The organism is Pseudomonas sp. NFACC42-2 (assembly GCF_900116055.1).
GTDB classification, from domain to species: domain Bacteria; phylum Pseudomonadota; class Gammaproteobacteria; order Pseudomonadales; family Pseudomonadaceae; genus Aquipseudomonas; species Aquipseudomonas marginalis.
This window is the reverse complement of record NZ_FOZO01000005.1, coordinates 1-57,111: the sequence shown is the minus strand read 5'-3', so window position 1 is coordinate 57,111 and position 57,111 is coordinate 1. Positions and strand designations below refer to the sequence as shown.

At 63.3% G+C, this 57,111-nt stretch carries 51 protein-coding genes and 3 pseudogenes (1 of these 54 only partly in view); 25 read left to right on the top strand and 29 right to left on the bottom strand.

Going from position 1 to position 57,111, the window contains the following annotated elements:
• On the bottom strand, window positions 1-245 hold the 5' portion of the coding sequence (locus BM416_RS12705; protein WP_027603577.1) for a helix-turn-helix domain-containing protein. Its footprint begins 355 nt before the window's first position; the window shows 245 of its 600 coding nt (coding positions 1-245); its start codon is at window positions 243-245; its stop codon lies beyond the left edge, outside the window.
• Between the two features lie 282 nt (window positions 246-527).
• On the opposite strand from BM416_RS12705, the gene glnT reads away from it, so the two are divergent.
• The 5 genes from glnT to BM416_RS12680 all read left to right on the top strand — a co-directional run bounded on the left by glnT (window position 528) and on the right by BM416_RS12680 (window position 6,319).
• Entirely contained in the window at window positions 528-1,862 is a 1,335-nt protein-coding gene (glnT, locus tag BM416_RS12700) for a type III glutamate--ammonia ligase (protein WP_092488274.1), read from the top strand.
• Window positions 1,863-1,884: 22 nt separating this feature from the next.
• On the top strand, window positions 1,885-2,790 hold the full coding sequence (locus BM416_RS12695) for a class II glutamine amidotransferase (RefSeq protein ID WP_065925860.1): 906 nt from the start codon (window positions 1,885-1,887) through the stop codon (window positions 2,788-2,790).
• A gap of 11 nt (window positions 2,791-2,801) precedes the next feature.
• Window positions 2,802-3,476 (top strand): GltB/FmdC/FwdC-like GXGXG domain-containing protein, encoded by a 675-nt coding sequence (locus BM416_RS12690; protein WP_027603580.1) that lies wholly within the window; start codon window positions 2,802-2,804, stop codon window positions 3,474-3,476.
• A 14-nt stretch (window positions 3,477-3,490) separates the two neighbouring features.
• Window positions 3,491-4,813, top strand: coding sequence for an FMN-binding glutamate synthase family protein (locus tag BM416_RS12685; protein ID WP_027603581.1), 1,323 nt, complete (start codon window positions 3,491-3,493; stop codon window positions 4,811-4,813).
• A gap of 180 nt (window positions 4,814-4,993) precedes the next feature.
• On the top strand, window positions 4,994-6,319 hold the full coding sequence (locus tag BM416_RS12680; RefSeq protein WP_092488273.1) for an ammonium transporter: 1,326 nt from the start codon (window positions 4,994-4,996) through the stop codon (window positions 6,317-6,319).
• A 552-nt stretch (window positions 6,320-6,871) separates the two neighbouring features.
• Here the strand turns inward: BM416_RS12680 and folD are convergent.
• From folD to BM416_RS12635, 9 genes are all read right to left on the bottom strand, one after another.
• A complete protein-coding gene (gene folD / locus BM416_RS12675; protein WP_092488272.1) occupies window positions 6,872-7,807 on the bottom strand; it encodes a bifunctional methylenetetrahydrofolate dehydrogenase/methenyltetrahydrofolate cyclohydrolase FolD in 936 nt (311 codons plus the stop codon).
• Window positions 7,808-7,879: 72 nt separating this feature from the next.
• Entirely contained in the window at window positions 7,880-9,568 is a 1,689-nt protein-coding gene (locus tag BM416_RS12670; RefSeq protein WP_092488271.1) for an APC family permease, read from the bottom strand.
• Between the two features lie 74 nt (window positions 9,569-9,642).
• Complete coding sequence (locus tag BM416_RS12665; RefSeq protein ID WP_092488436.1) at window positions 9,643-11,952, bottom strand: trimethylamine N-oxide demethylase; 2,310 nt, start codon at window positions 11,950-11,952, stop codon at window positions 9,643-9,645.
• Between the two features lie 2 nt (window positions 11,953-11,954).
• Window positions 11,955-13,322: an NAD(P)-binding domain-containing protein gene (locus tag BM416_RS12660; RefSeq protein ID WP_092488270.1), complete on the bottom strand. Its 1,368-nt coding sequence runs from the start codon at window positions 13,320-13,322 to the stop codon at window positions 11,955-11,957.
• 20 nt (window positions 13,323-13,342) lie between these two features.
• A complete protein-coding gene (purU, locus tag BM416_RS12655) occupies window positions 13,343-14,209 on the bottom strand; it encodes a formyltetrahydrofolate deformylase (protein WP_092488269.1) in 867 nt (288 codons plus the stop codon).
• Between the two features lie 30 nt (window positions 14,210-14,239).
• Window positions 14,240-15,370: an aminomethyl transferase family protein gene (locus BM416_RS12650; protein WP_092488268.1), complete on the bottom strand. Its 1,131-nt coding sequence runs from the start codon at window positions 15,368-15,370 to the stop codon at window positions 14,240-14,242.
• 30 nt (window positions 15,371-15,400) lie between these two features.
• Window positions 15,401-16,417 (bottom strand): heme-dependent oxidative N-demethylase family protein, encoded by a 1,017-nt coding sequence (locus BM416_RS12645; RefSeq protein WP_092488267.1) that lies wholly within the window; start codon window positions 16,415-16,417, stop codon window positions 15,401-15,403.
• Window positions 16,418-16,428: 11 nt separating this feature from the next.
• Entirely contained in the window at window positions 16,429-17,358 is a 930-nt protein-coding gene (locus tag BM416_RS12640) for a PDR/VanB family oxidoreductase (protein ID WP_092488266.1), read from the bottom strand.
• The gene (locus BM416_RS12635; protein ID WP_092488265.1) at window positions 17,355-17,798 is read right to left on the bottom strand and encodes a dimethylamine monooxygenase subunit DmmA family protein; all 444 of its coding nucleotides are present in this window, start codon (window positions 17,796-17,798) and stop codon (window positions 17,355-17,357) included. Before BM416_RS12635 ends, BM416_RS12640 begins: the two co-directional genes overlap by 4 nt.
• Before the next feature lie 250 nt (window positions 17,799-18,048).
• On the opposite strand from BM416_RS12635, the gene BM416_RS12630 reads away from it, so the two are divergent.
• From BM416_RS12630 to BM416_RS12620, 3 genes are read left to right on the top strand one after another with little or no spacing between them, the layout of a single operon-like run.
• The gene (locus BM416_RS12630) at window positions 18,049-19,095 is read left to right on the top strand and encodes an ATP-binding protein (RefSeq protein ID WP_092488435.1); all 1,047 of its coding nucleotides are present in this window, start codon (window positions 18,049-18,051) and stop codon (window positions 19,093-19,095) included.
• On the top strand, window positions 19,064-19,723 hold the full coding sequence (locus BM416_RS12625; protein WP_065926401.1) for a response regulator: 660 nt from the start codon (window positions 19,064-19,066) through the stop codon (window positions 19,721-19,723). Before BM416_RS12630 ends, BM416_RS12625 begins: the two co-directional genes overlap by 32 nt.
• On the top strand, window positions 19,724-20,464 hold the full coding sequence (locus BM416_RS12620) for a PAS domain-containing protein (protein ID WP_027603593.1): 741 nt from the start codon (window positions 19,724-19,726) through the stop codon (window positions 20,462-20,464).
• 53 nt (window positions 20,465-20,517) lie between these two features.
• Here the strand turns inward: BM416_RS12620 and BM416_RS12615 are convergent, their stop codons facing one another.
• The 5 genes from BM416_RS12615 to ribBA all read right to left on the bottom strand — a co-directional run bounded on the left by BM416_RS12615 (window position 20,518) and on the right by ribBA (window position 25,783).
• Complete coding sequence (locus tag BM416_RS12615) at window positions 20,518-21,672, bottom strand: ABC transporter ATP-binding protein (protein WP_092488264.1); 1,155 nt, start codon at window positions 21,670-21,672, stop codon at window positions 20,518-20,520.
• A 17-nt stretch (window positions 21,673-21,689) separates the two neighbouring features.
• Window positions 21,690-22,499: an ABC transporter permease gene (locus tag BM416_RS12610; RefSeq protein WP_010567348.1), complete on the bottom strand. Its 810-nt coding sequence runs from the start codon at window positions 22,497-22,499 to the stop codon at window positions 21,690-21,692.
• Between the two features lie 6 nt (window positions 22,500-22,505).
• Entirely contained in the window at window positions 22,506-23,423 is a 918-nt protein-coding gene (locus BM416_RS12605; protein WP_065926398.1) for an ABC transporter permease, read from the bottom strand.
• Complete coding sequence (locus tag BM416_RS12600) at window positions 23,420-24,445, bottom strand: ABC transporter substrate-binding protein (RefSeq protein ID WP_027603596.1); 1,026 nt, start codon at window positions 24,443-24,445, stop codon at window positions 23,420-23,422. Before BM416_RS12600 ends, BM416_RS12605 begins: the two co-directional genes overlap by 4 nt.
• A 228-nt stretch (window positions 24,446-24,673) precedes the next feature.
• Complete coding sequence (gene ribBA / locus BM416_RS12595; protein ID WP_027603597.1) at window positions 24,674-25,783, bottom strand: bifunctional 3,4-dihydroxy-2-butanone-4-phosphate synthase/GTP cyclohydrolase II; 1,110 nt, start codon at window positions 25,781-25,783, stop codon at window positions 24,674-24,676.
• Window positions 25,784-25,852: 69 nt separating this feature from the next.
• Here ribBA and BM416_RS12590 point away from each other — a divergent pair, with 69 nt between their 5' ends.
• Entirely contained in the window at window positions 25,853-26,146 is a 294-nt protein-coding gene (locus BM416_RS12590; protein WP_027603598.1) for a DUF1330 domain-containing protein, read from the top strand.
• Window positions 26,147-26,285: 139 nt separating this feature from the next.
• Here the strand turns inward: BM416_RS12590 and BM416_RS12585 are convergent, their stop codons facing one another.
• From BM416_RS12585 to BM416_RS12560, 6 genes are all read right to left on the bottom strand, one after another.
• Window positions 26,286-26,849, bottom strand: coding sequence for an NUDIX hydrolase (locus BM416_RS12585; RefSeq protein ID WP_092488262.1), 564 nt, complete (start codon window positions 26,847-26,849; stop codon window positions 26,286-26,288).
• Between the two features lie 2 nt (window positions 26,850-26,851).
• Window positions 26,852-27,604 (bottom strand): GntR family transcriptional regulator, encoded by a 753-nt coding sequence (locus BM416_RS12580; RefSeq protein ID WP_027603600.1) that lies wholly within the window; start codon window positions 27,602-27,604, stop codon window positions 26,852-26,854.
• 130 nt (window positions 27,605-27,734) lie between these two features.
• Complete coding sequence (locus BM416_RS12575; protein ID WP_092488261.1) at window positions 27,735-28,220, bottom strand: flavin reductase family protein; 486 nt, start codon at window positions 28,218-28,220, stop codon at window positions 27,735-27,737.
• Window positions 28,221-28,232: 12 nt separating this feature from the next.
• Window positions 28,233-29,714, bottom strand: coding sequence for an aldehyde dehydrogenase (locus BM416_RS12570; protein ID WP_092488260.1), 1,482 nt, complete (start codon window positions 29,712-29,714; stop codon window positions 28,233-28,235).
• A complete protein-coding gene (locus tag BM416_RS12565; RefSeq protein ID WP_027603603.1) occupies window positions 29,711-30,544 on the bottom strand; it encodes an alpha/beta fold hydrolase in 834 nt (277 codons plus the stop codon). Before BM416_RS12565 ends, BM416_RS12570 begins: the two co-directional genes overlap by 4 nt.
• A gap of 39 nt (window positions 30,545-30,583) precedes the next feature.
• Window positions 30,584-31,174: an amino acid synthesis family protein gene (locus tag BM416_RS12560; protein WP_065939735.1), complete on the bottom strand. Its 591-nt coding sequence runs from the start codon at window positions 31,172-31,174 to the stop codon at window positions 30,584-30,586.
• 254 nt (window positions 31,175-31,428) lie between these two features.
• Between BM416_RS12560 and ltnD the strand changes: the two genes are divergently transcribed.
• The 5 genes from ltnD (at window position 31,429) to otnI (ending at window position 36,637) form a co-directional block, all read left to right on the top strand.
• On the top strand, window positions 31,429-32,334 hold the full coding sequence (gene ltnD, locus BM416_RS12555) for an L-threonate dehydrogenase (RefSeq protein ID WP_092488259.1): 906 nt from the start codon (window positions 31,429-31,431) through the stop codon (window positions 32,332-32,334).
• A gap of 10 nt (window positions 32,335-32,344) precedes the next feature.
• Window positions 32,345-33,637, top strand: coding sequence for a 3-oxo-tetronate kinase (otnK, locus tag BM416_RS12550; protein WP_092488258.1), 1,293 nt, complete (start codon window positions 32,345-32,347; stop codon window positions 33,635-33,637).
• Entirely contained in the window at window positions 33,634-34,278 is a 645-nt protein-coding gene (locus BM416_RS12545; RefSeq protein ID WP_092488257.1) for a 3-oxo-tetronate 4-phosphate decarboxylase, read from the top strand. Before otnK ends, BM416_RS12545 begins: the two co-directional genes overlap by 4 nt.
• A 97-nt stretch (window positions 34,279-34,375) precedes the next feature.
• Window positions 34,376-35,836, top strand: a complete 1,461-nt coding sequence (locus tag BM416_RS12540; RefSeq protein WP_092488256.1) for a GntT/GntP/DsdX family permease — start codon at window positions 34,376-34,378, stop codon at window positions 35,834-35,836.
• Window positions 35,837-35,851: 15 nt separating this feature from the next.
• Window positions 35,852-36,637 carry a 2-oxo-tetronate isomerase gene (otnI, locus tag BM416_RS12535; RefSeq protein WP_092488255.1) on the top strand — a complete coding sequence of 262 codons (786 nt, stop codon included), beginning with the start codon at window positions 35,852-35,854 and terminating at the stop codon, window positions 36,635-36,637.
• Window positions 36,638-37,084: 447 nt separating this feature from the next.
• Here otnI and BM416_RS12530 read toward each other — a convergent pair whose 3' ends face one another.
• The 4 genes and pseudogenes from BM416_RS12530 to BM416_RS12520 form a co-directional block, all read right to left on the bottom strand.
• Window positions 37,085-37,906, bottom strand: a complete 822-nt coding sequence (locus BM416_RS12530; protein ID WP_065926387.1) for a DeoR/GlpR family DNA-binding transcription regulator — start codon at window positions 37,904-37,906, stop codon at window positions 37,085-37,087.
• 91 nt (window positions 37,907-37,997) lie between these two features.
• Window positions 37,998-38,534: pseudogene (locus tag BM416_RS31155) on the bottom strand (methyl-accepting chemotaxis protein); the annotation flags it as partial.
• A gap of 327 nt (window positions 38,535-38,861) precedes the next feature.
• A pseudogene (locus BM416_RS31150) lies at window positions 38,862-39,785 on the bottom strand (cache domain-containing protein); the annotation flags it as partial.
• A 300-nt stretch (window positions 39,786-40,085) separates the two neighbouring features.
• Complete coding sequence (locus BM416_RS12520; protein WP_092488253.1) at window positions 40,086-40,976, bottom strand: bestrophin family protein; 891 nt, start codon at window positions 40,974-40,976, stop codon at window positions 40,086-40,088.
• 249 nt (window positions 40,977-41,225) lie between these two features.
• On the opposite strand from BM416_RS12520, the gene BM416_RS12515 reads away from it, so the two are divergent.
• The 3 genes from BM416_RS12515 to BM416_RS12505 are packed head-to-tail and all read left to right on the top strand — an operon-like array spanning window position 41,226 to window position 43,602.
• On the top strand, window positions 41,226-42,116 hold the full coding sequence (locus tag BM416_RS12515; protein ID WP_256577502.1) for a hypothetical protein: 891 nt from the start codon (window positions 41,226-41,228) through the stop codon (window positions 42,114-42,116).
• Window positions 42,101-43,147, top strand: coding sequence for a GGDEF domain-containing protein (locus tag BM416_RS12510; protein ID WP_092488251.1), 1,047 nt, complete (start codon window positions 42,101-42,103; stop codon window positions 43,145-43,147). The genes BM416_RS12515 and BM416_RS12510 overlap by 16 nt, the downstream gene beginning before the upstream one ends.
• Window positions 43,144-43,602, top strand: a complete 459-nt coding sequence (locus BM416_RS12505) for a metallophosphoesterase family protein (protein WP_092488250.1) — start codon at window positions 43,144-43,146, stop codon at window positions 43,600-43,602. Before BM416_RS12510 ends, BM416_RS12505 begins: the two co-directional genes overlap by 4 nt.
• An 8-nt stretch (window positions 43,603-43,610) precedes the next feature.
• Here BM416_RS12505 and BM416_RS12500 read toward each other — a convergent pair whose 3' ends face one another.
• The gene (locus BM416_RS12500) at window positions 43,611-43,922 is read right to left on the bottom strand and encodes an ArsR/SmtB family transcription factor (RefSeq protein WP_092488249.1); all 312 of its coding nucleotides are present in this window, start codon (window positions 43,920-43,922) and stop codon (window positions 43,611-43,613) included.
• A 78-nt stretch (window positions 43,923-44,000) separates the two neighbouring features.
• Here BM416_RS12500 and BM416_RS12495 point away from each other — a divergent pair, with 78 nt between their 5' ends.
• Together BM416_RS12495 and BM416_RS12490 are read left to right on the top strand one after the other, a co-directional pair.
• Window positions 44,001-45,092: an NADH:flavin oxidoreductase/NADH oxidase gene (locus BM416_RS12495; protein ID WP_092488248.1), complete on the top strand. Its 1,092-nt coding sequence runs from the start codon at window positions 44,001-44,003 to the stop codon at window positions 45,090-45,092.
• A 221-nt stretch (window positions 45,093-45,313) separates the two neighbouring features.
• The gene (locus tag BM416_RS12490; RefSeq protein WP_092488247.1) at window positions 45,314-47,440 is read left to right on the top strand and encodes a TonB-dependent siderophore receptor; all 2,127 of its coding nucleotides are present in this window, start codon (window positions 45,314-45,316) and stop codon (window positions 47,438-47,440) included.
• Between the two features lie 215 nt (window positions 47,441-47,655).
• Here the strand turns inward: BM416_RS12490 and BM416_RS12485 are convergent, their stop codons facing one another.
• Window positions 47,656-48,696 (bottom strand): hypothetical protein, encoded by a 1,041-nt coding sequence (locus tag BM416_RS12485; RefSeq protein WP_092488246.1) that lies wholly within the window; start codon window positions 48,694-48,696, stop codon window positions 47,656-47,658.
• Between the two features lie 87 nt (window positions 48,697-48,783).
• On the opposite strand from BM416_RS12485, the gene BM416_RS12480 reads away from it, so the two are divergent.
• Complete coding sequence (locus tag BM416_RS12480) at window positions 48,784-49,344, top strand: hypothetical protein (RefSeq protein ID WP_027603616.1); 561 nt, start codon at window positions 48,784-48,786, stop codon at window positions 49,342-49,344.
• Between the two features lie 36 nt (window positions 49,345-49,380).
• On the opposite strand, the gene BM416_RS12475 is transcribed toward BM416_RS12480, so the two are convergent.
• Both BM416_RS12475 and BM416_RS12470 read right to left on the bottom strand, forming a co-directional pair.
• Entirely contained in the window at window positions 49,381-50,103 is a 723-nt protein-coding gene (locus tag BM416_RS12475; RefSeq protein ID WP_027603617.1) for a FadR/GntR family transcriptional regulator, read from the bottom strand.
• Window positions 50,104-50,151: 48 nt separating this feature from the next.
• Complete coding sequence (locus tag BM416_RS12470) at window positions 50,152-51,888, bottom strand: IlvD/Edd family dehydratase (protein ID WP_027603618.1); 1,737 nt, start codon at window positions 51,886-51,888, stop codon at window positions 50,152-50,154.
• A 193-nt stretch (window positions 51,889-52,081) separates the two neighbouring features.
• Between BM416_RS12470 and BM416_RS12465 the strand changes: the two genes are divergently transcribed.
• The 5 genes and pseudogenes from BM416_RS12465 to BM416_RS12445 form a co-directional block, all read left to right on the top strand.
• The gene (locus BM416_RS12465) at window positions 52,082-53,404 is read left to right on the top strand and encodes an MFS transporter (RefSeq protein ID WP_092488245.1); all 1,323 of its coding nucleotides are present in this window, start codon (window positions 52,082-52,084) and stop codon (window positions 53,402-53,404) included.
• Between the two features lie 15 nt (window positions 53,405-53,419).
• Window positions 53,420-54,412 carry an AraD1 family protein gene (gene araD1 / locus BM416_RS12460; protein WP_092488244.1) on the top strand — a complete coding sequence of 331 codons (993 nt, stop codon included), beginning with the start codon at window positions 53,420-53,422 and terminating at the stop codon, window positions 54,410-54,412.
• A 10-nt stretch (window positions 54,413-54,422) separates the two neighbouring features.
• Window positions 54,423-56,003 (top strand): aldehyde dehydrogenase (NADP(+)), encoded by a 1,581-nt coding sequence (locus BM416_RS12455; protein WP_092488243.1) that lies wholly within the window; start codon window positions 54,423-54,425, stop codon window positions 56,001-56,003.
• A 19-nt stretch (window positions 56,004-56,022) separates the two neighbouring features.
• On the top strand, window positions 56,023-56,886 hold the full coding sequence (locus BM416_RS12450) for an SMP-30/gluconolactonase/LRE family protein (RefSeq protein ID WP_092488242.1): 864 nt from the start codon (window positions 56,023-56,025) through the stop codon (window positions 56,884-56,886).
• 37 nt (window positions 56,887-56,923) lie between these two features.
• Window positions 56,924-57,111 (top strand): annotated as a pseudogene (locus BM416_RS12445) (arabinose ABC transporter substrate-binding protein); the annotation flags it as partial.

Sequence of the window (57,111 nt, the reverse complement as noted above, 5' to 3'; positions counted from 1 at the left end):
CCATCCTGCTGGTCGTATTCACTGAATAACTTCGACAGCGGCAGCCCGAGCACATCGCACAGGCGGCTCAATGTATCGAGGCTGGTGGAGACCTGGGCGTTCTCGATCTTGCTCAACATGCCCTGGCTGATATCGGCAATCTTCGCCACGTCGGACAGCTTCAGGTCCTGGGCCTGGCGCTGGCGTTTGATCTGCAGCCCCAGGTATTGCTCGAGCTTGAGGCGCGGGGCGGTTTCGGTGGACATGATCATCGGCTCCTGCACGGTTTCCGTTCAGTAATATTATTTTCGCACTGGGAAAGTGCAAGGTCTGGCGCTTGAAGGCCACCCCGCTGTGCGTATTCCTGCGGGGAAAAGAATTTTCCCATATATACAGCACAAAAGCGCAGCTCCACCCACTTCGATGTGTCGATCGCGATTCTGGCAAGGGTATTGCATTCCTGTAGAGAAACTAACTTTCTTTTTAGGAATAAAAAGACAGCCTAGGCCCACCCACACGGTTTTGCCTTTCGCGAGGAGTGACACGCAATGTTGCCAGCAGAAACCCAGCGCATCATCGACAAGCACGGGATCAAATACGTGCTTGCGCAGTTTGTGGATATACACGGTGCGGCCAAGACCAAGTCGGTGCCCATCTGCGGGCTCAAGACCGTGGCCGAAGAGGGCGCGGGGTTTGCCGGGTTTGCCATCAGTGGCATGGGCATGGAGCCCCATGGCCCGGACTTCATGGCACGTGGCGATCTGTCGACCTTGACCCCGGTACCCTGGCAGCCGGGTTATGGGCGCGTGGTGTGCGTCGGGCATGTCGACGGCAAGCCTCATCCCTACGACAGCCGCTACGTGTTGCAGCAACAAGTGCAGCGCCTGCAGGACAAGGGCTGGACGCTGAACACCGGCCTGGAGCCCGAGTTCAACCTGATGCGCCGCGACGAACACGGCAAGCTGCAACTGGTGGACCCCAGCGACAACCTCGACAAGCCTTGCTACGACTACAAGGGCCTGTCGCGTTCGCGGGTGTTCCTCGAGCGCTTGACCGAAGCCTTGCAGGCGGTGGATTTCGAGGTCTATCAAATCGACCACGAGGACGCCAACGGCCAGTTCGAGATCAATTACACCTACAGCGACGCCTTGACCTCCGCCGACCGTTTCACCTTCTTCCGCATGGCCGCCGGCGAGATCGCCAATGACTTGGGCATGATCTGCTCCTTCATGCCCAAGCCCGACCCGAAACGCGCCGGCAACGGCATGCACTTTCACCTGTCGATCAGCAGCGCCGAGAACAAAAACCTGTTCCATGACGCCAGCGACCCGAGCGGCATGGGCCTGTCGAAACTCGCCTATCACTTCGCCGCCGGCTTGCTCGCCCATGGCCCGGCGCTGTGTGCGTTCGCCGCGCCCACGGTCAACTCCTACAAGCGCCTGGTGGTCGGCAACTCGTTGTCCGGCGCCACCTGGGCCCCGGCCTTTATTGCGTTTGGCGCCAACAACCGCTCGGCCATGGTGCGCGTGCCGTATGGCCGCCTGGAGTTCCGCCTGCCGGATGCCGGCTGCAACCCCTACCTGGTCAGCGCCGCGATCATCGCCGCGGGCCTGGACGGTATCGATCGCCAGCTGGAAATCGACCACGTCTGCAACGAAAACCTCTACAGCCTGAGCCTCGAGCAGATCGCCGAGCGCGGCATCAAGACCCTGCCGCAATCCCTCAAGGAAGCCTGCGACGCGCTGGAAGCCGACGCGCTGTTCGCCGAAATGCTCGGCCCGCAGATCGTGGGCGAGTTCATCAAGCTCAAGCGCATGGAGTGGGTGGAGTACAGCCGCCATGTGAGCGACTGGGAAATCCAGCGCTATACCGAATTTTTCTGACACCGTGTGACGGAGACTTGTTATGTGTGGAATCGTAGGCCTGTACCTGAAGAATCCGCAGCTGGAACCCCAGCTCGGCCAGCTGTTTGAACCCATGCTGCAAGCCATGACCGACCGTGGCCCGGACAGCGCCGGTTTCGCCATCTACGGCGATGAAGTCGCCGATGGCTGGGTCAAGCTGACCCTGCAAGCCACCACCGAAGCCTTCGATTGGAAAGGCTTGATGGGCGAGCTGGAAGGGCGCCTCGGCTGTTCCCTGGACTGGTTCCAGAACGCCAGCGCCGCCGTATTGAAGATCCACGCCGACGAAACCCCGGTGCGCCTGGCCCTGGCCGAACTGGCGCCGAGCGTGCGCATCATGAGCGCCGGGCAGAGCATCGAGATCCTCAAGGGCATGGGCCTGCCCCAGGAAATTTCCCAACGCTTCGGCCTGGCAAACATGCAGGGCAGCCACATCATCGGCCACACCCGCATGGCCACCGAAAGCGCGGTGACCATGGAAGGCAGCCACCCGTTCTCCACCGGCGCCGACCTGTGCCTGGTGCACAACGGCTCGCTGTCCAACCACTTTCGCCTGCGCCAGGAACTCAAGCGCGAAGGCATCCACTTCGAAACCGACAACGACACCGAAGTCGCCGCCGGCTACCTGACCTGGCGCCTGCAACAGGGCGACTCGCTCAAAGAAGCGCTGGACCATTCCCTGGAAGACCTCGACGGCTTCTTCACCTTCGCCATCGGCACGCGCAACGGCTTTGCGGTGATCCGCGACCCGATTGCGTGCAAGCCGGCGATCTTGGCCGAGACCGACGACTACGTCGCCATGGCCTCCGAGTACCAGGCGCTGTCGAGCCTGCCGGGCATCGAGAACGCGCGGATCTGGGAGCCGGCACCGGCCACGTTGTACATCTGGGAACGCCCGTCAGCTTAAGGAGCGCACACATGAAAACCATCGATCTTTCCACCGCCACCGTGCGTGACCTCAACCAGGCGCTGCACGCCCAGGCCATCGACAACGAGTGGCGCGTGACCCATTCCAACGGCAAGCACAACCTCGCGGTGGGGGTGAACCAGGCTGTGTCCATCGATATCGAGGGCCACGCCGGCTACTACTGCGCGGGCATGAACCAGCAGGCCTCGATCACCGTGCACGGCAATGTCGGCGTGGGCTGCGCCGAGAACATGATGTCCGGCTCGGTGCGCGTCAAAGGCAGCGCGTCCCAGGCGGCCGGGGCCACGGCCCATGGCGGTCTGCTGGTGATCGAGGGCGATGCGGGCGCGCGTTGCGGGATTTCCATGAAGGGCATCGACATCGTCGTCGGCGGCAGCATTGGCCATATGAGCTGCTTCATGGGCCAGGCCGGGCGCCTGGTGGTGTGCGGCGACGCCGGCGATGCGCTGGGGGATTCGCTGTACGAAACCCATATCTACGTGAAAGGCACGGTGGAGTCCCTGGGCTCGGACTGCGTCGAAAAAGAGATGCGCAGCGAGCACCTGCAAGAGTTGCAGGAGCTGCTCGACCGCGCCGGTTTCGCCCACCAGGCGGCGGATTTCAAGCGCTACGGCTCGGCCCGTCAGCTGTACAACTTCAAAGTCGATAACGCCTCCGCGTACTGATCAGGAGCTCCACCATGACTGAACAAACCCCTCCGGTCCTGCGCGAGTCGGCCACCTTCGACCGCCTGACCATCCAGGAAATCCAGCGTGCCGCCGAAACCGGCATCTACGACATTCGCGGTGGCGGCACCAAGCGCAAGCTGCCGCACTTCGATGACTTGCTGCTGCTCGGCGCCAGCGTGTCGCGCTACCCGCTGGAAGGCTATCGCGAGAAGTGCGGCACCGATGTGATCCTCGGCAACCGCTTCGCCAAGAAGCCGATCCACCTGAAGATCCCGGTGACCATCGCCGGCATGAGCTTCGGGGCGTTGTCGGCGAATGCCAAGGAAGCCCTGGGCCGTGGCGCGACCATCGCCGGCACCAGCACCACCACCGGTGACGGTGGCATGACCCCGGAAGAGCGCGGCCAGTCCCAGCACCTGGTGTATCAGTACCTGCCGTCGCGCTACGGCATGAACCCGGATGATTTGCGCAAGGCCGACGCCATCGAGATCGTCCTCGGCCAGGGCGCCAAGCCCGGCGGCGGCGGCATGTTGCTCGGCATGAAAGTCACCGAGCGTGTGGCCGGCATGCGCACCTTGCCCATCGGCGTGGACCAGCGCAGCGCCTGCCGCCACCCGGACTGGACCGGCCCCGACGACCTGGCGATCAAGATTGCCGAGCTGCGCGAAATCACCGATTGGGAAAAACCGATCTACGTGAAAATCGGCGCGAGCCGGCCGTATTACGACGTGAAGCTGGCGGTCAAGGCCGGTGCCGATGTGATCGTGCTTGATGGCATGCAAGGCGGTACTGCCGCGACCCAGGAAGTGTTTATCGAGCATGTGGGCATCCCGATTTTGTCGGCCATCCCGCAAGCGGTACAGGCTTTGCAAGAGATGGGCATGCACCGCAAGGTCCAGTTGATCGTCTCGGGCGGGATCCGCAACGGTGCCGATGTCGCCAAGGCCATGGCGATGGGCGCGGATGCGGTCGCCATCGGCACGGCGGCGCTGATTGCCCTGGGCGACAACCACCCACGGCTGGACGCGGAACTGAAAAAAATCGGCTCGGCCGCCGGCTTCTACGACGACTGGCAGAACGGCCGCGACCCGGCCGGCATCACCACCCAGGACCCGGAGCTGTCCAAGCGCCTCGACCCGGTGGAAGGCGGGCGGCGGTTGGCCAACTACCTGCGGGTGATGGTGCTGGAGGCGCAGACCATGGCCCGTGCGTGCGGCAAATCGCACCTGCACAACCTCGACCCCGAGGACCTGGTGGCGCTGACAGTGGAATCGGCCGCCATGGCCCGGGTGCCGCTGGCGGGGACCAGTTGGGTGCCAGGTTCCGGTTACTAGCGGGCCTCTGTAGTGAGCGGGCTTGCCCCGCGCCGGGTGGCGAAGCCACCCCAATAAAGCCGCCGCATTCATTGAGGTAGAAATGCGGCGGTTGGTTTACGGGCGGCTTCGCGCCCAGCGCGGGGCAAGCCCGCTCACTACACCCAGGTACTTCCCATTTCTTTTGCAGGAGCTTTGAACATGGTCAATCGTCTTCTCGGCAAATCCCTCTTCGGTTTATTGGTGGCCAGTGCCTTTGCACCCTTGGCCCAGGCCGCCGACGCCCCCACCTTGAACACCGGCAGCACCGCCTGGATGGTCACCGCCGCCGTGCTGGTGCTGTTCATGTGCTTGCCGGGGCTCGCGTTGTTCTACGGTGGCCTGGTCCGTGCGAAAAACATGCTCTCGCTGTTCACCCAGTGCTTCGGCATCGCCGGCCTGGTGGGCGTGCTGTGGGTGATCTACGGCTACAGCATGGTGGTCGACACCACCGGCATGGTCGAAGGGCAGGTGACCTTCAACAGTTTTGTCGGCGGCCTGAGCCGCGCCTTCCTGGCGGGCATGACCCCGGAGAGTCTGGTGGGGGATATTCCGGAAGGGGTGTTCGTGACCTTCCAGATGACCTTCGCCATCATCACCCCGGCCCTGATCGCCGGCGCCTTTGCCGAACGCATGAAATTCTCGGCGGCGCTGCTGTTCATGGCCCTCTGGTTCACCCTGGTCTATGCCCCGGTGGCGCATATGGTCTGGGGCGGTTCGGGGGCCTTGATGCATAACTGGGGCGTGCTCGACTTTGCCGGCGGCACCGCCGTGCACATCAATGCCGGTGTGGCCGCGCTCGCTGCGTGCCTGATCCTCGGCAAGCGCAAGGGCTACCAGAACACGCCGATGCCGGCGCATAACCTCAGCCTGACCATGGCTGGCGCGGCGATGCTCTGGGTCGGCTGGTTCGGCTTCAATATCGGCTCCGGTGGCGGCCTCAGCGGCACCTCGGGCATCGTCATGCTCAACACTCAGTTGGGCGCCTGCGCCGGGATCCTGGGCTGGATGTTCACCGAGTGGTTCAAGGTCGGCAAGCCCAGTGCCCTCGGCCTGGCCAGCGGCGCGTTGGCCGGTCTGGTGGGGATCACCCCGGCGTGTGCCTACGTGGGCGTCGGCGGTGCGTTGGCCATCGGCTTGCTGTGCGGGGTGTTCTGTTATTTGAGCGTGACGGTGTTGAAGCGCCGTTTCGGCTACGACGACAGCCTCGACGTGTTCGGCCTGCACGGCATCGGCGGGATGATTGGCGCGGTGTTGACCGGTGTGTTCTGTGTACCGTCCATGGGGGGCCTGGTGGAAGGTGTGACCATGGGCGGGCAGGTGGTTGCCCAGCTCAAGGGGGTGCTGCTGACTACGGTGTACTGTTTTGTGATCAGTTGGATCATCCTCAAGGGGGTCAATGCCCTGGTCGGCTTGCGTGCCCATGAGTCGGTGGAGGAGATGGGGCTGGACCTGGCCGAGCATAATGAGCGGGCCTACAACCACTGATCATTCCCCTGAGTAAACGCAGCTCAAAATGTGGGAGGGGGGTGCGACGATTCGACTTGCCCCGTGGCGGCTGGGGAGCCGACGACTCTCTAACGGGTGCCCCGGGACTGAAATGTGGGAGGGGGCTTGCCCCCGATGGCGGCCTGACAGCCGACCAGGATGTTGGATCAGATCGAGTACATATCCGTTGCTGCGGTAACGGCTGCTTATGGTTTCGCTCTTACAGCGACTCACTTTTGGAGGGACCCAAAAGTAAGCAAAAAGTCCTCGCCCCACCACTCGGCACCTCGCCCAGGCTCGGTGTGCCCGTAATCCGACAGTGATTCGGGGGGCCGCCGCCACGCGCCATCCATGGCGCGGGGCGGCTAAACCGGCATCCCTGCCGGTTTACCCCCCAAATCACTATCGGATTACGGCCAACGTGGTTAACGGGGCGCCAGAGATCAAGATCAAGATCAAGATCTACAGCAAGATCTACAGCAAGAGCAGGAGCGGCTCGCTTCGCATCGTGGTTACCGTGTGGATACCTATGCGCCGACAGCGGTCTGCCAGTCAGCTGGGTTGTAGCTGAGCCACGGCCATCGGGGGCAAGTTCCCTCCCGCATTTGCCTTGCTGCGTTGCAGCTGGCTCGCCACCAGGGTGTTCTTCAGCAGGTAGGCAATCGTCATCGGCCCCACACCGCCGGGCACCGGTGTGATCGCGCTGGCTACGGTGCGTGCGCTGGCGTAATCCACATCCCCCACCAACCGCGTGCCGGTCTCGGTGGTGATGCGGTTGATCCCCACATCAATGACCACTGCGCCGGGCTTGAGCCAACTGGCATCGATCAACTGCGGCCGGCCTACGGCGGCGACGACGATGTCGGCCAAACGGCACAGCGCCGGTGCATCGACGCTGCGCGAGTGCACCACGCTGACCGAGCAGTTGGCCTGCAGCAGCAGGGTTGCCATGGGTTTGCCGACAATGTTCGAACGACCGATCACCACCGCGTGCAAGCCGCTCAAGTCGCCGCAGGTTTCGTGCAGCAGGCGCATGCAGCCGCTGGGCGTGCAGGGCGTGAGCACTTCGATGCCTTGCACCAGGCCACCGACGTTTTCGCGGTGGAAGCCATCCACGTCCTTGATCGGGTCGATCGCGTGGATCACTGCCGCTTCGTCGATATGCGCTGGCAGCGGCAACTGCACCAGGATGCCGTTGACCGTCGCATCGGCATTCAACTGGGCAAGCAGGTCGAGCACCTGCGCCTGGCTGGCATCCTCCGGCAGCCGGTATTCCAGGGAGCGAATCCCGACGTCCTTGGCCCGCAGCAGTTTATTGCGCACGTAGACGTGGCTGGCCGGGTCATCGCCCACCAGCAATACCGCCAGGGCCGGGTAGATTTGTTGTGAGGCAAGCAGCAGGACCTCTTCGCGAACCTCGTCGAGCACCTGGGCAGAGATGGCCTTGCCGTCGATATCGCGGGCAGGCGTGGGCAGAGAGCTGGTCAAAAGCGTCACCGTTGTCTGGGGGAATAAAGGCTGAAGGATCTAAATCCCTCAGCCATAGGCAGGCCGGAAGGCTCAGGCTACCAGTTGATGGCAGGCATACACCACCAGCACACCGGCGACCAGCGTGGCATAGGGCAGCCAGCCGGCGCGGCGCTGGCCGTCATCGGCCTGGATATACAGGTCAGTGAGCATGGCGGCGGGGAAGCGGCCCTTGTCCTGTACATAGTGGCGGTAGCAGAACACCGGCAGGATCAGCAGCGCCAGCAGCAAACCGGTGACCAGCGTGCCTGCGCCCCAGATGTCCGCGCCCAGACCCATGCAGGCCAGGTTGACGAAGCTCAGCACGGCGCCGGCCGCCAGCAGCACGGTGGGGGCTTTGTACGGGCGCACCCAGTCGGGGCGGTCCAGGCGGTGGATCCAGCCGGCATTGAGGTTGAGGAAGTTGAAGATGATGTAGCTGACATTGGACGCCGCAAGCACGAACACGTAGTCCGACATCAGCAACAGCAGCAGGTTGAACGACAGGTCGGTCCACATTGCCGCTGTTGGCGCGCCATGTTCGTTGGTGCGCCCCAGGTACTTGGGCAACCAGCCATCCACCGAGGCCTGGTACAGGGTGCGCGACGAACCGGACATCGAGGTCATGATCGCCAGCAACGTCGCCAGCACCAGCATGATCAATACGATATTGGCCACCACCTTGCCGCCGCCGATGCTGTCGGCCATCACCTGGCCAACGCCCATGCCGCTGTAGATCGCCGGCGAGAGCAGGCCGCTGTACACCGCGGGCGTCACGATTGCGCCACTGGCATCGAGCACCGCCGGCGTCACCAGTTGGCCCAGCCCGAGGCTGCCTTGGAACGCCAGCGGCACCAGGGTGAACACCAGGATGCACAGCAGGCCGGCGTAGAAGATCGCCTTGAAGGTGTCGCGCTTGGGGTCCTTGAATTCGCGGGTGTAGCACACCGCCGTTTCAAAGCCGTAGGTGGACCACGCCGCCATGAACAGCCCACCGGCCATCAGTGACCAGCCGGACATATCCCACGGCCCATCGATGACTTGCCCGGCCGCGTCATGGGCCAGGGGGTACAGCGGCAGGAAGTTGGCCTGGGTCGCATCCCCGGTGAACAACGGCACCACGCCCACCAGCAGCAGCGGAATCAACGAGGTGACGCCGAGCACCAGAGTCAGGCGTGCCGACCGCAGGATGCCGCCGTGCTGCACGGCAAACACCGTGAGCAAAATCAACAAACCAATGGCGAACGTCGCGTTGATGCGCAACGACAGGCCGCTTTTCACCCAGCCCAGGTCCAGCAGGGTCAATTGCCAGGTGTTGATCAACGCATCGGCGGGAAACAGCGCCGTGAGGATATACCCCGCCGCCAGCCCCGAACCGATGGACAGCACCGGCGACCAGGCCAGCCAGTTGCACCACACCGACACCGGTGCGATCAGCTTGCTGTAGCGCACCCACGCCACCGCGCCGTACACCGAGGCGCCGCCGGATTTGTGCGGGAACAGCCCGGCGATCTCGGCATAGGTGAAGGCCTGGATAAACCCGAACAGGATCGACACGATCCACACGATCCACACGATCCATGCCGGTTTGCCCACCGTGGCGGCAATCGCACCGATGGAGAACAACACCAGCGCGGGCACGCCACTGGCGACCCAGAAGGCCCCGCGCCAGTCGATCTTGCGGTGCAGGCTGCCCACCGAGCCGGCAGCCTGCGGTACAGCCTCGAACGTCGTCGCTTCCATCTTCGTATTCCCATGTCTGAATAGCGGTTAGGTTGGGGCAGTCAAAATGGGGTGGCACACACGTTTCGGGACGATCAGCTACGCACCCGGCTTTTGTCCGGGTCGTAGAAAATCGCTGCGCTGACCGTGGCGCTGATGCGCTTCTGCAGGCCATCGACTTTGCCAATCTCAAGTTCAGTGCCGGGCTCGGCGCAGCTCACATCGACCCGGCACAACGCGATAGTGCTGGCCAGCAGTGGTGAGCGGCAGGCACTGGTGATCACCCCGACCTGGGCCCGGCCCTGGTACACCGGGTCGCCATGGTGGGCGGTCTCGTTGCCGCTCAGGTGCAGGCCGACCAGCTTGTGGCTGGGGTGGGCGCTGCGCCGCAGCAGGGCGTCGCGACCGATAAAGTCATCGGTCTTGCTCTTGAGCGGCACGCTGAAACCGATACCGGCCTCGAACGGATCGGTCTGGTCGCTGAACTCGTAGCCGGCGAAAATCAGCCCGGCTTCGATGCGCAGCAGGTCCAGGGCTTCCAGGCCCAGGGGCACCAGCCCCAAGGGTTGGCCGAGTTGCCAGATGCGGTCCCAGACCCGTTCGGCGTCTTCGGGCTGGCACCACACCTCAAAGCCCAGTTCGCCGGTGTAGCCGGTGCGCGAAATCATCAACGGGCAGCCGTCGAAACCGTCCAGCCGACCCACCAGGAAGCGAAACCAGCCGAGGGTTTCCACACTCGGTTGCGTGGGCGGAGTCCAGACCATCTGCTGGAGCAGCTCGCGACTCAGCGGCCCCTGCACCGCCAGGTTGTGAATCTGCTCGCTGGCGGACTTGACCCACACCTTCATGCCCAGTTTCTCTGCCTGCTCGCGCAACCACACGCCGGCGTAGTCTTCGCCGCAGATCCAGCGGAAGTTGTCCGGGCCCAGGCGCAGCAGGGTACCGTCGTCGAGCATGCCGCCGTGGGCGTGGCACATCGCCGAATACACCACCTGGCCCACCGCCAGGCGGCGTATGTCGCGGGTCAGGCAGTACTGCAACAGGGCTTCGGCGTCGGGGCCGATGATTTCGAATTTGCGCAGGGCGGTCAGGTCCATCACCGCCACCCGTTCGCGGCAACCGAGGTATTCCTCGGTGACGCCGTAACCGTCATAGCGCAGCGGCAGCCACCAATTGCGGTAGTCGGTGAAGCTGCCGGTGAGGGCGCGGGTACGTGAGTGAAACGCGGACTCACGGGTGAGGATCGGGTCGGCATCCGCCGTGGTTCGAGTGCTCATGGCGATGGAAAAACGCTCCTTCTCGCTGTAGATGCGGACATGGATGTCGGTCGGGTTCCAGCCATTGGCCGGGTCAATGTCATCCGGGCACGAGGTACTGCCACACAGCAGGTCGGTCATGGCCCGCAGCAGCACGTAATCGCCGGGCCGTGACCAGGGTTCATCCAGGGTCATCTGCTGGTGCGCATCGATACCGGTGTTGAAGAAGAAATTGATCGCCGGCCAGCCGTTGCGCGCCTGCACGCCATGGGGGGCGAGGACGCGGCTGAGGTTGTCGCTGCAGTTGTCGTGCCCGAAATAGCCATGGGTTTCGTAGTAGCGCGCCGCGCAGGCCAGGGCGAACGAATCGTGGCGCCCGACCGTGTCTTGCACCACCTCCAGCATCGGTTGCATATGGCGGTCGAAAAACTTCGAAAACAGCCCCGGTGCCGGGTAGGCGCTGCCGTTCAGGGTGCGCGTGACGGTCTGGTCCAGATCCAGCTCGACGCCGCGATCCAGGGCGCGCCGGTCGAGGGCGACGAAGTCCGAACACTGGCGGCCCGCGACGTCCAGCACCTGGATGTACTGCCCTTTGGCGACGGTGTAGCCGTGGGCCGTGCCCGCGCGCAGGGTGAATTCGTCGAGTACATCGCCCAACGGCTCGGGCAGGGCCGGCAGCAGCAGCGGCGACGGATTGGCCCGCGTCACTATCAGACGCAGCTCGCTGGGCCGGTATTGCCGGTCCACGGCGGTGGCCTCGGCGGGGGCGGCGACGATTACCAGCAGCGCGTCCTCGGCGACAAACTGCCGGCTGTGGCCGGGCGGGCTGTCGGTGTCCCAAAGCGAGGCCGCCAGCGGCAATGCCTGGGCGTCGATGCCGCGCCGCTGGAGCGCCTGGCCGATACGCCCAGGCACGCAGCACGCCGTTGACCCGCTCAGCCCCCAGCTCGCCAGGGCGCTGCGGCCACCGGCGTCGAGGGCCAGCAGTGCGCAGTTTTGCCGGCCTTCGACGTCGATCACTTGCAGGCCGTCGCCGGGCTGCAAGTCGACCAGGGTCACGCCGCCGGCGGCCACGCGGTAGCGTTCCAGGTTCGGCGCGCGGGCAAACAGCCCGGGTTCGCGGGGATGGGAAACACGCGGTGCATTCATCATCAGCCGACCGACTTGATGGGCGTCGCGGGCTCGCCCAGGTAAGCCGCCATCGAGTCATCCAGCGCCTGCAACCACGGCGTGTGGTGCGGCGGCGACTGGGTGCCGGTCATCAGCGAGCGATAGGACTTGTCGCGATAGCCCATGATGTTTTCCGCCTTGTCGTGCTTCCAGTGCAGGAAGGTTTCGTTGATGGCGGCGATGTCGAAATTCGGGTAGTCGGTGGCGTCCACCAGTTGCTGGATATAGGCGCCCTGGTATTCGAACATCTGCTGGTTGGTTTCCAGGTCCTGTTCCCGTGCGTGCCACGCCTGGCTGTCGGCGACCATGTCGGCGTGGCCGGGCAACTGAATGCGCCCGAGGATCACGTCGCGGGCATACCAGGCCTGGGCGTCGAACATGTTGAAGGAGTACCACTGGTCCTGCATGCCGAGGTAGATCAGGCGGGGGTTGGGTTCCCAGAACACGCCCTTGTAGAGGTTCATCGGCCACAGGCGGTTGTCGGTCTTGAGGCTCAGTTCATCGGGCAGGAACGGGAAGTGGTGCTTGTAGCCGGTGCACAGAATTACCGCGTCGATGTGCTTGCTGCTGCCGTCGACAAAGTACGCGCGGTTGTTTTCCAGGCGCTGGAGCAGTGGTTTTTCTTCCCAGTTATCCGGCCAGGCATAGCCCATGGGCGCGCTGCGGTAGCAACTGGTGATGCTGCGCGCGCCGTATTTGTAGCATTGCGAGCCGATGTCCTCGGCCGAATAGCTGCTGCCGACGATCAGCAGGTCCTTGTCCTTGAACTCCAGCGCCTCGCGGAAATCGTGGGCATGCAGGATGCGCCCGGCGAACTGTTCGAAGCCTTCGAAGTACGGCACCTTGGGCGTGGAGAAGTGGCCGCAGGCGTTGATCACGTAGTCGAATTCTTCACAGGTCAAGGTGTCGCTGGTGTAGTCGTGGGCGTAGAGGGTGAAGCGCTGGCTCTGTTCGTCGAAGGTGACTTGGCGCACCACATTGTTGAAGCGGATGTAGTCGCGCACGCCGGCCTTTTCCACGCGGCCCTTGATGTAGTCCCACAGCACTTCGCGCGGCGGGTAGGAACCGATGGGCCGGCCGAAATGCTCTTCGAAGGTGTAGTCGGCGAACTCCAGGCATTCCTTGGGGCCGTTGGACCACAGGTAGCGGTACATGCTGCCGTGCACCGGCTCGCCGTTCTCGTCGAGGCCGGTGCGCCAGGTGTAGTTCCACATGCCGCCCCAGTCCTGCTGTTTTTCGAAGCACACCAGCTCAGGGATGGCGGCGCCTTTGTCGCGGGCCGACTGGAACGCGCGAAGTTGCGCCAGGCCGCATGGGCCGGCACCGATGATTGCAACACGTAGGGTCATGAGCGTGCCTCCTGAAGGTTTCAGCGAAAGATCACTGTCTTGTCCTGGTTGATGAACACCCGGTGTTCCAGGTGGTATTTCAGGGCTTTGGAAAGGGCCACGGTTTCGGTGTCACGGCCGATGGCGACCAGCGAGTCGGGCAGGTGGGTATGGTCGACGCGCTGGATTTCCTGCTCGATGATCGGGCCCTCATCCAGGTCGCTGGTGACGTAGTGGGCGGTGGCGCCGATCAGCTTGACGCCGCGGTCATAGGCCTGGTGATACGGCTTGGCGCCCTTGAACCCTGGGAGGAACGAGTGATGGATATTGATCGCCCGGCCCGACAGTTGCTGGCACAGGCCGTCGGACAGGATCTGCATGTAGCGCGCAAGCACCACCAGGTCGGTCTGGGTGTCTTCGACGATGCGCATCAGCTCGGCTTCCTGGCCGGCCTTGGTGTCCTGGGTGATCGGCAAGTAGATGAAGCGGATGCCTTCGCGTTCGGCCATCGCCCGCAGGTCCAGGTGGTTGGAGACCACGGCGGTGATGTGCATGTCCATCTCGCCCTTGCGGTGGCGGTAGAGCAGGTCGGTGAGGCAATGGTCGAACTTGCTGACCATCAGCAGCACGCGGGTCGGTTGGCGCGAGCTGAACAACTGCCAGTGCATGTCGAAGCCACCGGCCAGGTCACCCAAGCCTTCGCGCAGGGCGCCGATGTCGCCGCTCACGCCGGCGTTGAAACGGAACACCGCGCGCATGAAAAACTGCCCGGTGAACTCATCGTCGAACTGCGCCAGCTCGCTGATGTAGCACTGCTGTCGGGCCAGGCACGCGCTGATCGCGGCGACAATCCCGGACGCCGCCGGGCAGGTGATCTTGAGGATGTAATGTTCGCGGGAGGCGTCCATCGAAAGCTCCTGAGTTCAGTGAAGGAATGCTCAGCCCTTGGCCGTGCGCTTGGTTTTCTGCGGGTCGTCGAAGGGCAGGGCATGGGTGCTGGCGCTGGCCTCGAGGCTGCCGCGAACCTGCAAGGCAATACCGGGTTCGGAACAGGCGACGCTCATGCGCGCGATGGCCATCGAGCGTTTGCTCAGGCGCGAATACATGCCGCAGGTGATCACGCCGACTTGCTGGTTGCCCTGCCACACGGTGTCGCCGGCCTCGGCGGCACGGACGCCCTCAAGCAGCACGCCGGTGATCTTGAAACGCTCCTGGCCGCGCAGGCGCAGGTGTTCTTCGGCGCCACGGAAGGCGTTCTTGCCAGGTGAAACAGTGAAATCCAGGCCCATTTCCCAAAGGGTGTCGCCGGCCTTCTGGTCGGCGAAGGGGTACATCTGCGAGTTGTCGTAGGGGAAAAACATCAGCGAGCTTTCCACCCGCAACCAGTCCAGGGCGGTGAAGGCGCAGGGGATGATCCCCAGGCTGGCGCCTTGTTCGAGGATGCTGTCCCACAGGAACGGCGCATCGGCGGCCTTGCAGAAAATCTCATAGCCACGTTCGCCGGTGTAGCCGGTGCGCGAGATCATCACCGGGCGGTCGAACAGGCGGGTTTGCAGGTGGTGGAAGTACGCCAGCTGGCGGATGCCGGGCACGTGTTCGGCGAGGAAATCCACCGCCAGCGGACCTTGCAGCGACAGGTCGTGCAGGTCGTCATCGAACAGCACCGCCACTTGCCGGCCCTGGGCCGAGCGCACGAGCATTTCATGCCCGGTGCCGGCGCCATGCACCACCATGAACGCGTTGGGGCCGGTGCGGTAGACGATGCAGTCATCGACGAACTTGCCGTCCTCATCGAGCATCGAGGCGTACACCGATTTGCCCGGGTAGAGCTTGGCGATGTCGCGGGTGGTAGCCCACTGCAACAGGCTCTCGGCGTGGGGGCCCACGTAATGGACTTTTTTCAGGCCGGATACGTCCATCAGGCCGGCGCGGGTGCGGATCGCCTGGTGGTGGTCGGCGAGGTCACTGCTGTAGGTCCAGGCAGTGCCCATGCCGTTCCAGTCTTCGAGGTGGGAGCCGAGGGCGCGGTGCCGTTCGGCCAATGCAGAAATACGCCATGAGTGGGTCATGTGAGGTTCCTTGTCGTAGAAGAAGGGGCGTCAGGCCTGTGGGTCGAACTGGCTCAGCCACTCGACCAGCGTGTGGCGGTAGCGGGTCATGCCCTTGTAGTCGGCGATGGGGTCGGGCAGGTCGCGCAGCACGCGGTGCAGGCGACAGCCCCAGCCGGGTTGCGTGACCAGCTCGTCCAGGCTGATCAGGTAGGTGCGGATGCTGAACATCACCGCGTGGCTGCGCGGCAGGCGCGCCATCACTTGCAGCTCGACCCGCAGGTGCACCTGCTGGCCGACGTTCTGCGCGGTGATCCGGCCGCGATCGGAGCCCCATTCATGGAAGGTTTCCGGCGATGAATCCAGGCGCGGGTTGATGGTCAGGGTCCAGTTCAAGCGCCGTACCGGCTGGCCGACCTGCAGGTTGAGCAGGTACTTCAGCGCCCGTTCGAACACGCCCATCTGATGGGCCATGGGCACCGGTGCGTGCCATTGCTTGAAACTCATGCCGGCGTCGAACGCCAGCGACCAGTCGGCCGGGCTGGTGACCAGGCCGGCGTCCATGTACAGGTCGCCGTCACGCTGGTCGAGCAGGGCGAAATCCCCCTGCACCTGGCGGCCGATGTACTCCAGCGGCGCGCAGGGCAGGCTGCTGGCATCGCCGAAGATGAAGGCCTGGTCGATGTCCAGCAGGTGGTTGCGCCACTGCCAGCGCTCGCCGTTTTGCGTCAGGCTGAACGCCTGCGGGTAGTCGGCGGCCAGGTGTTCCATGATCATCTGCAGCGCATCCCAGGCCGCCACTTGCATGTGGGGCATCACCAGGTAGCGGCGCGGGTCCTTGTCCAGCACCAGGGCGCGCTCGGCCATTTCCGAGCGGTAGTGCTCGTCGATGTCGAAGGCGTGCTCATAGATCGAGCCGGGGTCGCGGGAGGTGGCCGGTTCGATGTTCACCGAGTACAGGTAGCTGTCCTCGATAAAGGGAAAGGGGAAACGCCGGATCGCGGCCGGGCTGTTGCGAAAGCTGAAATCGTCGCGATAGCTCAGCACGGGGCTCGTTTGCAGGGGCATGGCACTCACTCCTATAGGTCCAGCGAAACGCAGGGGCCGCTGCCGCGCGAGACGCAGGGCATCAGAAAGTCGGCCTGCTCGGCCGGGCTGAGGAAGCTGTCGCGGTGTTCGATGGCGCCGCCCTGGTGGCGCGTGATGCACTGGCCGCAGACCCCGCCACGGCACAGGTTGGGCACCTGTAGTCCGGCGTGTTCCAGGGCTTCTAGCAAACTTTGCTCGGCCTCGACCCGCAGGCGTCGGCCGCTGCGCAGCAGCTGCAGGTCGAATGGCTGGCCGGGTTGTGCGCCTTTGAAGGCTTCCGAATGCACACGCCTGCTCGGCCAACCGAGGCGTGCAGCGTGTTGCTCAACCGCCTCGAGCAAGGGCTGCGGACCGCAGGTGTAGACGTGGCTGCCCAGCGGTCGATTGCCGAGGATCCGGTCTAGGTCCGGGCGCCGGTCGTAGGTGTGCAGGCGCGGGCCGAGGCGCTGTTGCAGCTCGTCGAGATAGGCGTCGCTGAGGCCCCGGCGGAACAGGTAATGCAGTTCGAAGTCGGCCTGCTGTTGTTCCATCGCGGCGATATAGGCCATGAACGGCGTGATCCCGATCCCGGCGGCGATGAGGATATGCAGGCGCGCGGTGCCATGGGGTGCGAACAGATTGGCCGGCGGCGAAATCTGCAGGGTGTCGCCGACCTGCACCTGCCTGTGCAGGTACCGCGAGCCACCGCGCGAGGCGTCTTGCAGGCGCACGGCGATGCGGTAGTGCTGGGGCTGCGCCGGGTCGCTGGTGAGTGAATAGGCATTGCGCACCGTGCCTTCGGCCAGCGGCAGGTGCACCTGCACATGGCTGCCGGGCGAGAAGCCGGGCAGGCTGCCCGTGGCGGGCATCAGGGTGAATTCGCGCACCACCGGCGTGAGCATGCGTGCGGCGCTGACCTGGACGTTGAGGGCCGCGCTCATGGCTGGAACCCCGCGTAGGGCTGGTCGGGGTTGATGCACACGCCGAGATATGCCCCCAGGCGCCGGGAAAAATGCGTGCGGACCTCCAGCCCGACGTGGCAGCCGATGCAGTTCAACAGCGGCTCCGGCCCGGCCGCCTGGGTCAGGCCGCAGTGCGCGCAATACACTTGGCGCAGGCCGGGTATGCAGGTCATGTCGATCTCGTCGTCTTCCATACCCGCGGCACGGGCCTCGCCGTGCACACGCCAGATAAAGGCTTCGTCGCCCAGCAGGTAGAGCCGGCAGCCCACGGTGGCGCTGGCCAGCGCCTGTTGCAGGCGCCGCGCAAAGTCGGGGCGTTCGCCGTTCAACAGCAGGGGGCTGTCCAGTTCGCTGATGAACGCTGCGCTGGCGGCGGCTGATTGCATCACCACGATGGGGCGGCTGCGGGTGTGGGTCATGGGGGGCTCTCCACGCTGGGTTTTGTTTCCTGTTGGGAGAGATACTTTCCTATGGGGAAAATCTTCTCAATCTGGAAAAAGGGCTATGCCTTTGGAGATAAGCCTTGCGCGCCGGCCATTCGGGGCATGGAAGTTGCTGGGCCTTTCGACCACACAGCGCAACCGGACGGGGAGTTATCGAAGAGTGCTGACACGACCAAAAGGCTGGCCGCTCTGGTTGGGGCCTGTGCGCCCCGAACAGGCGCGCAGCGTGCGCAGGTTGTTGGCCGAGTTGCCCCTGCACGCTGACGGTGCCTTGTCGGGTTTCCTGGACCGTTTCGACGCACTGCTGCCGCCTGCCAGGCTCAACCTGATCCTCGGCGGCGAAGACCTGGGCCCGACGCGGCGTGGGGAGGTGGAAGGCTGCCAGGCCGTCGCGCGTTGCCCCTGGCGCGACGCCAGCGTGACGGACGCCCCCCAAGCCTGCGGACCGTGCCGGCAACGGGGCGTGCACCGTCTGGTGTGCGCCTTGCCCGAGGGTGCAAAAGGCGCATTGCTGCTCGACACCCCCCGGCGCGCCGGTGCCAGTTGGCGCCAGCTACTGGAAGAGGCGGCGCAGGCGGTAGGCGTGAGCGTACGCCTGCGCAGCCATAACCGTGAGCAGCAGCGCAAACAGGCGACCTCCCGCCACGGTGCCCTGGCCCGTGAGCTGCACGATTCGGTGGCGCAGCAGTTGGGTTACCTGTCGTTCCAGGCCCATGGCTTGCAGTCGCAACTGGGCGAGCCGGCACTGCAGGACCTGTGCACCGGCCTGAGCCAACTGCAACGCCAGGTGCGCGAGCTGATCACCAGTGCGCGCCTGACCATGGACGGGCGCTCGCTGCGCCAGGCCCTGGCCGATTCGGTCGCGGAATTTTCGCGGCGCTGCATCATTGTCTTCGAACTCGACAATCGCCTGGCCGACGACGCCCTGAGCCCGGAAACCGAATTGCAGATCCTGCAGATCATTCGCGAGGCCCTGGCCAATGCGGTGCGGCATTCCCACGCGCGCCACGTGCGCATCGAACTGCGCCAGACCCAGGACGGCGACGCCTCGGTGTCGGTGGAAGACGATGGCATCGGCTTGATCCCGGCCTGCGACGAACACAACCATTTCGGCCTGGCGATTATCCGCGAGCGCGCCGCCAGCATCGGCGCACGGCTGAGCATAGAAGCGATCCGCCCGCACGGGGTGCGCGTGCACCTTGGCCTGCGTCGCCACCACGATCTGCCACAGGGGAGTCTCGATGGACTGCACGACCTTATTACTGATCGATGATCACCCGTTGTTTCGCAAGGGCCTGGCGCAGTTGTTCGATGCCAGCGGCGACTTCGAAGTGGTGGGGCAGGCGGCCAGCGGCCGCGAGGGCATCAACCTGGCCGTGAGCCTGACGCCGCAACAGGTGCTGCTGGATTTGCACATGCCCGGCCTCAGCGGATTACAGGTGCTGGATGAACTGCGCCAGTTACGCCTGGATTGCCAGGTGGTGGTGCTCACCGCCTCCATGGACCGCGCCGAGTTGCTCACGGCCTTGCGCCTGGGCGCCAGCGGTTATGTGCTCAAGGAAACCGAGCCGGATGCGTTGCTGGCGTATATGCGCAACTGCCACAAGGGCGCGATCGTGCTGGACTCGAGCCTGATTGCCTTGCTCGCCGACCAGGCCGAGCCCACGCAAGCGTGTGAGGCTGCGGGCAGCGAAAACCTTACCGAGCGCGAAGGCCAGACCCTGGCGCTGATCGCCGCCGGCATGAGCAACAAACAGATCGGCAGGGAACTGGGGATCAGCGACGGCACGGTGAAAATCTACGTGCGCAGCCTGTTGCAGAAGCTCGGCCTGCATTCGCGCCTGGAGCTGGCGGCCTGGGTGCACAGCGGTGCCTTGATGAAACACGAGGAGCGCCACTAGATGAGGGACAGCCCCGAAGCGTTTGCGCCCCCGCCGATTGACCTGATGGATTGCTTTCCCGCCGCCTTATTGCAACTGCGCGACAACGGCCAGATCGCCCACTTCAACCTGGCCTGGGCCGAGTTGATGGGCGCGCCGGGCGCGGAGCGCAACCTGATGGACTACGTGCACCAGGAAGACCGCCCGCTATGGCGCCAGGCCCTGAATGAACTGCGCCGTCGCCCCGACACCTCATTCAACCAGCGCCTGCGCTTTGTGCACCCCAGTGGCGAACTGCGCTGGTTCGAGATCAGCCTCAAGCGCGGCCCCCAAGGCTTCTATTTGGTGGCCGGGGACGTTACTGCCCACAAGCGCCGCGAAATCGCCTGGCAGGCCAGCCAGCGCAGCAGCATGAGCTTGCTCGACAGCATGCCGGGCCTGATCTATCGCGGCCGCAACAACCGCGACTGGACCATGGAATTCGTCAGCGCGGGCTGCCTGGAGTTGACCGGTTACCCTGCCGAGCGCCTGGTGGACAACCATGAGTTCACCTACAACAGCCTGATCCTGGCGCAGGATGCCGACTATGTGTGGCGCGAGGTGCAATATGCGTTGTCACGGCAGGAGCCGTTCGAGCTCAATTACCGGATTCGCTGCGCCGACCGCTCGATCAAGCATGTGTGGGAGAAGGGCGTGGGGATTTATGCGGATACCCGTGAGGTGTTGGGGATCGAGGGGGCGATTTTCGAGCGCAAGAGTTGACGGATAAACGCACTTCAAATGTGGGAGGGGGCAAGCCCCCTCCCACATGGGATTCAATGCGCGCCAGCGGCCTTGTTCAGATCACTCTCCGCCCACTGCGTATACACACACGCATCCGCCGTCGCCCAGCGCACACGCACCGGATCGCCGGCCTTGAGGGGCATGCCCGCAGCGGACAGCGCCTTGACCGTCATCGATGTGCCGCCGAGGGTTTTCACTGTGCAGGTCTGGCTTTCGCCGAGGAACAGCACCTCACCCACAATCGCCGACACTTCATTCCAGCCCGCCGCCAGCGGTTGTTCAGCGGCCTGTTCGACACTCAGCGCCAGGGCTTTTTCCGGGCGTACCATCAGCAGTACATCCTGCTCGGTGTGCAACCCGCTGGTCAGGCGGATCGACACGGATTGGCCTTCGAACGCCGCCACGGCATTGCCCTGGGCCTTGAGCTTGAGGAAGTTGGAGTTGCCGAGGAACGACGCCACGAACGCGTTCGGCGGGTTCTGGTAGAGGTCGAAGCCGCTGCCCAGGCCGACGATCTTGCCGTGGCTGAAAATCGCGATGCGCTGGGACAGGCGCATGGCTTCTTCCTGGTCGTGGGTCACGTAGACGATGGTGATGCCCAGGCGCCGGTGCAGTTGGCGCAGTTCGTCCTGCAGGTCTTCGCGCAATTTCTTGTCGAGGGCGCCGAGGGGTTCGTCCATCAACAGGATGCGTGGCTCGTACACCAGCGCGCGGGCGATGGCGACCCGTTGCTGTTGGCCGCCGGACAATTGCGAAGGGCGGCGATGGGCGAACTGTTCCAACTGCACCAGCTTGAGCATGGCGTCGACGCGCTTGTCGCGTTCGGCGCTGGCCAGTTTGCGAATCGCCAGGGGGAAGGCGATGTTGTCGCGCACCGACAAATGCGGGAACAGTGAGTAACGCTGGAACACCATGCCGATGTCGCGCTTGTGCGGCGGTACGTTGACCAGCGATTGGCCGCTGACCAGGATCTCGCCGCTGCTTGGCGTTTCGAAGCCGGCAAGCATCGACAGTGTGGTGCTTTTGCCCGAGCCGCTGGAGCCGAGGAAGGTGAGGAATTCGCCGTCCTGGATGTCCAGCGAGATGTTGTCCACGGCTGCGAATTCGCCGTAGTGCTTGTTCAGGTTGCGCAGGCTGACCAGGGGTTGGCCATGGCTCTGCGCGACATCGTTGATCACTGCACTCATGTTCTTCTCCTCGGCGCTCAAGCGCGGGTTTCGGTACGCCGGCGAACGGCGGCGGCAATCACCATGACCAGCACCGAGAGGCCGATCAGCAGCGTCGACGCGACGGCGATCACAGGCGTCAGGTCCTGGCGCAGGGTGGTCCACATTTTTACGGGAAGGGTTTGCAGGGTCGGGCTGGCCATCATCACGCTGAGCACCACTTCGTCCCATGAGACCAGGAAGGCGAACAGCGCACCGGCGACCATCCCCGGACGAATCGCCGGAAAGGTCACCTTGAACACTGCCTGCAACCGCGAGGCGCCGCAGATCACTGCCGCGTCTTCGATCGACTGGTCGAACAGTTTCAGCGAGTTGATGATCGAGATGATGGTGAACGGCAGCGCCACGATCACATGGCTGACCACAAAGGCGAACATCGTGCCGGTGTAGCCCAGCTTCAGGAACAGCGCGTACACCGCCACGGCGATGATCACCAGCGGCACGATCATTGGCAGGGTGAACAGGCCGTAGAGCAATTCACGGCCGGGGAAGCGCCCGCGCACCAGGGCAAAGGCGGTGGGCAGGCCGAGGGCGACGGCGAATACGGTGGTCAGCACGGCCACCTTGAGGCTGGCCATGGCCGCGTTCATCCAGTCGGCGTTGGAGAAGAACTGGCCGTACCATTTCAGCGTCCAGCCCGGTGGCGGGAACACCAGCCATTGGGACGAGCCGAACGACAGCAGCACGATGAACACGATCGGCAGCAGCAGGAACAGGCCGATCAAGCCGGTGGTGGTGTAGAGGCCCAAGCGCATCCTGCGGCTCATGGCATTGGGGGTCAGGAGCATGACGGCTTACCTCGCGTTGCTGGCGCCAACCGGGGATTCCGGCTGAAGCTTCAGGTAGAAGTAGAACAGCACCAGGGTGATGAAGATCAGCAACGCGGCGCCGGCACTGGCCAGGCCCCAATTGAGGAACGATTGCACCTGCTGGATGATGAACTCGGGCAGCATCATGTTCTGCGCACCGCCGAGCAGTGCCGGGGTGACGTAGTAACCGAGGGACATCACGAACACCATCAGGCCGCCGGAGAACAACCCCGGCCGGCACAACGGCAGGAACACGCGGAAGAAGTTGGTCCACGGGCTCGCGCCGCAGATCGAGCCGGCCTGCAGGATCATCGGGTCGATGGCCTGCATGGTCGCCTGCAATGGCAGCACGATGAACGGGATCATGATGTAGCTCATGCCGATCACCACGCCGGTGAGGTTATGCACCATCTCCAGGGGCACATCGATGATGCCCATGGCCATCAGCGCCTTGTTGATCACCCCGGAGGCTTGCAGCAAGACCAGCCAGGAGTAAGTGCGGGCGAGCAGGCTGGTCCACATCGACAGCAGCACAATATTCAGGATCCAGCGTCCCCAGCCGCGCGGCACCAGGGTGATCGCCCAGGCCAGCGGAAAGCCCAGCAGCAGGCTGAACAGGGTCACCAGGCCCGCCACCGAAAAGGTGTTGAGCAGCACCCGTGCATAGGCTGAGTTGGCGAACAGCTGTTCGTAGTTGCCCAGGCCCGGCACCGGCTCCAGCACGCCGCGCAGCAGCAGGCCGATCAGCGGCGCCAGGAAGAACAGGCCGAGGAACAGCAGGGCCGGGATCAGGTTGCTCGAGCCCCGCCAGCGCTGTGCCAGGGACGGCGCCCCGGCCTTGGGCGAAACCGCGCCGGCAGCGCCGAGGGCGCTCCCGGTCGGTGTGGTTGCCGTCATTTTCATTTGACTAGCCATTCATTCCACCGTGTCGCAATGGCCGGACCGTTCTTGGCCCAGTAGGCGAAATCGAGGGTGATCTGGTCCTTGACGTAGGCGGTCGGCAGGTTCGGCGCGAGCACCGAATCCAGGCGCTGCACGCTGTCGATGTTCACCGGCGCATAGGCGGTCAGGTTGGAGAAATCCGCCTGGCCCTTGGCGCTGCTGGCGTTGGCGAGGAATTTCATCGCCGCCGCTTTGTTTTTCGAACCTTTAGGCACGACGAGGATGTCGGCCATGACCAGGTTCTGCTTCCAGCTCACGCCCACGGGCGCGCCGTCTTCCTGCAGGGCGTGGATGCGACCGTTCCAGAACTGGCCCATGCTGACTTCGCCGGACGCCAGCAACTGTTGCGACTGCGCACCGCCGCCCCACCAGACGATGTCTTTCTTGATGGTGTCGAGTTTCTTGAAGGCGCGGTCCAGGTCCAGGGGGTAGAGCTTGTCGGCCGGGACGCCGTCGGCCAGCAGCGCCAGTTCGAGCACGCCGGGGCTTGGCCATTTGTAGAGGGCGCGCTTGCCGGGGTAGGTCTTGGTGTCGAACAGAGCGGTCCAGTCCTGGGGCTTGCCGGCGCCGAGCTTGCCTTCGTTGTAGCCGAGCACGAAGGAGAAGAAGAACGAGCCCACGCCATGGTCGGAGACGAAGCGCGGGTCGATCTTGTCGCGCTGGATCACCGAGAAGTCGAGGGGTTCGAGCAGGCCTTCGGCGGCGGCGCGCAAGGCGAAGTCGGCCTCGACATCCACCACGTCCCACTGCACGTTGCCGCTTTCGACCATGGCCTTGAGTTTGCCGTAGTCGGTGGGCCCATCCTGGACCACGGTAATGCCGCTGGCCTTGCTGAACGGGTCGGCCCAGGCCTGCTTCTGCGCATCCTGGGTGCTACCGCCCCAGCTCACGAAGTTGACGCTTTCGGCCGCCATGGCCGCGTGAGTGGCCGTGGCCAATAAACCCGCGAACAGCACCGCGGTTGCACGTTTGTTCAACACCATTTTCACGCCCTCATTTGTTTTGTTATTGAGCGGGCTTGGTAATGCCCGCCTATCGGGAGCAGTAGGTCCATCGGGGGCCTCTAATCGAGACCCCAAAAGGCGACCGTGCCAAGGGCTGTTATTGGTGCTCTCCCTGGCGGGCGCACTTGGCGGAAGTGTTCGGTCTATGGAATATCATATTATGGTATTCCAAACTTTGTGCAAGCATTTTGCCTTACCGGTTATCCGTCATTCGGTGAAGGGAATGCTCTCGACCACCTCCAGGTCGTAGCCGGTCAGCCCGGCGTATTTGAGGGGCGGGCCGAGGTGACGCAGTTTGCCGACGCCGAGGTCTTGCAAGATCTGCGCCCCGGTGCCCACTTCGGAATAGATGCGCGACTGCGAGCGGTTGAACTGGCGCGGTGCCTGAGTCAGTTGCGGCACGCGTTCCAGCAGCGCCTGGGACGACTCATGGTTGGCCAGCACCACCACCACGCCGCTGCCTTCAGCGGCGACACGTTGCAAGGCCGCCCACAGCGTCCAGTTGGACGGGCCGCTGTAGTCGGCACCGACCAGGTCGCGCAGCGGGTCGATCACATGCACGCGCACCAGCGCCGGGGTATCGCGGCGCAACTGGCCCATCACCATTGCCATGTGCACGCCGCCGTCGATGCGGTCTTCAAAGGTGATCAGGCGGAACGTGCCGTGCACCGTGGGCAGGTCGCGTTCGCCGATGCGCACCACGGTGCGTTCGGTGCTGAGGCGGTAGTGGATCAGGTCGGCGATCGTGCCGATCTTGATGCCGTGCTTGCGCGCGAAGATTTCCAGGTCGGGACGGCGGGCCATGGTGCCGTCGTCGTTCATCACTTCGACGATCACCGACGCCGGGGTGTGCCCGGCCAGGCGCGCCAGGTCGCAGCCGGCTTCGGTGTGGCCGGCGCGGGTCAACACGCCGCCGTCCTTGGCGCGCAACGGGAAGATATGCCCCGGCTGCACGATGTCGGCCGGTCCGGCATTGCTGTCGACGGCCGCTGCCACGGTGCGTGCGCGGTCTGCGGCGGAGATGCCGGTGGTCACGCCGCTGGCGGCTTCGATGGACACGGTAAACGCGGTGCTGAACACGCTGCCGTTGCTCGGCACCATCTGTTCCAGGCCGAGGCGCTGGCAGTGTTCGTCGGTAAGGGTCAGGCAGATCAGGCCACGGGCTTCGCGGGCCATGAAACTGATAGTCTCGGCGGTGCAGCAGGCCGCAGGCAGCAACAGGTCGCCTTCGTTTTCCCGGTCTTCGTCGTCCACCAGGAGCACCATCTTGCCTTGGCGGTAGTCTTCGATGATGTCTGCGATGCTGTTGAAGGACATGGAGAGTGCTCGATTTGTTGGTTGTATGTATTATGGTATACCACAAAAACTCAACAAGAGGATGTCACGATGAAGGCCTACTGGATTGCCCATGTGGATGTGTCCGATGCCGAGCAATACACGCAGTACACCCAGCGCGCGCCGGCGGCGTTTGCAAAGTTTGGCGGGCGGTTCCTGGCCAGGGGCGGGCGCAGCGAGGCGATGGAAGGCGGGCCTGCACGGCAGCGTAATGTGGTGATTGAGTTTGAGAGCTATGAGCAGGCGGTAGCGTGTTATGAGTCCGCTGAGTATCAGGAGGCGAAGGCGCACCGTGAAGGGGTGGGGCTGGCGCAGATCATCATCGTGGAAGGGCTGGCGCCCTAGGTCATCAGGCCGAACATGGGCCAAATGTGGGAGGGGGCTTGCTCCCGATAGAGGTCTGTCAGCTACAAGGATGCTGACTGATACACCGCTATCGGGAGCAAGCCCCCTCCCACATTTTGATCTGTGTTTGGCCGTGCGGTCAGCGGATGAAATGAATCTTGCCGCTGTCGTCATTACCGATATAGATGCCATACACCCCAGCCTGGCGTTCCTCGATATACCGTTCGAGGATCTGCCGGATCGCCGGGTAGTAGATGCTCTCCCAGGGAATCTCCTCGGGCGCGAAGAACTTGTAGTCGAGGGTTTCCGGGCCGAACTGGCCGGTGATCTCCAGCGCGATGGCGCGGAAGATGATGTACACCTCGCTGATTTTCGGCACGCTGAAGATCGAGTAGGGCGAGAGGATCTCGGCACGTACGCCGCTTTCTTCCCAGACTTCACGCAACGCCGCCTGCTCGGTGGTTTCGCCACCTTCCATAAAGCCGGCAGGCAATGTCCAGGTGCCTGGGCGGGGCGGGATCGCCCGTTGGCACAGCAGGTATTTGCCGTCCTGCTCGATGATGCAGCCGGCGATGATCTTGGGATTGATGTAGTGGATATAGCCGCAGCCCCGGCACATCAGGCGCTCATGGGTATCGCCCGGTGGCAGCTGGTGACCGAGGTCACTGCCGCCGCATGCCGGGCAAAAGCTGGGGCTGGCCAAGGTCAGTGACCTATGCGCGGTTCTTTCAGCGCGATGGGCAGGGTGATTTCCGGAATCTTGCCGGTTTCTTCCTGTTTGCGCTTGAGGTAGTCCAGGGCCACGGCGGCCGCCGCACGCACGTGATCGACGCAGGCCTGGTGGGCCGCCAGCGGGTCGCCGCTCTTGATCGCCTGGACCATGCGTTCCATTTCCTGGTTACTGGTGCCGCGACGGTTTTCCTGGGACACCGAGGTGGCGCGCAGGTAGCTGATGCGCGCCTGCAGCTGGCGCAACTGGGTGGCCGCCACATGGTTGCCCGAACCTTCGAGCAGCACGTCGTAGAAGCCCTGGACCGAGTCGATGACCTGTTGCAGCTCACCGTCCTTGAGGGCCTTGCGGTTTTCTTCCAGGGCTTTTTCCAGGGCCTTGATGTCCTTGGCCTTGGCGCGCAGGGTGAACAATTGCACGATCAAGCCTTCGAGTACGCAGCGCAGTTCATAGATGTCGACGGCGTCGGCCAGGGTGATGATCGCCACCTGCGGACCCTTGGCATCGGCGAATTCCACCAGGCCTTCGGACTCCAGGTGACGCAAGGCTTCGCGTACCGAGGTGCGGCTGACGCCGAGGCGGTCGCACAGATCGCGCTCCACCAGGCGGTCACCGGGCAGCAGTTGGAAGTTCATGATGGCGCTGCGCAGTTTTTCCAGCACGATTTCGCGCAGGGTGACCGGGTTGTGATTGACCTTGAAGCTGTCGTCGAGGGGCGCGCGTTTCATGGGGTCTGCTCTGAATTTAGCGGTTAACTGGAGGCCTCGGCCGGCCGGGGCCGATTGAGGGCCGAAAATCGTGCCCAAGTTTATCATGCTGCGTTCCTTAAGCGACAAACCCTCACGGCCCCCGCGCGCCTCAGGCCAGGGCCGGCAGCGGGCCCAGCTTGCCCCTGTGGTAGATCATCGGCGTGACCGGCTCCTTGGGCAGGATCAGGTTCTTTACCGCACCGACGATGATCGCGTGATCGCCGCCGTCGTATTCGCGCCACAGTTCGCACTCGATGATCGCCGTGGCCTTGGCCAGCAGCGGATTGCCCAACTCGCTCAGGTGCCACTCGATGCCCTTGGCCTTTTCCTTGCCTTTGCTGGCGAAAGCATAGGCCTCGGCGGTCTGGTCGGCGGACAGCAAGTGGATCGCGAAGCGCTTGCTGTCGCGCAGGATCGGGTAGGTGTCCGACCCATAGTTAGGGCAGAACAGCACCAGCGCCGGGTCGATCGACAGCGCGCTGAACGCACTGGCGGTAATGCCGACGATGCCGCCGTCCGGGTCGAGGGTGGTGACCACCGTGACGCCCGAAGGGAATGAGCTCATGACGTCTTTGTAAATGCCGGGTTCGATCATGGTCGGGGTCTCTTAGCGCATCACGAAAGGGTCAGGCATGGGCGCCTGGGAGAGGTTGATCCACACCGTCTTCAGCTCGGTGTAGGCGAGCACCGAATCGATGCCGCTTTCACGTCCGTAGCCGCTGTTCTTGAAGCCGCCGATAGGCGCCATGGCCGACACGGCGCGGTAGGTGTTGACCCAGATGATCCCCGAGCGCACGTCCCGGGCCAGGCGGTGGGCGCGGCCGAGGTCGCGGGTCCAGATGCCGGCGGCGAGGCCGAATTGCGAGTCGTTGGCGATGGCCAGCGCTTCGGCTTCATCCTTGAAACGGATGACCGAGGCCACCGGGCCGAACACTTCTTCCTGCATGATCTTCATCGAGTTGCTGTCGCACTCGAACAAGGTCGGCTCATAGAACCAGCCCTCACCGAGGTTCTGCGGGCGTTTGCCGCCGGTGCGCAGGCGCGCGCCTTCGGCGATGGCATCGGCCACCAGGCCTTCGACCACGGCCAGTTGCTGCGCGGTGGCCATGGGGCCCATTTCGCTGGCGTCGTCCTGGGGGTTGCCGATGCGGATGCGCTGGGCGCGAGCCACCAGGCGCTCAACGAATTCGTCGTAGATCTCATCCTGCACCAGCAGGCGCGAGCCGGACACGCAGCTCTGCCCGGACGCCGCGTAGATCCCGGCAATCGCACCGTTGATGGCGCTGTCGAGGTCGGCGTCGGCAAAGATGATATTCGGCGATTTGCCGCCCAGTTCCAGGGACAGCCTGGCGAAGTTCTCCGCGCTGCTGCGCACCACATGGCGGGCCGTGGCCGCGCCGCCGGTGAAGGCGATCTTGCGCACCAGTGGGTGGCGGGTCAGGGCGGCGCCGGTGCTGGGGCCGTAGCCGGTGACCACGTTGACCACGCCCGGCGGGATCCCGGCTTCGAGGGCCAGGCGCGCGAGTTCGAGGATGGTCGCCGAGGCGTGTTCCGACGGTTTGATCACGATGGTATTGCCCGCCGCCAGGGCCGGCGCGAGTTTGATCGCGGTCAGGTACAGCGGGCTGTTCCACGGAATGATCGCGGCGACCACGCCCATGGCTTCGTGCACGGTGTAGGCGAACAGGTCCGGCTTGTCCAGCGGCAGGGTGCCGCCTTCGAGCTTGTCGGCCAGGCCGGCGGTGTAGTGGAAAAACTCCGGCAGGTAGCTGACCTGGCCACGGGTTTCGCGGATCAACTTGCCGTTGTCGCGGCTTTCGAGCTGGGCCAGTTGCTCCTTGTTCTCGGCGATCAGGTCACCCAGGCGGCGCAGCAATTTGCCCCGTGCGGTGGCGGTGAGGCCACGCCAGGCCGGGCTGTCGAAGGCGCTTTGGGCGGCCTGCACGGCGCGCTCCACATCGGCTTCATCGGCGTCGGGCAGTTGCGCCCAGGGTTCGGCCAGGGCCGGGTTGAGGCTGTCGAAAGTCTTGCCGGACAGGGCATCGACCCATTCACCGCCGATGCACATCTGGAAGCGTGCGAGTGTCATGCAACGATCCCCTTGATTGGATTGTTTTGGGCGTACACCGTGTCGAGGAAGCCCAGCAGCAGCTGGTTGACCAGGCGTGGCGATTCTACCGGCATCATATGCCGTTGCTCGGCCAGCACCGCAACGGTGGCGCCGGGAATACGATCGGCCAGTTGCCGGGCCATTTCCGGGGTTGAGCCGGGGTCGAGTTCGCCGGTGGCTACCAGGGTCGGTACGCGCAAGCCCTTGAGGTCGTCGGCGCGGTACATGTCCTGGGTCGCAAACAGTTCGTAGGTGGTCAGGTAGCCCTGGGGGTCGTTGCCCGCCAGGGTTTCACGCAGGGCGGCGATCTGCGCCGGGTTGGCCGCCTGGTATTCACGGCTGAACCAGCGCGACAGCGCGGCTTCGGCATTCGCATCCGGGCCATGTTCGGCGGCCTGGGCGGTGCGTGCGATCACGCCGGCACGCTGTTCGGGGCTGCGGTTGAACACACTGTTGAGCACTACCAGGGATGTGAGGCGCTCGGGGTAGTGCAGGGCAAACGCCCGGGCGACCAGGCCGCCCATGGAAAAACCGATCACCGTGGCCTGGGGCAATTGCAGGTGGTCGAGCAGCTCCAGCAACTGGTCGGCATACCCCAGCAGCGGCGTGCCGGCGGCCGGGCGCGGGCTGGCGCCATGGCCGAGCATGTCATAGGTGATCACGCGGTAATTCGTGGCCAGGCCAACGACTTGCCCGCCCCACATTTCTTTATTCAGGCCCACGCCGTGGATCAAAACCACAGGCTGGCCTTGGCCGGTCGCCAGATAACTGGTGCCAGCCGGGGTGCGTTCAGCGGTGAGCCGAATCATGGAGCGCTCCTGCATGCTTTTTGTTTTGGCCGGTCTTGCTTACTGGGCTTTTTCAGCGGCCAGCTCTTCCAGGTCGATATAGCGGTTGCCGATACGAGGGTGCAGGCGGCCGCCATCGGCGCAGCCCAATACCACGACGATTTCATCGGCGCGCGGCGAATCCTCGATGTGCATTTCCAGGGTGATGTAGTGCGAGCGCAGGCCTTCGTCGTCCTTGTGCATCATCGGGATCTGGATCGAGGTGCCCGGGCCGCCGCGCTTGTTGGTGAAGCTCAGGTAGCTCTTGGCTTTGACCGCTTCACGGTAGTGATTGCCGAAGCGCAGGGTATGGATGATCGCGCTCGCGTGTTCGATCTCGCCATCGGCTCCGACCACGGCAGCCTTGCCATACGCCTCGATGTTTTCGGCACCGCCAATGATGCCCACCAGGCGCTCGACCATCAGCGCGCCGAGGTCGGAGCAATTGGCCCGGATTTCCGGCTTGAGGTCTTCGACGAAGCCACGACCCAGCCATGGATTCTTCAGCACCACGGCGAGACCGACCATCTTCACCGGGGTATCCGCGGCCTTGCCGCCTTCGATAAAGGTTTCTTCAACATAGCTGACGATCTTGCGAATTTCGAAACTCATGAGCGGCTCCATCAGGTGTGGGGGAGTGGATTGCGTATGATGGTATACCATAATACGCAAAGCACAAGCGCCGCAAATGAGTTTGCGTGGGGTAAGGCGATAAAGGGGGGTGTGAAACTATTCTTGGGGTGATGTTAAAAAATGTTAGATCGAAAAAATACTTCACATAATCTGTTCATTGGTGGATGATCGATCCCAATTCCAACGCGGCTCGCCGGTGTGGTGTCAGCCGCTGTTTTCCCCTGGAGTACCCCATGAATAATAAGAATGTCGGTGTGATCGGTCTGGGCGCGATGGGGCTGGGCATTGCCCGCTCGCTGTTGCGCGCAGGCTTTAATGTGCATGCCTGTGATGTGCGCGACGCGGTGACCCAGCAGTTCGCCAGCGAAGGCGGGGTGGCGTGCGCGTCGCCGGCGCAGATGGCCGAGGCCTGTGATGTGCTTATCACCGTGGTGGTCAATGCCGAGCAGACCGAGACCGTGTTGTTCGGTGAGGGCGGTGCCGTGGCGGCGCTGCGTCCCGCCAGCCTGGTGATCGGCTGTGCCACCGTGGCCCCGACCTACGCCGTGGACCTCGGCCAGCGCCTGGGCGAACACGGCCTGCTGTACCTGGATGCGCCGATTTCCGGCGGTGCGGCCAAGGCCGCCGCCGGTGAGATGACCATGATGACCTCCGGCCCGCAGGCTGCTTATGCCAAGGCCGATGCAGTGCTGGCGGGCATGGCCGGCAAGGTGTATCGCCTGGGCGACGTCCATGGCCTGGGCTCCAAGGTCAAGATCATCAACCAGTTGCTCGCCGGCGTGCATATCGCCGCTTCCGCTGAAGCCATGGCCCTGGGCCTGCGCGAAGGGGTGGACGCCGATGCCTTGTACGAGGTGATCACCCACAGCGCCGGCAATTCCTGGATGTTCGAAAACCGCGTGCCGCACATTCTCAAGGCCGACTACACGCCACTGTCGGCGGTGGATATTTTCGTCAAGGACCTCGGCCTGGTGCTGGATACCGCGCGTGCGAGCAAATTCCCGCTGCCGTTGTCGGCCACTGCGCACCAGATGTTCATGCAGGCTTCCAGCGCCGGTTTTGGCCGCGAGGACGACTCGGCGGTGATCAAGATTTTCCCCGGCATCGACCTGCCGACTGCCAAGCCCGAGCCGGTGTAAGGAACGCGTTATGACTAACCACACCACGCGCCCGTTGCTGGGCTGCATCGCCGACGATTTCACCGGCGCCACCGACCTGGCCAACATGCTGGTGCGCGGCGGTATGCGCACGGTGCAGAGCATCGGCATCCCCAGCCGCGAAGTCGCGGACGGGCTGGATGCGGACGCCATCGTCATCGCCCTTAAGTCGCGTACCACGCCGGTCGCAGAGGCTGTGGAGGAATCCCTGGCCGCGCTGGACTGGCTGCGCGAGCAGGGCTGCGAACAGATTTTCTTCAAGTATTGCTCCACATTCGACTCCACTGCCGCCGGCAATATCGGCCAGGTCAGCGAGGCCTTGCTCAAGGCGCTGGGCAGTGATTTCACCCTGGCCTGCCCGGCGTTCCCGGAAAACGGCCGGACGATTTTCCGTGGCCACCTGTTTGTGCAGGACCAGCTGCTCAATGAGTCGGGCATGCAACATCACCCGCTGACGCCCATGGGCGATGCGAATCTGGTGCGCGTGCTGCAGAGCCAGACACAACTGCCGGTCGGGTTGCTGCGGTACGACAGCATCGCCGCTGGCGTCGAGGCGACCCGTAAAAAAATCGCCGAACTGCGCGAGCAAGGCGTGGGCATTGCCATCGCCGATGCGCTGTCCGATCAAGACCTCTACACCCTCGGCAGTGCCTGCGCCGACTTGCCTTTGCTCACGGGTGGCTCGGGCCTGGCCTTGGGTTTGCCAGGCAATTTCCGCCGTGCCGGTAAACTGCGCGACTTCGATGCGGCGACGCTGCCGACTATCAGCGGTGGCGAGGTGGTGCTCGCCGGCAGTGCCTCGGTAGCGACCCTTGGCCAGGTCGCGGCCTGGTGCGAGGCGGGTCGCCCGGCATTGCGCATTGATCCCATCGCCCTGGCTGCCGGTGAACCGGTGGTGGCGCAGGCGCTGGCGTTTGCCCGCGACAGTGCACACACCGTATTGATCTACGCCACCAGCACCCCGGCTGAGGTCAAAGCGGTGCAGCAACAGCTGGGTGTCGAACGCGCTGGCGCCCTGGTGGAGAACGCATTGGGCGAGATCGCTGCCGGCTTGCGCGAGCAGGGCGTGCGACGCTTTGTGGTGGCCGGCGGGGAAACCTCTGGCGCGGTGGTCAAGGCCCTCGGCGTCAACCTATTGCAGATTGGTGCGCAGATCGACCCTGGCGTGCCGGCCACCGTCAGCAGTTCCGCCGAGCCCCTGGCACTGGCGCTCAAATCCGGCAACTTCGGTGGCCGTGAGTTCTTCGCCAAAGCCCTCGCGCACCTGGCCGGAGGTGCCCAGTGACTGATATCGACGAACAGGCCCTGCGCGAAGAAATCTGCGATGTCGGCCATAGCCTGTACCAGCGTGGCTACACCGTCGGCAGCGCCGGCAATATCAGTGCGCGCCTGGACGATGGCTGGTTGATTACTCCCACTGACGCTTGCCTGGGTCGCCTGGCGCCTGGGGCGATCGCCAAGGTCAATCGGCAAGGCGAGTGGGTGTCCGGGGACAAACCTTCGAAGACCCTGGCCCTGCATCGCCAGGTGTATGACCGCAACCCCTCGGTGGGCGGTGTGGTGCACACCCATTCCACCCACCTGGTGGCGTTGACCCTGGCCGGGGTGTGGCGGGCGGACGATATCCTGCCGCCGCTCACGCCCTATCAGGTGATGAAGGTCGGGCACATTCCGTTGATCGGCTACCAGCGTCCCGGCTCGCCCAACGTCGCCGAGCAAGTCGCGCAACTGGCCAACCGCGTGCGTGGGGTGATGCTCGAGCGCCTGGGGCCGGTGGTCTGGGAGAGTTCGGTGGCCAAGGCCAGCTACGCCCTGGAAGAGTTGGAAGAAACCGCACGGTTGTGGTTGATGAGCAACCCCCGACCGGCGCCGTTGGATCAGGCTGCACTGGATGAATTGCGCGAGACGTTCGGCGCGCACTGGTAACCCGCAAGACGACACGGCAAGTGCTGCCCGAGCGCCTGGTTTGACGCTCGACGGACCCGGCTTGCCTGAAAAAACAATAACAACAGGACATTCTTGAATGAGCCCACTGATTTTGATGTTGACCGCTGGCGCGGGTATCGCGCTGCTGCTGTTTCTGGTCCTCAGGTACAAATTCCAGCCGTTTGTCGCGTTGATGCTGGTGAGTATCGTGGTGGCGCTGGTGGCCGGGGTGAAACCGGCTGACCTGGTGGCGACGATCGAGGGCGGCATGGGCAAGACCCTGGGCCATATCGCGATCATCATTGCCCTGGGCGCGATGATCGGGCGGATCATCGAGCTGTCCGGCGGTGCCGAGGCCCTGGCCAAGTCGTTGATCGAGCGCTTCGGCAACAGCCGTACGCCGCTGGCGCTGACCATCGCCGGGTTCATCATCGGCGTGCCGGTGTTCTTTGAAGTCGGGGTGATTATCCTGATGCCGCTGGCCTATGGCGTGGCACGTCGGGCACGCAAGCCGCTGCTGGTGTTCGCCTTGCCGATGTGTGCGGCGCTGCTCACCGTGCATGCGTTCCTGCCGCCCCATCCGGGCGCCGTGGCCGCCGCCAGCCAACTGGGTGCTGACCTGGGCCGGGTGCTGATGTTCGGCCTGCCGATCACCGCGTTGCTGTGCTACATCGGTTACCGCGTGGCGGGGCGCATGACCCGACGCTTCTATCCGATGACCGACGATATCCGTGCCGAAGTCTATGGCCCTCACGTGACCAATGAAGACCTGCGGGCCTGGACTAACGGCAATCACCAGGCGGTGCAACAGAGCGCTGTGGCCGAGTCCCACATGGGCCTGGAAGAGTCCACCAGCGCCATCGCCGCCAAGCTGCCGGCGGCGCCTGCGCCCGGTTTCGGCCTGATTGTCAGCCTGATCCTGCTGCCGATTGTGCTGATTTTGCTGGGCACCCTGGCCACTTCGCTGCTGCCGGTCGACTCGACCCTGCGCGGGGTGATGACCGTACTCGGCGCGCCGCTGGTGGCGCTGCTGATCGACACTTTGCTGTGTGCCTGGCTGCTCGGCTCGCGCCGTGGCTGGAGCCGCAGCCAGGTCTCTGACGTGATTGGCTCGGCGTTGCCGGGCGTGGCCATGGTGATCCTGATCGCCGGCGCCGGTGGCGTGTTCGGCAAGGTGCTGGTGGACACCGGCATCGGCGCGGTAGTCTCCGACATGCTGCGCACCACCGGCCTGCCGGTGCTGGCCCTGGGCTTTTTGTTGACCATGCTGCTGCGCGCGGTGCAGGGTTCGACCACTGTGGCCCTGGTGACCACGGCGGGGATCATCAGCCCGCTGATCGTGACCCTCAACCTCACGCCCAACCACCTGGCGCTGCTGTGCCTGGCCATGGGCGGTGGCGGGCTGGCGATGTCGCATATCAACGACGCCGGCTACTGGATCTTCACCAAGCTCGCCGGGCTCAACGTGGCCGACGGTCTGCGCACGTGGACGGTGATCACCACCTTGCTCGGCACCTTGGGTTTCTTGATTACCCTGCTGATCTGGCCTTTTGTCTGACTCTTGGGAGCTTTTATGCCTCGTTTTGCTGCCAACCTGAGCATGCTGTACCCGCAACATGATTTTCTCGAGCGCTTCGCGGCGGCGAAGGCCGATGGTTTCGACGCGGTGGAATACCTGTTCCCCTACGACTACAGCGCCGAGGCACTCAAGCAACGCCTGAGTGACAACGGCCTGGTCCAGGCCCTGTTCAATGCACCACCGGGCGATTGGGCGGCGGGGGAGCGCGGCATCGCCACGCTGCCGGGGCGTGAGGCCGAGTTTCGCAGTGGCTTCGACCGCGCGTTGGAATACGCCGCCGTGCTCGGCAACGACCGCGTGCACGTCATGGCCGGCTTGCTGCCCTCGGAAAACCTGCGCCAGCGCCATCAGGCCGTGTACCTGGAAAACCTCGCCTACGCCAGCGCGGCGGCGGCCAAGGTCGGCGTCACCGTGTTGCTGGAACCGATCAACACCCGCGACATGCCGGGGTTTTTCCTCAACCGCCAGGACCAGGCCCACGCCATCTGCCGGGAGGTCGGCGCGCGCAACCTCAAGGTGCAGTTCGACTGCTACCACTGCCAGATCGTCGAAGGCGACTTGGCCACCAAGCTGCGCCGCGACTTCGATGGCATTGGCCATATCCAGATTGCCGGGGTACCGGACCGTCACGAGCCAGACCTGGGCGAACTGAACTACGGGTTCCTGTTCGAACTGATGGACCAGTTGGGCTACGACGGCTGGGTCGGCTGCGAATACCGGCCAAAGGCCGATACCTCGGCGGGCCTGCAATGGTTGCGGGACTGGAAAGCGGCTCGGTAGTCGACGAGCCTTTGTGGCGGTTAGGTTCAAATGTGGGAGGGGCGGTGCGACCATTCGACTTGCCCCCGATAGCGGTGTGTCAGCCAACACATCTACCAACCATGCCGCCGCCATCGAAGCCTCGCTAAAGCTCGACATCTCCCACAGGGGACCAGCGGTGACCAACTTCCCACCTGCCAACCTCAATCAAATGTGGGAGGGGGCTTGCCCCCGATGCGGTGGCTCAGCCAACACATCTACCAACCCTGCCGCCGCCATCGAAGCCTCGCTAAAGCTCGACATCTCCCACAGGGGACCAGCGGTGACCAACGTCCCACCTGCCATCCTCAATCAAATGTGGGAGGGGGGCTTGCCCCCGATAGCTGTGTGTCAGCCAACACACCTGCCAACCCTGCCACCGCCATTGAAGCCTAGCTAAAGCTCGACCTCTCCCACACAGGAAGGGCGTCACGCTGGCAACGGATCACCCGGCAGCATCAATTCAATCCCGCGCTTGCGGATGCCATCTGCCGCTGCCGGGGCCAGGGCGTCGTCGCTGATGATCACGTCGAACGGTTCCAGCCCGGCGATGCGGTACATGCTGAAGGTGCCGTATTTGGAGCTGCTCGCCACCAGCACCACCTGGGACGCCGATTGCATCGCCACTTGCTTGACCTCGACTTTCAGCGCCGAGGGGGTGGTGATGCCACGGTGCAAATCCCAGGAGCTGGTGGAGACAAAGGCGATGTCCGTGACCACCTGGCGCAGGGTCGCCACGGCCAGCCCGCCGACGGAAGAATGGTTGTCATGGTCCAGTTGGCCGCCGGTGTGGATCACCGTGACCTGCGTCGCATCCATCAGGGCCTGCACGATCCCGAAGTCGTTGGTGACCACCGTCATCCCCGACAGTGCCTTGATATACGGGACGATCTCCAGGGTGCTGGTGCCGGCATCCAGGTACACCGTCATGTCCGCGTGCAGCAACCGTGCGGCCAGTCGCGCCATCGCCTGCTTTTGCGGCAACTCCACCACGGCTTTGGATTGATGGCTGGGTTCGCTGTGCAACTGGCTGGCGATCCTGACCCCACCGGTGACGGAGTACGCCCGGCCTTCCTGCTCCAGCAGGGCGATATCGCGGCGCACGGTCATGTGCGAGCAGTCGAACATCTCCATCAACTGGTGCACGCTCATCACCTGATGCTTGCGCAACTGCCGCAGGATCTGTTCGCGACGCTGCTCGGGAATCATCGGGGTGCTGCTGTCGGTGGCCGTGTCCTTCGGGTTGGGCATTAAGACTCCGCAGTGGTTGGGTAAGAGGCGGGGAGTGCGTGGCTATAGTAGCCAATACACGCCCCCGCCGGCGACCCCGGTGTGACAGCGGTCAGAACTTGAACCGCCCCACCAACCCCTTGAGCTGACCGGAAATATCCGTCAACCGCCCCGATCCGGTCTGCGCCGAGTGGGCAAAGCCTTCGACCAGTTGCGCATCGGCATGGATCTGCGCGATGTGCCGGTTGATCTCTTCGGCCACCTGGTGCTGTTCTTCGGCCGCGGTGGCGATCTGGGTGTTCTGGTCGCGGATCGAGTCCACCGAGCCTTGGATCTTGTCGAAGCTGTCGCGGGCCTGCTGGATGCGTTCCACGCTGGTGTGGGACACCTGAAGGCTGCCTTGCATCTGCAGGGTGACTTCCTGGGTGCGGCGGGCGAGGTTGCCCAGCAGGCTGTCGATTTCACCGGTGGAGTCGGCAGTGCGGCGTGCCAGGGCGCGGACTTCGTCGGCGACCACGGCAAAACCGCGGCCCTGGTCACCGGCGCGCGCGGCTTCAATCGCGGCGTTGAGCGCCAGCAGGTTGGTCTGTTCGGCAATCGAGCGGATGGTGTCGAGGATGGTGTTGATGTTCTGGCTGTCCTGCTCCAGCAACTGCATGGTCTGGGTCGACTTTTGCAGGTCTTCGCTGAGCTTGAGCACGCTGCCGGTGGCTTCGCCGATATGCTGCTGGCCATTGTGCACGTCGCGGTAGCCTTCGTCGGCACTCGCGGCGGCGGCGCTGCAGGAGCGCGCGACTTCGTTGGCGGTGGCCACCATTTCGTTGAACGCGGTGCTCACCAGCTCCACGGCTTCACGTTGGCGCCCGGCGGCCTGGTTCATGTTGTTGGCGACTTCGCTGGTGTCGGCGGCGGCGGTTTGCAGGTCGGAAGAGGCGTTGCCGATGCGCTGCACCAGTTGCGCGATCATGCTCAGGAACTGGTTGAACCAGCCCGCCAGGCTGGCGGTTTCGTCCTTGCCTTGCACCTTGAGTTGGCGCGTCAGGTCGCCTTCGCCTTCAGCAATCTCCTGCAGGCCGTCGGCCACCCCGCGAATCGGGCGCACGATCATGCTGGCAAAGCTGGCGCCGACAATCGCGAACACCACGGCCAGGGCGGCGGCAATCGCGGCGATCAACCACGTGAGGCTGGTGGCGCCGGCCATGACTTCATCGCGTTTGATCAGGCCGATAAAGCGCCAGCCCAGATCCTTGGAGCTGACCACGTTGGCCATGTAGGCCACGCCGTTGATGTCGACCTGGGTCACGCCGTCGCCGCGCTTGGCCAGTTCGGCGTAGTTGGGGCCCAGGTCGGCCATCGGCTTGAAGTTGTGCTTGGCGTCGCTGGGGTCCACCAGCACGTTGCCGTTGGCTTCCACCAGCATCAGGTAGCCGCTGTCGCCCAGCTTGATGTTGCGCACCAGTTCGGTGAGCTGCTTGAGCGACACGTCCAGGCCGACCACGCCAAGGATATTGCCGGTGGCGTCGGCGACGGTATGCACGGTGCCGATCAGCACCACGTCGTCCGGTGCCCAGTAGTAGGCGCCGGTGCGCATGGTAGCGCCTGGCGCGGCGATGGCGGCCTTGTACCAGGGGCGTACGCGTGGGTCGTAGTTGTTCAGTTTGGCGTCGTCAGGCCAGCTGGCATAACCGCCGTCGGCGAGGCCCAAGGACAAGTAGGCGGTGCTCGGGTGGCTCTTGGCGAACTGATCGAAAATCGCCAGCAGGTCTTTGTTGGTCTGGGTCAGGGGGATTTGCGCGGCGTCGGCGCCGGCGTAGCTCTTGAGGTCCTTGGCCGCGACAACGCGCGGGTCCTTGGCGACGAAGTCGACGTTCTGGCTGATGCCATCGAAAAACTGCTTCATGCCGTTGTCGATCTGACGGATCTCGCGACCGCTGCTGTCGAGGAAATTGGCCAGGGCCCCCTCGCGCAAGTTCAGCACAACCATAACGGCCACCAGGATGACTGGCAGGCACGCGATAGCGGCAAACGCCCAGGTCAACTTTTGCTTGATATTCATGACTTCACCCGCGGGTATTTATATTTTTGGCAAGGAGAAAACAGTGGCGTCGAGCGTCGCATGTGTTGTTTTGAGGGGATGTGGCCCATGCGTACTCCCTTTGTATCGACTGCGGGAGCACGCACTTTAGGCCGAAGGGCGTGTTTATCCGATGCGCTCGCCACCCAGCGCATCACGCTGCATCGACTGCAGGTTTTTCTCGATGGTTTCGCAGATGGCTTCCATCTGGATCTGGTGTTCGCTGGAGCGGAACGGGCTTTGCAGGTCGGTGCCGATACGCTCGATGGCCAGCAGCATAAAGCCCACCACGGTGGATGCCAGCGGGGTGAACCAGCCCAGGGATTCCACCAGGCCCACGGGCACGATCAGGCAGAACAGCGAGATAAACAGGCGCGGGAAATACACGTAGGGGTAGGGCAGTGGCGTGTTGGCGATCCGCTCCATGCCGCCTTGGGCATTGGATAAATCCACCAGGGTCGATTCCAGCCGTGCCAGGCGAATACTGTCCAGGTGCCCGGCCTTGTATTCCCTGGCCAGCAACGCTGCCGAGCCGGTGAGGATGTCATTGGCAAAGTTGTTGGTGGCGCCGTTGCGGGCGAATTCCTCGGTGGGGATAAAGGCGCGGACTTCATCAGGGCACGGTTCGCCCTTGAGGTGCGCAGCCAGGCAATTCACATAGGCCACATGGCGGCGCAGCAGGGTGGCCTTGACCGGGTTCACTTCGCCGTCGGGGTCGTCCAGCAGGGTCAATACCTGCCGCGCGAAGCTGCGTGAATTGTTGACCATCGCGCCCCATAGCGTACGGGCCTCCCACCAGCGGTTATAGGCGCTGCTGTTACGAAAGCTGATGAGCACGATCAGTGCCGAGCCCAGCAGGGTGAGGGGCATCAGCGGCAAATTGATCTTGGCGGTGAGGAACAGCATGAAGTCCACGGTGACGGCGACGTCCCACAGCAACAGCCAGAACAGCGACCAGCCCACATAGCCCATGGTCTTGATGATCAGGCGGTACTTTTTGATGATGGCGGCTTTCAAACGACAACCTCGCGGCGAACGGTAGGCAACAATGCCTTAGCTCGGACGCCGGCTTGCGGGGAAGGTTCGCCGCGGCGACTGAAACGGTTAAGCCGCTTGGGTTTTTTGGAACAATTTTGGTAACGACGATGTCCCCTGAGCTAATCACGCTAGATTGCGCTCAAGGCAAAACGCCATTACCGGTGCTGCAATTGAGATCAGTGAATCCAAGTTGTTTGATCAGGGCTCTTTCTCATGTGCAGTGGTTCGTTGAAGCTGGCGATTGAACAGTCGGCGCGGGCGTTTGAGCGCCATATGGATTTTGACGGGTGTATCCGTACCCATTATTCGGTTCTGCTGGAGTGTTATTCAAAAAGACCGTTTTTCTACAAGACGGCACTGAAGTTCAGTCGCTTGATGGTGTCCTTTACGTTATTGAGCACGTATTTCGCCAAGCCGGTCCCCCTGCTGTCCGAGGTGAAAGAGTTTTGTGTGGCGCGCGGGTTCTGTTCGCGAAACAGCCTGGAATCGATCTTCCTGCTGTTCAGGGCGCTGGGGTTCATGACGGTGTCGAGGCATCCGGACGACAGCCGTCTGCGGCTGTTCAGCCCATCGTCCCAAGCCTGCGCGGAGATCAGGCCGATGCTCACGTCCGTGGTCGAGCCGCTGGGCGTGATGTGCCCCGAACCCGCGGTTTGCGCCTCAATGGCCGGGTTGGATGATCGCGCCTATCTGGCCCGGTATTTCAAAGGGTTTTCGGTGCTTCTCTGCCGTAACCTGAGCATTGACCTGTTGATACCGGATTGTTATTGGCTGGTAAAACGCGATGCCGGGCATATGTTGATGCTGGCGATCTATAACGATGCGTGTGCGCGGGATAACCAGGGCGCAAGTTTCAGGTCATCGTCCTACCTTTCCATCGCTGAGCAACTTTCGGTGTCCAAGACCCACGTCATTCGTCTGGTGCAAGAGGGGGCCGAGCGGGGCTATTTCAAGATTCATTCCAAGACGCAGCTTGAGGTCCTGCCACCTTTTGTCGTGCTGGTAAGACGGTTCATGGCCTATTCGTTTGCGATCTGCCTGCACAGTCTTCAACTGAGTCATGCCGATGACACACTGGCCACGCATGCACAGGGAGTGACGGGATGCCGGCAAATGTGAAACTCAGGCCACGAATGCAGAGACTGTTGTCGCCCGCCATCGCCCAGGCCGAACTGATCGGGATTTTCGCCTGGCTGGCGGTGTTGCTGGTGGATCGTGGGGGGATGTTCGGCTGGCCGGTCGTGCTGGTCACGCTGGGGCTGTGCGTTGTGTATGGGGTTCACCGGGTGGTGACGCATTATATGCTGTGGCGGGCCCTTGGCGTGCTCTACATGGTGCTGCTGTCCGCAGGTTTTGCCTATGTGGTGCACACCCGTCCCGCGTTGCAGGTGTTCGCCTTGCCGCTGGCCGTGACCTTGGTGATGAGCAGCGCAATCCTGTTTATCGTGGTCCAGGATTTTCTGGTCTGCGCCGCCCTGGTCTGGTTACTGACGTGGCCCCACATTCAGCTGAGCCTTTATGACGGGGTCGACACCTATGTGTTTATTTTTTGTGCCGCGTCGGTGTCGATCGGCTTTATCTTGAATGTCTACTACCTGAAAAACCTGCGCTCCGTGTTACTGGTCGAGAGTGAGTTTCGGGAATTGGCCGAGACGGATTACTTGACCTCCATCCTGAACCGGCGCGCCTTTATGGAAAGCTTCGCCAAACTGATTGCCGCCGGTGATACGGGCTACTTCATGATGTTGGATATCGACAGTTTCAAGTTGAAGAATGACCAGTTCGGCCATGATGTCGGCGACCGGATTCTCTGCGCCATGGCCGCGTGCCTGAAATCCACCCCCGGCAGCCACAGTTTCGGCAGGATTGGCGGCGAGGAATTCGGCGTGCTGCTGCTGGTCGATGACCCCGATCTCGCCACCGATTACGCGCTGCGCCTGCTGCAAGCGATCCGCTGCAGTGTCGCGCCGCCCCATCACTACACCTGCAGTGCGGGCATGACGCGCTTTACGACCGGGGCCGATATGTCGGCGGTCCTCAAGCGTGCCGACCGCAATCTCTACGCCTCCAAGGGCAATGGCAAGGACCGTGTATATTTGGATGGCGCGCCGGTGTTTCACCGTTCGATGTCCACCCCGGAGGCCCTATGAAAGTTGGCGTGATTTCCGACACCCACGGCCTGCTGCGCCCTGAGGCTGTCGCTGCCTTGCAGGGATGCGAGCAGATCATCCATGCCGGTGATATCGGCAGCCCTGAAATTCTTCAGCAATTGGCACAGATCGCGCCCCTGCACGTGGTGCGTGGCAACAATGACCAGGACGCGCCGTGGGCAGAGCAGGTGCCCGATCATCTGATGCTGGAGCTGGACGGATGGCGGACGCTGGTGGTGCATGATATCGCCGACGTACCCGCCTTACTCGACACGTCTACTCGGCTGGTGATCACCGGCCATTCGCACAAGCCCCTGATCGAATGGCGGGGCGCAACACTGTACGTAAACCCCGGCAGTGCAGGGCGGCGGCGCTTCAAGTTGCCGGTGACGTTGGCGGTGCTGGACGTGCGGGACATGACGATCGAGTCGCGGCTGATCGCGCTGCTGGACTGATCCGGCTTTTATCGTTGCGTCAGGATGCTCTGCAGCAATCCCGGAAACCGTTCCTCAAGCACCTCGCCGCGCAATGAATTCATATGGGTAGTGCCCACGCTGCGGGTGTGGACCAGGCCGGCATCGCGCAGTACCCGGAAGTGGTGGGACATGCTGGACTTGGGGCGCCCGCCGTCCAGTTCGCCGCAGCTGGCCTCGGGCACGCCGGCCAGGCAACGGACAATCTCCAGGCGCACCGGATCACTCAGCGCGTACAGCAGGCGCTCGAGGGTCAGGTCTTCCGGGGTGGGGTGTTTAAAGGCTCGCATGGAACGAATCATAACAGGGGGCTATCATCGAATACCATAGTTCGATTACCATCGAACTATCGAATCATCCACTCGCTCCCGGAGTTCTCAATGTCCGCTTTGTTCGAACCGTTCACACTCAAAGACGTCACCCTGCGCAATCGCATCGCCATCCCGCCGATGTGCCAATACATGGCCGATGACGGCATCGTCAACGACTGGCACCTCGTGCACCTGGCCAGTATGGCCCGGGGCGGCGCCGGTTTGCTGGTGGTCGAGGCCACCGCTGTAGCGCCTGAGGGGCGTATCACCCCAGGTTGCGCCGGTCTGTGGAGCGACGCCCACGCCGAAGCGTTCGTGCCCATGGTCAAGGCCATCAAGGCCGCCGGTTCGGTGCCCGGCATCCAGATCGGCCACGCCGGTCGCAAAGCCAGCGCCAACCGCCCGTGGGAAGGGGACGACCACATACCTGTCTCCGATGCGCGCAGCTGGGAAACCATCGCGCCGTCGGCCATCGCCTTCGGTGCCAACCTGCCGCAAGTGCCACGCGCCATGACCCTGGACGACATCGCTCGGGTCAAGCAGGACTTCGTCGATGCCGCCCGCCGTGCCCGTGATGCCGGCTTCGAATGGATCGAACTGCACTTCGCCCATGGCTACCTGGGCCAGAGCTTCTTCTCCGAGCATTCCAACCAGCGCACCGACGCCTACGGTGGCAGCTTCGACAACCGCAGCCGTTTCCTCCTGGAAACCCTGGCCGCCGTGCGCGAGGTCTGGCCGGAGAACCTGCCGCTGACCGCGCGTTTTGGCGTGATCGAATACGACGGCCGTGACGAACAGACCCTGGCCGAATCCATCGAACTGGCCCGCAACTTCAAGGCCGGCGGCCTGGACCTGCTGAGCGTCAGCGTCGGTTTCACCATCCCCGACACGAATATCCCGTGGGGCCCGGCCTTCATGGGCCCGATCGCCGAGCGCGTGCGCCGCGAAGCGGGCATCCCGGTGACCTCGGCCTGGGGCTTTGGCACGCCGCAACTGGCGGAAGGTGCGTTGCAGGCTGGGCACCTGGACCTGGTCTCGGTCGGTCGTGCGCACCTGGCTGACCCGCATTGGGCGTACTTTGCGGCCAAGGAGCTGGGCGTGGAGAAGTCCTCCTGGACCTTGCCGGCGCCTTACGCCCATTGGCTGGAGCGGTATCGCTGATCGGATCCACTTCTAAAGTTGTATAAAAATCCAAATGTGGGAGGGGGCAAGCCGCCTCCCACATTTGCCTCGCGCCCAATTTCCTACAGATCGATACAAAGCTGTTACCTGAAAAATAGTGAATGAGAATAGATGTCAAACGCGAATGACTTGATATACCATTCCCGCGTTTTTTGGCAGGTTTGCCGCCCCATCTGGCTCATTCACTAGGTTCAACATCCATGCGTCGTACCCTGATTTCCCTCTGCGTGCTTCAGGCGTTTTCCCCGTTTACCTGGGCCGAGGTTGTCCCTGCCGACAAGGCCAGTCTTGAGCTGCAAGCCACCAATGTCACCGGCGAGGCGGACTACGAGACGGCGCAAGGGCCGGTCAAGGGCTACCACGCCACACGTTCCGCGAGTGCGACGCGCACTGACACCTCGATCCATGAAACCCCGCAGTCCATCAGCGTCGTGTCCAAGGATGTGGTCGAAGACATCGGCGCCACCCGTTTGCAGGACGCCCTGGACTACGCCGGCGGCGTCGGCCGCGCCAACAACTTCGGCGGGCAGGGGCTCACCACCTTCACCGTACGTGGCTTTACCACTGGCGAGTTCTACCGCAACGGTTTCCCGATCAACCGCGGCTACCCGAACATGCCCGACGCCAACACCATCGAACGCCTCGAAGTGCTGCGCGGCCCGGCGACCATGCTGTATGGCCGTGGCGATCCTGGCGGCACCTTCAACGTGGTGTCCAAGCAACCGCTGGCCGAGCCGACCGTGACCCTCGGCAGCCAACTGGATGACCAGGGCATGCAGCGCGCCACCCTCGACGCTTCCGGCCCGCTGGACGAACAAGGTCGCCTGGCCTATCGCCTGAACGTGGTGGGCGAGGGCGGTGACACCTTCCGTGACCATGTCGAGACCGAACGCTATGGCGTGACCCCGGTGATCACCTGGCAGGCCAGCGATGACACCAAGGTGATCTTCGAAGGCGACTTCATGCGCAACAACCACCCGCTGGACCGTGGCCTGACGCGCTACCCCAATCAAAAAGGCACCGCCTCGCGTGACACTTTCTGGGGTGAAAAAGACGCCGGCAAATTGCACAACGACAACAGCATGGCCCAGCTGCGTTTCGAGCACCTGCTCAATGACAACTGGACCCTGGGCGGTGGTTTCCAATGGTTGGACGGCACCTTGCAAGGCAATGCCATTGAAGCCAACGGCCTGGCCGCCGACGGTCGCACCCTGGGCCGCAACTTCAACTACCGCAAACTGGAGTGGACCGACAAGGACACCCAGCTCAACCTCACCGGGCATTTCTCCACCGGTGGTTTCGACCACACCTTGCTCACCGGCGTCGAATTCGAAGACTACGACTACAAGTCGATCATCCAGCGTTCCAGCGGCGCAGTGGGTGCTTATTCAATCGACATCTTCAACCCGGTCTACGGCCAGGCGCGCCCGAACCTCACGCGCACGCCGACCCACGACAAGGAAAACCTCAAGACCTACGCGGCCTTCGTGCAGGATCAGGTGGCCCTGACCGAGCGCCTTAAAGTGCTCGCCGGAGCACGCTTCGAGCGCTTTGAACACGACTACCATACCTACGTGCCGGGCGGTAAAAGCTGGGAAGCCAGCGACAACGCCGTAACCCCACGCGTGGGCGTGATCTACGACCTCACCGACACCGTCGCGGTCTACGCCGACGCCGCGCGTTCGTTCAAGCCCAACACCGGCGCCAGTCGCCAGGGCGGTGGTTTTGAACCGGAGAAAGGCAAATCCTACGAGATGGGCATCAAGTGGGAAGCCCTGGACCGTCAACTCAGCGTCGACGCCGCGATCTACCAGATCGAGAAGAAAAACGTGCTCACCACCGACCCTCTCGACTCAACCTTCAGCGTCGCCGCCGGCCAGGTGCGCAGCCGTGGTTTCGACCTGAACGTGGCGGGCAATATCACCCCCGAGTGGCGTGTGATCGGTGGCTACGCCTACGTGGATGCCGAAGTGACCAAGGACAACACCCTGCGCAGCGGCACGCGCTTGCTGAACATCCCGCGTAACAGCTTCAGCCTGCTCAACGTCTACGAGTTCCAGGACGGCGCCCTCAAGGGCCTGGGCCTCGGCGCGGGTGGCAAGTATGTGGATGAACGGGCCGGGCAGACCTCCAACAACGCCTTCTCGATGGACGCCTACACCGTGGTCGACCTGCTCAGCTACTACAAGGTCAACGACAAGGTGCGGCTGAACCTGGACGTGAAGAACCTGTTCAATCGCGAGTATGAAGAAGGTGCGTTCGGCAACGTATACGCCTACCCAGGCGAACCGCGCACGGTGCAGGTAGGCATTGCCTATACCCTGTAACGCCGCCTGATTGGCTTGCAATGGCCCAGGTGATTGCAAGCCACGTCACAGCCCCGGCAGAAAAGGCACTAAGATCTACCCGATAGATGGGAGTCAAATGTGGGGGGCAAGTCAGATCCTCGCACCGCCCCTCCCACATGTTCTTTCACCTGATTTCAGGGCAGGGGCGGCGCGTTTCACCAGGCGCCGTCGAATCTTCTATCCCGCGTCTGTTATCAATTCTGCCAGCACTGCGCATAGCGCTCACACACGCTATAACGTTTGTCCAATTCGGCCATGTGTGCCCAGTTGTCGGCCATTGCTTCCTTTTCCAGCACTTCATTGAGCCTGCGGTAGAACTGCAGCATCGCACCGTTGACAGCCAATGCCTGAGTGATGTCGGTGGCCGGGGTATCGGGCACCAGGGTTCTTAATGTGGGCGTGTCCAGTCGTGAGAGGCGCGCACGGTACTCAACCTTGTACTGCTCAAGTGCCTTGGCCTTTACGCCCTGAGCCTGGATCAGGTAGTTCACGACGTTCTGACGATACTGCGCCCAATAGGCATCCGGCAGATCAAGGTTCATCTGGGCCTTGCGCTTGTTGACCACCAGATCAGTTGCGTGATCGCGCGCGCTGTCGTCCAGCGGGCTGGCCTGGGGTTTCATTTCCGCGATGATGCTCGGGGCGATAATCTGCTCGGCCAAGGCATCACGCTCCGGGGTGGCGGGGAGGCCTTTCGGCGGCGCGGGGAACAGCGCATTGGCACCTACGCAGCTGGGCAGTCCTTTATTGATCACCGGGACCGGTGAGCGCACCACCTGGCCTTTTACTGAATGCAGACGTTTGAGTGTCGTCACACACTGGCTGCCTGCGCCAGTGAACGTCACCTCGTATTCCGCGCCGTTTTGCGGAGTGAGGGTGAAAGCCATGCCGCACACCGAACCTGTGCCTTGGGTATTCAAGTGCAGGAACAGTTCTTTGTTGGCGGGCAAGCGGATTTCCAGGTAGGGCGTTTTTTCGGAGACCGGCGGCATCGACATGTCCGCCCGCCTGCGGGTGTTGGCCAGGAACAGATTGTTAAGGATGCCGGTGGTCTGTCCATCGCAATGTTGCGCATCTATTACACTCAGCGTGGCACTGCTCATGTCGCTGACAAATCGTAGCTTGGCGGCATCCGGTCCGGTGGCATCGGGGTACGTACCCGACACGCTGCAGCCGCTCAATATCAACGCGAAAAATGTTGCGCCGAGCGCACGGCCTGCAAATAAATTACTCATGGAAGGGGGGTCATCCTTAACGCCGGTGTTGAGAAGTGCCGCATGATACTGGCAAAGTTGAACTTTTTTCGATGGACCGAGGATTGAATGCGCAAAATAAGTCAGTTGTTTGTGATCGGAACCGTGGCCTTGATGAGTGCCTGCTCGGCATTGCCACCTGAAATGGCATTGGATTCGAAAGTCTATTCCGCCGAAAACGCAGGTCTTGTCCTGGGCGCACTGATCGAGGGTGGGCCCTACGGAACCTGGATGAGCTTTCACAATGTGGACACCGGCAAAGACTATGGCTGGGGCCCCAAGGACTACTACTCGGCATGGTTGCCTGGAGGCACCTATGAAGTCAGTGACCTTGGCTCGCGTCGTGGCGTGATGGGGCCCTACTCGAAGCCGCTGCGCTTTACCGTCACCAATGGACAAATCAATTACGTGGGCGAAATGACCTATGGTTGCCCGCTCGCGGCTCGCCCGGCCGCGATCTATGGCGTGAAAAACTGCGGACTCCTTGCGTTGGGGACCTGCACCGTTGATTACCCCAGCATTGGCATCTGTGTGGTGGATCGACAGGAGCAGTCCGTTCGCACCTTCGTCAAGCAGCACCCGCAATATTCCGAGCTACCGGTCAAGTCGGCCGTGATGTCGACGCGTTGACCCTTGCGCCGAGTTGAGCGTGGAGGCTCAATCGGGTTATAGCGGCGTCAGCACATTCATCACCGTATCCAACGCCACCCGCGTGTCATCCAGTTGCACCAGCGACGCATGCCGCGCGCCGAGGGCGTCGCGGTTCTGGATCGCGGTGAGGATCGCCTTGTGCCGGGGCAGGCTCAGGCCCTGGATGTCCGGGCGGCGGTTGGTGATGTTGATCGACTCGCGCAGCGGCAACGACAGCATGTTGCACATATAGGCAAGCAGGTCGTTGCGGGTGGCATCGGCAATGGCGCGGTGGAAGTCCAGGTCGGCCTGCAACAGCTGTTCGTGGGTCTGCGCGGTTTCCATGCCCTGGTAGGCTTTTTCGATGGTGGCGATGTCTTCATCGGTGGCGGTGGTCGCGGCCATGGCGGCGATCTCCGGCTCGAGGATGCGCCGCACACCGGCCAGGGTATTGAAGAATTCACTGTGGGGCGTGGACTGCATCAACCAGGACAACACGTCCGGGTCGAGCAGGTGCCATTTCAAGCGCGGCCGCACCACTGCACCCACCCGTGGCTTGGAATACACCAGGCCCTTGGCGCTGAGCACCCGGGTCGCTTCGCGCAACACCGAACGGCTGACCTTGTACTCCTCGCACAGCGTGGCCTCCATGGGCAGCCGTTCTTCGGGCTTGAAGCGACCTGAAACGATGTGCATGCCCAAGTCCTGAACGATCTGGGCATGCATGCTCTTGCGCGGCTTGGACGGCTGGTGATCCATAACGACAGGGATGCTCTGACTTAAATTCGCGGCATCATAGCATCCCAATTAGTGGGAATGCCGGGGGACTTCTGCCCCACGGCAACCCACCAGGAAGTCAAAGTCGCAACCCTGGTCGGCCTGCAGCACATGGTCGATATACAGCTGGCGGTAGCCGCCGACGATCAGGTTCTGCGGCGGTTTCAGGTCAGCCATGCGCGCCGCCAGCTCTGCGTCGGGGATGTCCAGGTGCAGGCGACCGTTGGCGCAGTCGAGTTCGATCCAGTCACCTTCCTTCACCGTGGCCAACGGTCCGCCGGCCGCGGCTTCCGGCGCCACATGCAAGACCACGGTGCCGTAGGCAGTACCGCTCATGCGCGCATCGGAGATCCGCACCATATCGGTCACGCCCTGGGCCAGCAGCTTGGCCGGCAAGCCCATGTTGCCGACTTCGGCCATGCCTGGGTAACCCTTGGGCCCGCAGTTTTTCATGACCAGGATCGAGTTGGCGTCCACGTCCAGTTCCGGGTCGTTGATACGCGCCTTGTACATGTCGAAGTTCTCGAACACCACCGCACGGCCGCGATGCTGCATCAGCTCGGCGCTGGCCGCCGACGGCTTGAGCACCGCGCCGAGTGGCGCCAGGTTGCCGCGCAACACGCAAATGCCGCCGTCGGCGCGGATCGGGTTGTCGAGGGTGCGGATCACTTCGTCCTGGCCGTAGATCGGCGAGTCCTTGGTGTTCTCGCCGAGGGTCTTGCCGTTGACGGTCAAGGCGTTCGGGTGCGGAATCAGGTTGGCTTCACCAAGACGACGCAGCACGGCGGGAAGGCCACCGGCATAGTAGAACTCTTCCATCAGGAAGCGCCCGGACGGTTGCAGGTCGACGATGGTCGGCATGCCGCGACCGATGCGGGTCCAGTCGTCCAGGTCGAGCTCGACACCGATGCGCCCGGCGATGGCTTTCAAATGGATCACGGCGTTGGTCGAACCACCGATGGCGGCGTTCACGCGGATGGCGTTTTCAAACGCCTCCTTGGTGAGGATCTTCGACAGCTTCAAGTCTTCGCGCACCATCTCCACCGCACGCATGCCGGACATATGGGCCAATACATAACGCCGCGCATCCACTGCCGGGATCGCCGCGTTGTGGGGCAGGGAAGTGCCCAGTGCCTCGGCCATGCACGCCATGGTCGACGCGGTGCCCATGGTGTTGCAGGTGCCCGCCGAGCGCGACATGCCGCCTTCGGCCGCGAGGAAATCATCCAGGGTAATGGTGCCGGCCTTGACCTGTTCACTGAGCTGCCACACCACGGTGCCCGAGCCGATGTCCTGGCCCTTGTGCTTGCCGTTGAGCATCGGCCCACCGGTGACCACGATGGCCGGTACGTCGCAACTGGCGGCGCCCATCAGCAGGGCCGGGGTGGTCTTGTCGCAGCCGGTCAGCAGCACCACACCGTCAATCGGGTTGCCGCGAATCGCTTCCTCCACATCCATGCTCGCCAGGTTGCGGGTGAGCATGGCGGTGGGGCGCAGGTTGGATTCGCCGTTGGAGAACACCGGGAACTCCACCGGGAAGCCACCGGCCTCGATCACGCCACGTTTGACGTGCTCGGCGATCTGGCGGAAATGCGCGTTGCACGGGGTCAGCTCCGACCAGGTATTGCAGATACCGATGATCGGCTTGCCATGGAACTGATGGTCGGCAATGCCCTGGTTCTTCATCCAGCTGCGGTACATGAAGCCGTTTTTGTCGGCGGTACCAAACCACTGGGCGGAGCGTAGGCCAGGCTTTTTATCAGACATGATCGATTCTCTTATTGTATGACTATATGTTCTATGCGTGCTTAAACATAAGCGCAAAATCGATGCTTTGGAAGAGTTGTTTTGCAAATAGTCCTACTATATAGTCTGGCTTAACTGAGGTATGACCCTGGCGGATTTCCGCGAGAGGCGTCCCCCGAGCTTCTATAAAAACAACAATCGGAGATCGACCCCCATGAGCCAGGAACTGCGGCTTATTCGGCGCATCACGCTGAAACTGATTCCCTTCCTGATCCTGCTGTACCTGATCGCCTACGTGGACCGTTCCGCCGTGGGTTTTGCCAAGCTGCACATGGGCGCCGACGTCGGTATCGGCGATGCGGCCTATGGCCTGGGCGCGGGGTTGTTCTTCATTGGCTACTTCCTCTTCGAGATCCCCAGCAACCTGATGCTCGACCGCTTCGGCGCACGGCGCTGGTTCGCGCGGATCATGATCACCTGGGGCGCGATCACCATCGGCATGGCCTTCGTGCAAGGGCCGCACAGCTTCTATGTAATGCGCTTCCTGCTCGGCGCGGCCGAAGCCGGGTTCTTTCCCGGCGTCCTGTACTACATCACCCAATGGTTCCCGGTGCGCCATCGCGGCAAGATCCTCGGGCTGTTCATCCTCTCCCAACCGATTGCGATGATGATCACTGGCCCGGTGTCCGGCGGCCTGCTGGGCATGGATGGCATCCTCGGCCTGCATGGCTGGCAGTGGCTGTTCATCGTGATCGGCACCCCGGCGATCCTGCTGACCTGGCCGGTGCTGCGCTACCTGCCGGATGGCCCCAGACAGGTCAAATGGATGAGCGACGACGAAAAGGCCTGGCTCACCGGTGAGCTGGACAAAGACCTGCAAGCCTACGGCCAGACCCGCCACGGCAACCCGCTGCATGCCCTCAAGGACAAGCGCGTGTTGCTGCTGGCGCTGTTCTACCTGCCGGTGACCCTGAGCATTTACGGCCTGGGCCTGTGGCTGCCGACCCTGATCAAACAGTTTGGCGGCACCGACCTGGTCACCGGTTTTATCTCCGCCGTGCCGTACATCTTCGGCATCATCGGCCTGCTGATCATCCCGCGCAGTTCCGACCGCTTGAATGATCGCTACGGCCACCTGGCGGTGCTGTATGTGCTCGGCGCCATCGGCCTGTTCTTCAGCGCCTGGCTGAGTGTGCCGGTGCTGCAAATGGCCGCGCTGTGCCTGGCGGCGTTTGCGCTGTTTTCCTGCACCGCAGTGTTCTGGACCTTGCCGGGGCGCTTCTTTGCCGGCGCCAGTGCGGCGGCGGGCATTGCCTTGATCAACTCGGTGGGCAACCTCGGCGGCTATATTGGTCCGTTCGTGATCGGTGCGCTCAAGGAATACACCGGCAACCTCGCCTCGGGCTTGTACTTCCTGTCCGGGGTCATGGTGTTCGGGCTGGTCTTGACCGGCGTGGTCTACCGCGTGCTGGAGCGCAAGCACGTACTGCCCGCCGATCAATTCGCCGCCAGCGCCCGTGGCGCCACACGTACTTAATCTGGGAGAAGTCTGATGCGTTTAGTTCAGTTCGAGTCAAGCAACGGTGAACGCCGGGTCGGCGTTGTAGAAGGCGCCACAGTGCGCGAAGTGCGTACCGCGCGCAGCGTGCGCGAACTGGCGCTGGCCGCCATCGAGGCGGGCGTCAAGTTGCAGCAGCAGGTCGAAAGCCTGGGCCTGGGCGACAGCCATGACTACGCCGCACTGTTGGCCGACCTGAAGATTTTGCCGCCGCTGGACCACCCGGACCCGGCCCATATGCTTATCAGCGGCACCGGCCTGACCCACCTGGGCAGTGCCTCGGCGCGGGACAAAATGCACCAGCAGGCCGGCGATGAGAGCGCCTTGACCGACACCATGCGCATCTTCAAATGGGGCGTGGAGGGCGGCAAGCCCGCTGCCGGCCAGGCCGGTGTGCAACCGGAATGGTTCTACAAGGGCGACGGCAGCATCGTCGTGCGCCCAGGCGAAGCCTTCCCGGTGCCACCGTTTGCCGAAGACGCCGGTGAAGAACCGGAAATCGGCGGCCTGTATGTGATCGGCCCGGACAGCAAGCCCTATCGCCTGGGTTTTGCAGTGGGCAACGAGTTCTCCGACCACGTCATGGAGCGCAAGAACTACCTGTACCTGGCCCATTCCAAGCTGCGCAGTTGCAGCTACGGCCCCGAACTGCGCGTGGGCGAGTTGCCCCAGCACCTGGCCGGCACCAGCCGCATCCTGCGTAACGGCGAGGAAATCTGGCGGAACGAATTCCTCAGTGGCGAGGCCAATATGTGCCACAGCCTGGAAAACCTCGAGTACCACCACTTCAAATACCGCCAGTTCCTCAAGCCGGGCGATGTGCACATTCACTTCTTCGGCACCGCCACGCTGTCATTCGCCGATGGTATACGTACCCAACCGGGCGATGTGTTCGAGATCAGCCAGGCCGAGTTCGGCGCGCCCTTGGTCAACGGTGTCGGCAGCAGCGATGCGGCCTTTGAACCCGGCCAAGTCACCCCCCTTTAAGGAGATCAACATGACCCAGTTCCTCGGCCACAACTACATCGGCGGCCAGCGCAGCGCCAACGGCAACATCAAGCTGCACAGCGTCGATGCCAGCACGGGCGAGACCTTGCCGCAGGATTTCTACCAGGCCACGCCGGAAGAGGTCGATGCCGCCGCCAAGGCCGCCGCCGCGGCGTATCCGGCTTACCGTGCGTTGAGTGCCGCGCGCCGTGCGCAGTTCCTGGACGCGATCGCTGACGAGCTGGATGGCCTGAGCGATAACTTCATCGAGCTGGTCTGCCGTGAAACCGCGCTGCCCGCCGCACGTATCAAAGGCGAGCGCGGGCGTACCAGCGGCCAGATGCGCCTGTTCGCCACGGTGCTGCGTCGCGGTGATTTTTATGGTGCGCGTATCGACAAGGCGTTACCCGATCGCCAGCCACTGCCACGCCCGGACCTGCGCCAATACCGCATCGGCCTGGGCCCGGTGGCCGTGTTTGGCGCGAGCAACTTCCCCCTGGCGTTTTCCACCGCCGGCGGCGATACCGCAGCGGCGCTGGCGGCCGGTTGCCCGGTGGTGTTCAAGGCCCACAGCGGACATATGGCCACGGCTGAACAGGTGGCCAATGCAATCATTCGAGCGGCAGAAGCGACCGAGATGCCGGCGGGTGTATTCAATATGATCTTCGGTGGCGGCGTCGGCGAAGCGCTGGTCAAGCACCCGGCGATCCAGGCGGTCGGCTTTACCGGCTCGCTCAAGGGCGGTCGCGCCTTGTGCGATATGGCCGCGGCGCGCCCGCAGCCGATCCCGGTGTTTGCCGAAATGTCGAGCATCAACCCGGTGATCGTGCTGCCCCAGGCCCTGCAGGCGCGGGCGGAAACCGTCGCGCGGGATCTGACCGCGTCGGTGGTGCAAGGCTGCGGCCAGTTCTGCACCAACCCTGGCCTGGTGATAGGTATCGCCTCGCCGCAGTTCACCGCATTTACCCAACAGGTCGCCCAACTGATCGGTGAGCAACCGGCACAAACCATGCTCAATGCCGGCACCCTGAGCAGCTACGGCAAAGGCCTGGAAAAACTCCTGGCTCACTCGGGCATTCAGCATTTGGCCGGTAGCACCCAGGCGGGCAATCAGGCGCAACCGCAGCTGTTCAAGGCCGATGTGCGCTTGCTGATCGAGGGCGATGAAGTGCTGCAGGAAGAAGTCTTCGGCCCCACCACGGTGTTCGTCGAGGTCGCTGATCAAGCCCAACTCAGCGCTGCCTTGCACGGCCTGCACGGCCAGCTCACGGCGACGATCATTGGCGAACCGGCAGACTTTCAACAGTTCGCCGAACTCACGCCGCTGCTGGAACAGAAAGTCGGGCGCATCCTGCTCAACGGTTACCCGACCGGCGTCGAAGTCTGCGATTCGATGGTGCATGGCGGCCCGTACCCGGCTACCTCCGATGCCCGTGGCACCTCGGTCGGCACCTTGGCCATCGACCGTTTCCTGCGTCCGGTGTGCTTCCAGAACTACCCTGACAGCCTGCTGCCCGACGCGTTGAAAAACGCCAACCCGTTGCGCATCCAGCGCCTGGTGGATGGCACGCCATCCCGCGACTCGCTGTAAACACTTATCAGGAGGCGTCATGTCGTGTACCGCTGTCACTGAGCACCGTGCGCAACTGGGGGAAGGCCCGTTCTGGGACGTGCCGACCCAGGCGCTGTACTGGGTCAATATCGCCGGCAAACAGGCCCTGCGCCTGATGGGCGGGCAGTTGCAGATCTGGCAGTTACCCGAGCACGTTTCGGCGTTTATCCCGTGCGAACGCGGTGATGCGCTGGTGACCCTGAGCAGCGGTGTCTACCGCCTGGACCTGGCCACCGAAGCCCTGACCCTGTTGTGCGTGGCCGACCCGCAACCGGGCAACCGTGGCAATGAAGCGCGCTGCGATGCCCAGGGCCGCCTGTGGCTGGGCACGATGCAGAACAACATCGGCGAACACGGCGAAGACTTGCCGATCACGCGGCGCTCCGGCGGCCTGTTTCGCATCGATGCGGATGCCCGGGTCACGCCGTTGCTCCACGGCCTGGGCATTCCCAACACCTTGCTGTGGAGCGAGGACGGCCGCCAGGTGCATTTCGGCGATAGCCTGGACGCCACGCTCTACCAGTATTCGATCCAGGCCGACGGCCAACTCGAGCCCGCAACGCCGTGGTTCGGGCCGCACTTGCGCGGCGGGCCGGATGGCTCGGCCATGGACAGTCAAGGCTACATCTGGAACGCCCGTTGGGACGGCAGTTGCCTGCTGCGCCTGACGCCCGAGGGGGAGGTGGACCGCATTATCGAGTTGCCCGTGAGTCGCCCCACCAGTTGCGTATTCGGTGGCCCCAACCTCACCACTTTGTATATCACCAGCGCCGCCAGCCCATTGGATCACCCTCTGGACGGCGCGGTGCTGGCCATTGAAGTCGATGTACCCGGCATGCCTTGCCATCGCTTTGCCGGTTAACCCCAAGACTTAAAAACAACAACAAGGAGTCACCCGTATGAATCATCGTCGTCGTGGTATCCGTTCCCTGTGCTGCGCCGCTGTGGCGGTCTCGGCCATGAGCTTGAGCGGGCTGTTGCTGGCCGCTGAAGAAGTGAAGATCGGCTTCCTGGTCAAACAGGCCGAGGAGCCGTGGTTCCAGACCGAATGGGCCTTTGCCGAAAAAGCCGGCAAGGAACATGGCTT

Coding starts and splice junctions, on each gene's coding strand:
- BM416_RS12510 (WP_092488251.1), top strand. CDS start 42,101: ATGCCGGCAAATGTGAAACTCAGGCCACGAATGCAGAGACTGTTGTCG.
- BM416_RS12625 (WP_065926401.1), top strand. CDS start 19,064: ATGGACTGCACGACCTTATTACTGATCGATGATCACCCGTTGTTTCGC.
- BM416_RS12495 (WP_092488248.1), top strand. CDS start 44,001: ATGTCCGCTTTGTTCGAACCGTTCACACTCAAAGACGTCACCCTGCGC.
- purU (WP_092488269.1), bottom strand. CDS start 14,209: ATGGACGCCTCCCGCGAACATTACATCCTCAAGATCACCTGCCCGGCG.
- BM416_RS12615 (WP_092488264.1), bottom strand. CDS start 21,672: ATGAGTGCAGTGATCAACGATGTCGCGCAGAGCCATGGCCAACCCCTG.
- BM416_RS12660 (WP_092488270.1), bottom strand. CDS start 13,322: ATGACCCTACGTGTTGCAATCATCGGTGCCGGCCCATGCGGCCTGGCG.
- BM416_RS12650 (WP_092488268.1), bottom strand. CDS start 15,370: ATGACCCACTCATGGCGTATTTCTGCATTGGCCGAACGGCACCGCGCC.
- BM416_RS12695 (WP_065925860.1), top strand. CDS start 1,885: ATGTGTGGAATCGTAGGCCTGTACCTGAAGAATCCGCAGCTGGAACCC.
- BM416_RS12470 (WP_027603618.1), bottom strand. CDS start 51,888: ATGTCTGATAAAAAGCCTGGCCTACGCTCCGCCCAGTGGTTTGGTACC.
- otnI (WP_092488255.1), top strand. CDS start 35,852: ATGCCTCGTTTTGCTGCCAACCTGAGCATGCTGTACCCGCAACATGAT.
- BM416_RS12465 (WP_092488245.1), top strand. CDS start 52,082: ATGAGCCAGGAACTGCGGCTTATTCGGCGCATCACGCTGAAACTGATT.
- BM416_RS12590 (WP_027603598.1), top strand. CDS start 25,853: ATGAAGGCCTACTGGATTGCCCATGTGGATGTGTCCGATGCCGAGCAA.
- BM416_RS12560 (WP_065939735.1), bottom strand. CDS start 31,174: ATGAGTTTCGAAATTCGCAAGATCGTCAGCTATGTTGAAGAAACCTTT.
- BM416_RS12670 (WP_092488271.1), bottom strand. CDS start 9,568: ATGGAAGCGACGACGTTCGAGGCTGTACCGCAGGCTGCCGGCTCGGTG.
- BM416_RS12640 (WP_092488266.1), bottom strand. CDS start 17,358: ATGAGCGCGGCCCTCAACGTCCAGGTCAGCGCCGCACGCATGCTCACG.
- BM416_RS12540 (WP_092488256.1), top strand. CDS start 34,376: ATGAGCCCACTGATTTTGATGTTGACCGCTGGCGCGGGTATCGCGCTG.
- BM416_RS12600 (WP_027603596.1), bottom strand. CDS start 24,445: ATGGTGTTGAACAAACGTGCAACCGCGGTGCTGTTCGCGGGTTTATTG.
- BM416_RS12610 (WP_010567348.1), bottom strand. CDS start 22,499: ATGCTCCTGACCCCCAATGCCATGAGCCGCAGGATGCGCTTGGGCCTC.
- BM416_RS12530 (WP_065926387.1), bottom strand. CDS start 37,906: ATGCCCAACCCGAAGGACACGGCCACCGACAGCAGCACCCCGATGATT.
- araD1 (WP_092488244.1), top strand. CDS start 53,420: ATGCGTTTAGTTCAGTTCGAGTCAAGCAACGGTGAACGCCGGGTCGGC.
- BM416_RS12605 (WP_065926398.1), bottom strand. CDS start 23,423: ATGAAAATGACGGCAACCACACCGACCGGGAGCGCCCTCGGCGCTGCC.
- BM416_RS12665 (WP_092488436.1), bottom strand. CDS start 11,952: ATGAATGCACCGCGTGTTTCCCATCCCCGCGAACCCGGGCTGTTTGCC.
- BM416_RS12565 (WP_027603603.1), bottom strand. CDS start 30,544: ATGATTCGGCTCACCGCTGAACGCACCCCGGCTGGCACCAGTTATCTG.
- BM416_RS12485 (WP_092488246.1), bottom strand. CDS start 48,696: ATGAGTAATTTATTTGCAGGCCGTGCGCTCGGCGCAACATTTTTCGCG.
- BM416_RS12505 (WP_092488250.1), top strand. CDS start 43,144: ATGAAAGTTGGCGTGATTTCCGACACCCACGGCCTGCTGCGCCCTGAG.
- ribBA (WP_027603597.1), bottom strand. CDS start 25,783: ATGTCCTTCAACAGCATCGCAGACATCATCGAAGACTACCGCCAAGGC.
- BM416_RS12500 (WP_092488249.1), bottom strand. CDS start 43,922: ATGATTCGTTCCATGCGAGCCTTTAAACACCCCACCCCGGAAGACCTG.
- BM416_RS12450 (WP_092488242.1), top strand. CDS start 56,023: ATGTCGTGTACCGCTGTCACTGAGCACCGTGCGCAACTGGGGGAAGGC.
- BM416_RS12575 (WP_092488261.1), bottom strand. CDS start 28,220: ATGATCGAACCCGGCATTTACAAAGACGTCATGAGCTCATTCCCTTCG.
- ltnD (WP_092488259.1), top strand. CDS start 31,429: ATGAATAATAAGAATGTCGGTGTGATCGGTCTGGGCGCGATGGGGCTG.
- BM416_RS12455 (WP_092488243.1), top strand. CDS start 54,423: ATGACCCAGTTCCTCGGCCACAACTACATCGGCGGCCAGCGCAGCGCC.
- BM416_RS12685 (WP_027603581.1), top strand. CDS start 3,491: ATGACTGAACAAACCCCTCCGGTCCTGCGCGAGTCGGCCACCTTCGAC.
- BM416_RS12645 (WP_092488267.1), bottom strand. CDS start 16,417: ATGCCCCTGCAAACGAGCCCCGTGCTGAGCTATCGCGACGATTTCAGC.
- glnT (WP_092488274.1), top strand. CDS start 528: ATGTTGCCAGCAGAAACCCAGCGCATCATCGACAAGCACGGGATCAAA.
- BM416_RS12620 (WP_027603593.1), top strand. CDS start 19,724: ATGAGGGACAGCCCCGAAGCGTTTGCGCCCCCGCCGATTGACCTGATG.
- BM416_RS12570 (WP_092488260.1), bottom strand. CDS start 29,714: ATGACACTCGCACGCTTCCAGATGTGCATCGGCGGTGAATGGGTCGAT.
- BM416_RS12680 (WP_092488273.1), top strand. CDS start 4,994: ATGGTCAATCGTCTTCTCGGCAAATCCCTCTTCGGTTTATTGGTGGCC.
- BM416_RS12480 (WP_027603616.1), top strand. CDS start 48,784: ATGCGCAAAATAAGTCAGTTGTTTGTGATCGGAACCGTGGCCTTGATG.
- BM416_RS12635 (WP_092488265.1), bottom strand. CDS start 17,798: ATGACCCACACCCGCAGCCGCCCCATCGTGGTGATGCAATCAGCCGCC.
- BM416_RS12690 (WP_027603580.1), top strand. CDS start 2,802: ATGAAAACCATCGATCTTTCCACCGCCACCGTGCGTGACCTCAACCAG.
- BM416_RS12580 (WP_027603600.1), bottom strand. CDS start 27,604: ATGAAACGCGCGCCCCTCGACGACAGCTTCAAGGTCAATCACAACCCG.
- BM416_RS12475 (WP_027603617.1), bottom strand. CDS start 50,103: ATGGATCACCAGCCGTCCAAGCCGCGCAAGAGCATGCATGCCCAGATC.
- otnK (WP_092488258.1), top strand. CDS start 32,345: ATGACTAACCACACCACGCGCCCGTTGCTGGGCTGCATCGCCGACGAT.
- BM416_RS12490 (WP_092488247.1), top strand. CDS start 45,314: ATGCGTCGTACCCTGATTTCCCTCTGCGTGCTTCAGGCGTTTTCCCCG.